Origin of the sequence: Rhizobium sp. YS-1r (assembly GCF_000757525.1) — a bacterium.
Lineage (GTDB): Bacteria > Pseudomonadota > Alphaproteobacteria > Rhizobiales > Rhizobiaceae > Neorhizobium > Neorhizobium petrolearium.
The window spans coordinates 57672-115342 of sequence record NZ_JPYQ01000025.1 but is presented as its reverse complement, the minus strand read 5'-3'; the positions used below and the strand labels follow the sequence as shown (position 1 = coordinate 115342).

Here is a 57671-nt window from a genome sequence, read left to right as displayed (position 1 = left end):
CAGCCGCCGCGCCGTTCTCGCAGAGGTGCTCGCAGCGCTTCAGCGGATGGGGCGCAATCCGCCGCCGGCGCTTCTGGTCACGCCCGACGATGCATTGGCATCCGTGCGCAGCGCCATCCTGCTTGGCGCTGTCGTACCTGGCATGCGGGACGAGGCGAACGAGTTGGTCGCCGATCTCCAATCTCTTGTCTCTTTGCAGGCTGCCGCCCTGACCGAGAAGACGAGCGTCTCCAGCACCATCGCCGAAAGCCTCGAAGAAGAGCGGCGTATGAACCTTCTCCTCGCTGAAAATGAAAAGTTGAACAGGCGTAACATCGCCGACCTGGATGCCGAACGCCGCCGCTCGGAAGAACTTGCCGGGCACGCCGATACGCTTGAAAGCCTCATCCAATCGCTTGAAGGCGAGATCGCTTCCGTCCGCGATGCAATCGACAGGGCACGCCTCGAAGAGGAGCGGCGCCGCCTCCTTTCGGAAGCCGAGCGCGAAAGGGCCAAAAAGCTCGCCAAAAGCGGCGTGCCTGACAAAAACCGTATTGCGCCCGCATATGCGTTTTCGAGCCTCAAGCAGAAGCTGGAGCTTCCGGTCGCCGGAGATGTATTGCGTTGGTTCGGTGACCCCGACGGGACAGGACATACGGCAAGGGGCACGACCATAGCTTCGAATCCCGGAGCAGTGGTTACGGCGCCTGCGGATGGTCTCGTCGTTTTTGCCGGTGCGTTCCGAAGCTATGGACAGACGATCATCCTCAATGCCGGCGACGGATACCATCTGGTCCTTACCGGCATGGATGAAGTGAATGCGCGGCAGGGTAAGTTCGTCTTCGCAGGCGAACCCATCGCCGTTATGGGTGAGAAAAGAGTGGCAAGCGCAATGGCATTGGCGCTGGAAACAGATCGTCCAACGCTTTACATTGAATTCCGAAAGGACGGCACTCCGGTCGATTCCAGGCCGTGGTGGACCGCAAAAGAAACTGGAAGGGCACGAAATGATTCGTAGGGCTTCTCTTGTCATCGTCGGGGCGCTCATGGGTGCGACAGCGATGAGCGTGATTTACTCGGCCGGTGTGCCTGCGCAGGCCGCCGGTCCTTCGACCTACAAGGAATTGTCGATCTTCGGCGATGTGTTCGAGCGGGTCCGTGCTCAGTACGTGACGCCGCCGGACGAGGAAAAGCTGGTAGAAAATGCCATCAACGGCATGTTGACCTCGCTGGACCCCCATTCGAGCTTCATGAATGCCAGAGATGCCGAAGATATGCGCACACAGACGCGCGGCGAGTTCGGCGGCCTCGGCATCGAGGTGACGATGGAGAACGAACTCGTCAAGGTCATCGCGCCCATCGACGATACGCCCGCCTCGCGTGCCGGCATCCTGGCCGGTGACTTCATTTCGGAGATCGACGGCCAGCCGGTACGCGGCCTGAAGCTTGAAGATGCCGTCGAAAAGATGCGCGGTGCGGTCAACACGCCGATCAAGCTGACGATCATTCGTCAAGGCGCCGACAAGCCGCTCGATATCACCGTCGTGCGCGATATCATCGCGGTCCGCGCCGTAAAATCCCGCGTTGAGAACGGTGACGTCGGTTACGTCCGCGTTATTTCCTTCACTGAAAAGACCTACGACGACCTGGAAAAGGCGATCAAAAAGATCAAGGCGGATGTACCGGCCGATAAGCTGAAGGGCTACGTCCTCGACCTGCGCCTTAATCCCGGCGGTCTTCTCGACCAGGCGATCAACGTTTCCGACGCCTTTCTGGAACGCGGCGAGGTTGTTTCCACACGCGGCCGCAATGCAGACGAAACCCGCCGCTTCAATGCCGGCCCGGGTGATCTGACGGACGGAAAGCCAGTGATCGTACTCGTCAATGGTGGCTCGGCTTCCGCCTCGGAAATCGTCGCCGGCGCATTGCAGGATCTGAAGCGTGCAACCGTTCTCGGTACGCGCTCCTTCGGCAAGGGTTCGGTCCAGACGATCATCCCGCTCGGCGACGCCGGCGCGCTGCGTCTGACCACCGCTCTCTATTACACGCCCTCAGGTAAATCGATCCAGGGCACTGGCATCAACCCGGACATCAAGGTTGAGCAGCCACTGCCGCCGGAACTGCAGGGCAAGGTCCGCGCCGAAGGTGAGTCCAGCCTGCGGGGCCATATTCCAGGCGCCGCCGAGACGGAGGAAGGTTCGGGCTCCGTCGCTTATGTGCCGCCGGAAGCCAAGGACGACATCCAGCTCAACTATGCACTGGATCTGCTCCATGGCGTGAAGACTGATCCGTCCTTCCCTGCCAATCCGGACAAGGCTGCGGCCGCCATCAAGAAGTGACGAAATCCGGACCGGCCAGCGTAGCGCGTTGCCAAGACGCCTCGCTGGCCGGTTCTGTTTATCTGCAGGCACGATACAGGACCGAAATTGGGCAGCGATCTCCACGCACCGCTGGGACAAAGCCGGCCGGCCGCACGGCGACGGGTTAGAAGATTTTCTTCCGCGGCCGTTCTCGCCTCCCTCGCCGTCGCAGGCATTCTCGGCCTTTCGATTTATGCGATGCGAGGTGATGACGCTCTGAGACAGGTCGCATCCAATGATCCGCCGGCATCCGAACCTGACCAGGCTCAGCCTCTCGGAAGGAACGATCAGAACTCCGCTGGGCAGCAACCTGCGGGCATGCCTCGCTCCAATCCGACTTCCGGCGCGAATATCGAGCGGACGCTGACGGACGACGGCATGGTCGTGACAAAATACACGCCGCGATCCCGCGACAATGGCGGCCCGGTCCTCATCGAAGCCCAGAGAATTGGCCAGGATCCGCGCATGGCCGCCCAGCCCAATGAAGCACTGCTCGAAGACTCGCCCCATGGCCGGTTGCCGATCACCGGCCCGGACGGATTGCGGCCGATGGACCAGTATGCTCGGCCATGGTCTGGTGCACGTGGAATCCGGATCGCGATCGTCGTGGGCGGGCTTGGCCTCAGCCAGACGGGCACGCAGAGGGCGATCAGGGAACTGCCACCGACGATAACCTTTGCCTTCGCTGCGAGCGGCAACAGCCTCCAGCGCTGGATGCAGGAGGCTCGCCGCAGCGGCCACGAAATCCTGGTACAGGTGCCGCTGGAGCCATTCGACTATCCGGCAAACGATCCAGGTCCTGACACATTGCTGACCAGGACTTCCGTAAAAGAAAATCTCAACCGGCTGCATGAAGCCATGGGCAGGATCACGAACTACACGGGCATCATGAACTATCTTGGTGGCCGTTATCTTGCCGATGCGGATGCGCTGGAGCCGATCCTGCGCGATGTTTCGCAACGCGGCCTGCTGTTTCTCGACGACGGCACGTCTGCCCAGTCCAAGACGGCGGTTATCGCCAAGGCGGTCGGACTGCCGCACGCTTTCGGCGATCTGACCCTCGACGGCCAACTGCAGGTGGACGCAATTCTCAAGAAGTTGGACGAGTTGGAGCGCATCGCCGGTCGCAGGGGCACGGCTGTAGGCGTCGCTTCCGCTTTCGATGAAAGCATTGATGCGATAAGGCAGTGGAGCGAGAAGGCATCGCAACGCGGGATCGAGATCGTCGGGGTTTCAGCACTCGCAGGCGAAAGCGTCGAGCCATGATGGATCGGAGTCGTGCATGAGCAAGAAGGACAAACGCCTGGTTCTCGCCGAAGATCTGCCTTACCGACCCTGCGTCGGCATCATGGTGCTGAATCGCGATGGCCTTGTCTGGGCCGGACGACGCGTCAGCGAAGGAAACAGCGAATACGACGGTTCGCCGCAGCTTTGGCAAATGCCACAGGGCGGCATCGACAGGGGCGAGGATCCGCTTCCTGCAGCTTATCGCGAGCTTTACGAGGAAACTGGTATCCGGACCGTCAAGCTACTCGCAGAGGCGCGCGACTGGATCAACTATGACTTGCCACCGCATCTCATAGGTATCGGATTGAAGGGCAAATATCGCGGCCAGACGCAGCGCTGGTTCGCCTTCCGCTTCGACGGCGACGAAAGTGAAATTGCCATCAACCCGCCGCCAGGCGGCCATGAACCGGAATTCGACGCGTGGGAATGGAAGCCGATGACCGATCTGCCCGGCTTGATCGTACCGTTCAAGCGCGCCGTTTATGATCAGGTCGTCGCGGAGTTTGCGCATCTGGCCAAAGCTGCGGCCTGAATCTAACCTTGGGTTGCTGCTTTCGATGCACAGCGAAGACGGCGAGACCGATAGGTTGCTCCATAGAAGTGTCCAGATTCCCACAGCGTTCATCTCGAAGCCCGGGGCCTGGCGGACATGGCTCGCACTTAAAGCCGCACGGGAAGCCCTTCGGGATGGTGCCGGATGTCCGTTAGCCAAGACGGTTACTTGCCCGCGTTTCGCAATATCGAACCGACGGAAACCTGATCCACCGGCGCCGCGACGCGTTCATTGCCGTCGGAACAGACCCGCTACAGACGCACCGGGCCTTTTATCAATGATGCCGGTTTATTCGGCCTCGTTGGCAGATTCCGCGTTGAGCAGACCGTAACGCTCCTCGCCGATCTTCGCCAGCAGATCGAGCTGGGTTTCAAGGAAGTCGATATGACCTTCCTCATCGGCCAGAAGCTCTTCGAAGAGTTTCATCGAAACATAGTCGCCGGCGTCATGACAGATATCGCGGGAGGCTTTGTAAGCCGTGCGGGCGTCATATTCGCCCGCAAGGTCGGCTTCAAGAACTTCCTTGACATTCTGGCCGATCCGTAGCGGCGCCACTGTCTGGAGATTGGGATGGCCTTCAAGGAAGATGATGCGCGCGATTAGCTTATCGGCATGGTGCATCTCTTCGATGGACTCCGCCCGCTCCTTCTTCGCAAGCTTTGTATAGCCCCAATCTTCGAGAAGGCGGTAATGCAGCCAATATTGGTTGACGGCACCAAGTTCGAGAAAAAGTGCCTCGTTAAGCCGCTCGATGACCTTTGAGTCGCCTTTCAATGTCCGCTCTCCTGTTCTCTTCATGGAATTGTTTCAAGCGGGACATATATACAACGACCTCGGCTTCCGTCGAGTGGTGCTCGGCGTGATATTCCTCGGTTGTACGGATGATGAGGTCGACAACATTCGGGAAGCAGCCGCAGCAACGGCCGCGCTTACCCATGGCGTGGTACACTTTGGCCGGAACGATCAGCTGCCAACAGTCTTCGTTAAGGAGCTCGATGATAACGTCCCTGATTTCCCTGTCGGTGATGTAATTGCAACTGCAAACCAGCATTTCTCGGTCGACCTGCGAAACATGACCTGTAACATCCTCTTTTTGCGAAAGCGGACATCCGATGTCAAGAAAAAATCGGGTATCTGCGTTATTTCTTAAAGAAGCCGGCCATTCCATGACGTGAATCAAAAATGCGATGCGGCCTTCTTTCTGCCGACCTTTCGAGAAGTAGCGGATTGAAATCGGAAGCATCGTTTCATCGACGCTTGGCCGCTACGCGGGAATATCGGCCAACGAACGCAAACCGAAGCGCAAAACAGTTTCTCACGAAGCCTTTTGCTAACACTCAGTGAAAGTTCCGTCCCTTGGGCATGACGCTACCCGGTTCGGTCGAATAGAGCGGCGGTGCGACAGCAGCCGTTTTCTGACGTCTCTCCTCCTCCATACCGTTGGATCGCCTTTTCCGGCGATGATTGCCGCTGGACTGCAATACCTCATCTGATCGGGACGATGATATCTCGGGCCGGCGCGCCTCCTTCTGCAGAAGGCCAAGCATGGGAGTGATGTCCTCTATGTGTTCGACCACCGTATGAATAACGCCGCTCTCGCTTTGCAGCTTCCCCCGGATTTTCACGAGCCGCGCGCCCATGACGACCGATCGGAAACGCTCGAAAGTTTTAGGCCAGACGATCGCATTGGCGACACCGGTCTCGTCTTCCAATGTCATGAAGATCACGCCACTGGCAGAACCCGGACGTTGCCGCACCAGCACGATCCCACCGATCGTGACTTTTCGCCCGTTCGGAACGTCCAGAAGATCGACACTTCGGGCGATTCCCATTGTTCTGAATTCTTCACGAAGGAAGGAGACCGGATGCGCCTTCAGTGACAGGGAAAGGTACCGATAGTCTTCGATCACCTCCTCGCCCGGCAGCATTGTCGGAATTCTGATCTTCGGTTCAGGCCTGAGATCCGCACAGCCTGCCACATCGAACAGAGATAACCTCTCGGTCGTATTTTTCACATCAAGTCCCCGCACGGCCCAGAGGGCCTCACGGCGCGTAAGCCCGAGAGAGGTGAAAGCATCGGCGTCCGCAAGCCGTTCGATAGCCGACTTATCGAGCCCAGACCGAAGCCAGAGATCATGAACAGATGTATAGCCTCTTCCTCGACTGGCGATGAATTTCTTGATCATGTCATCTTCGGACAGGCCCTTGACCTGACGAAAACCTAGTCGCACGGCATATCTTGTCTTGATGACATCGCGCATGGACTCATGACGCTTGTCGATCGCGTTCCTGTCAAAGACGGCCTCTTCCAGGGTGCAATCCCATTCGGATTTATTCACATCCACAGGAAGGGTCTGGATGCCGTGCTCCCGCGCATCACGGATCAGCTGCGCCGGCGCATAGAACCCCATGGGCTGCGAATTCAGCATCGCCGCGCAGAAGACATCCGGATAGTAAGCCTTGATCCAGGACGAGACGTAGACAAGCAGGGCGAAGGAAGCGGCATGGCTCTCCGGAAAACCGTATTCCGCAAATCCCTGGATCTGACTAAAGCAGCTTTCCGCGAATTCTTTTGAATACTCGTTTTCCAGCATGCCATTGATGAAGTCTCGCCTGAATTCCTCCACTCGTCCCGATCGCTTGAATGTTGCCATCGAGCGACGCAGCTTGTCGGCTTTTTCGGCAGGGAAGCGCGCGGCCGTGATAGCGATCTGCATCGCTTGCTCCTGAAAGAGCGGTACGCCGAGGGTCCTTTTCAGAACCTCTTTAAGCGCGGGGCTCGGATATTCTACCGGCCGGCCGTTTCGCTCATCCTCTCGCCGCTTCAAATACGGGTGGACCATGTTCCCCTGAATGGGGCCTGGCCGGACGATCGCCACCTCCACGACGAGATCATAGAATTTCCGGGGTCTGAGCCGCGGCAGCATGCTCATCTGCGCCCGGCTCTCGATCTGGAAAACGCCGACCGTATCGGCCCGGCAGATCATATCATAGACGGCGTCCTCAGGCTTCTGCTGCAACCCCGCCAGGGTTTCATCAACCTGGTAATGAACCCGCATGAGGTCGAATGCCTTCTTGAGACAGGTCAGCATGCCGAGGGCGAGCACATCGATCTTCAGGAGCTTCAATGTGTCGAGATCATCCTTGTCCCATTCCACCATATAGCGCCCCGGCATGGCCGTCCTCATGATCGGGACGACCTCGTCGAGCCGGTCGCGCGTGATCAGAAAACCGCCGACATGCTGGGTGAGATGCCGCGGAAAACCCAGAAGCTCCTTCGCATGAGCCAGGACTTTCTGCGTCGTGAGGTCTTTCACGTCGAGTCCGGCCGCCTTCACATCCCGCTCCGAAAGCCCGTCCTCCGACCAGCCCCAGACCAGGCTGGAAAGTGCGGCCTGGACGTCTTCCGAAAGCCCGAAAGCCTTGGCCACTTCGCGGCCGGCCATACGGGTCCGATAGCTTGTGACTGCCGCCGTGAGGCCTGCGTGACGAAAACCATAATGGCGATAGATGTATTGAATGACCTCTTCTCGCCGACCGTGTTCGAAGTCGACATCGATATCCGGCGGTTCATTCCGCTCCGTCGAAATGAACCGTTCGAAAAGCAGCGTCGTGAATGTCGGATCGACCTCGGTGATACCAAGACAAAAGCAGACGGTGGAATTGGCAGCCGATCCCCGCCCCTGGCACAGGATTTTCAACTCATATCGGGCATGCCAGACGATATGGCGCACCGTCAGGAAGTAAGGCTCGTATTGCATCTCCTTGATGAGACCGAGTTCGTACCTGATCTGATCCGTTACCTTGTCCGGAATTTTATCCGGATACCGGCGTCTGGCCCCTTCCCAGGTCAGCCGCTCCAGGGTTTCCGATACCGTCTCGCCCGGTACGCTCTCGTCCGGATAATTATGGCTGAGCTCATCCAGCGAGAATTGCAGTTGCTTGGAAAACCTCTGAGTGTTGGCGATCGCATCCGGATATTTGGCGAAAAGCCGCGCCATCTCAGCGGAATGTTTGAGGTGCCGCTCTCCATTAGGGGCAAGACGAAAGCCGGCTTCCTGAACCGTCACATGCTCGCGGATGGCCGTCACGACATCCGATAGCGAGCGTCGATAGGGGAGACTGTAAAGAGGCAGGTTGGTTGCGATTAACGGAAAGTGACATTGCGAAGCGATCTGCGCAAAGGTGGTGAAAACGAACGCATCGCGCCCGTCATAGGTCGGCGACAAGGCGAGATAGATATTCTTTTCGAATTTCTCCCGATAAGAGCTCAGCTGCTTACCCAGCTTCGCTAGGTACTGAGCATCTTCCGCGCGGGTGAAATCCGGCACGACAGCAAGCATCATCTCGTCGCACCATTCCAGAAAATCCCATTCCTCCAGGATGCAGGAACCCTTTTCCGTCCTAAGGTTTCCCCTGCTCAGCAGGCGGCATAGGTTGGCCCAGCCCTTCCGATTCCGCGGATAGGCCAGAACGTCCGGCGTGTGGTCCGAAAAGACGAGACGCGCTCCCGGGTAAAAGGCACAAGGCCACACCGCGTCCTCCTCGTCCTCCTTTTTCCCCTGCTCCTGCTGACGCTTGTACGTCTCCTTCATGTCCCGGACTTGGTTATGCGCCCGCACCACACCGGCGACCGAATTCCGGTCGGCAATGCCAAGGCCGGAAAGGCCAAGAAGGCTTGCTGTCAACACCATTTCTTCAGGGCGTGCAGCCCCCTCCAGGAAGGAGAAGTTGGTCTTGGCGCCGATCTCGAAAAAAACGGGGGCATTCTTCATGCGAAAATCCCATGGACGCGCCAGCTTGGCGCTGTTTTTCCGTCGTAATGGCCTTCGCGAAAAATCCAGAAACGTCGACCCGCATCGCTTTCCAGGCGAAAATAATCACGTTCCTCCGCCTCCTTGGGATCTATCCACCATTCCGGGGAAATCCGTTCAGGACCTTCGGCCCGAACGACCCGATGAACGATCCGGCGCCAGCGAAACCGCTGGGGCGGGCCATCCGGTACCGTTGCGGCAAAAGCATCTATCGGCTCCGGATGGTGGAAAAGTCGCAATGGCCGATCAGATCTGGGCGCGAAGGCTAAATCTTCATCCCCTTTCTTCTGCGCGCTTCCCGCCGTCATCGCCGGCACAAAAACTCTCGCCCGTTCCGGCATATGGCTTTGCCGCAATTCCGCAAACTGTAGACAATCCGCCCCCAAACGCGCCGAAACTCGATCGACAAAATCCGCAAGTGAGATTTCACTCTCTCCGTCGCCGATGAAATCGCCTTGCGCGGTCCTAAAAGTGTCGTGCTGCAGCACATTGAGGCGCAGGAGTTCGAAACCGAAGCCTGCATCGAGATCGTCGTGGACGGCGTTCAGACGCTCGGAAAACAGGGTCGAGATACGTTCCGGATCGCGTAGCGGCTGCGAAGCCCCGGCGGTGATGCGGAACACCCGGCCATCGATGCGGAAAAGCACCAGTTCGAAAACTCGCCCGCCAATTCCGCGAGCTTCCAGTCCCGGTCGAAGAGACGTCGCGATCTGCCCAATCAGCTGCAGGATATGTTCCTCCGCCTGAATCGGTTCGGCGAGCCGCCGCTCGGCAGAAAGAGCCGCGACAGGCCGCCGGGGAGAAATTGCTTCCTCATTCGCTCCAAGCGCCTGATCCAGCCGAAGAAGCAATTGCGTGCCGAAACGGCGGGCAAGCGGCGCACGCGGCATGGGAAAAAGATCACCGACCCGTTTCAGCCCGAGCTTATGCAGTGAGACGATCATAGCGTCGTCTATGCGCAAGGCATTGACCGGCAATGGGGCCAGCACCTCTTTCATCGTTTCGTCATCAATTACGCCACCGCGTCCGAAACGACAGGCCGCCCAGGAGAGACCGGGGGACGAAGAAATCGCTCCTTTGACATCGAACCCCATATGAAAAAGCCGCTTAAGAATATCCCTTAACAAGGCCTCTTCACCCCCGAAGAGATGCGCACAACCGGTAATGTCCAGAAGGAGGCCCTCGCGGCCACCAAGTGCCACGAGTGGAGTATAACGGTCGCACCAGTCGGCGATGGCTTCGAGCAGCACCTGGTCGGCTTCCCCATCCTCATCCATCACGTCAATCTTCGGAAACATGGCGCGCGCTTCCGCGAGGCCCTGTCCTCGTTTCAAACCGAGCCGTTCGGAAACTTCATCGAGTGCAGTAAGCCGCATGGCATTGTCACGCCGCCCGGCACAGAGGATCGGCGGATGGTCAGGACGCCCTCTCGTTCGCCACGACAGGCCCCAGAACTGACGAGCGATCCTGTCGGTCGGCAGATGCGGGAAGACCAGCGCCAGGATGCGTTGGCGGGTTACGGAAAGAGGAAGTTTCTCCTGTTTCACGGTCGAGCGAAAATTGACGGTCACGGGGATTCCACTCCAGAAAGAAGGAGAGCGGAGCCGGATTGCGGCTCTTCTCCAGGGTCAGTTGGAAAACGGGATGGCCGATGCTGCCGCCAAGCATGGATCCATTCGGAAGGCGTCGCCCGGAGGCTCGCGCCGGTTTGACAAGGAAGCGGAAAAAAGCACTGCTCGCTTCTTCTTCGCCCGCATGCCGCAATAGGAAAAGCGGCCGTCCCGCTGCTTTCGCCCGCAGGCCAAGCCTCCGGCTTTCGGTAAGGCCGAAATGCCTCGGGTTGCCCCGGATTTCGAGAATGGTGGCGGACAGGACACCGCTCGCCACCGCGGCTTCTGCAAGCCATAGTGCATCATCCAGCCTGCGCGGCGACGCATAAAGAATCTCGTGAGGGTCCAGCCCGAATTGCCTGAGGCCAACAGCATAAGGAGCGCCGGCCTCCTGCCTGGAAACGACGTCACCGACCCATAAAACCGGTGCCTCGCTTGTTTCCATGGCCTTGAGATAAGCGGCAAGCGCAAGTACAAATCCGCTCGCCGCGCCCGCATCCAGCATCACCATCGAACGAATTTCCGTGAGGCCGTCAAATGGCAGGCCACCATCCAAAGCAGCGTCCAGAGGCGCTATGCCGAATGGCAGACGGGGTTGATTGTTCCTGGATTTTTGCGCTTCAGGATCCGCGGCAGCATCTGCCTGCTTCGCCGCAGCCAGGCTGGGCAAGGGTTTTCCCTCCATTCTGGCGATCTGTTCGCGCAGGGCAAAAAGCGTTTCCCGCGCCGTGGCGTTCTCGGCCATGGCGTCAGCTCCCATCATGAATGTTCACTTTATGTTCTTATGGATTCCAGAGGCCTTCGAAAGAGTCAACAACCAAATGGCAGGAATCTTTTCCTCTGGCGGTAGGCCAATGATTCTTCTCTCGAAAAATATCGGCGAAGGCACTATATGGGCCTGATCAGAAGGAGAACTCATGGCCCGTATCGACCAGACCGACGATTGGCGGGATCGCCACGCGCCGACGATCAACTCGTTCGAGTCGCTGGCGATCGAGGCCTATGGTCACTTGCCAGAGGAATTCCGGGCCCTTACCACCAACCTGATCATCGAGATCGAGGATTTTCCGGATGATGAGGTGTTCGAAGATATGGCGCTCGAAACACCCTTCGACCTGCTCGGTCTGTTCGAAGGTCGCGGCATTTCCGAGCGCTTCAATATGGAAACGGGCGAACTGCCTAACCGCATCCGGCTCTATCGCCGGCCGATCCTCGATTACTGGGCCGAAAACGATGAGACGCTGGGCGATATCATCACCCATGTGCTGATCCACGAAATCGGTCATCACTTCGGCTTGAGCGACGACGACATGGAACGCATCGAGGCCAGCGCCGAAGACGCCGCCCAGCGTTAAGGTCAATCGACAGAGCTTTTATTGCTCGCCAAGTTTCATGTCCGGATCATAATCCTTGCCATGAACGGTCTTGATGACCGCCTGGCCGCACTGCATCTCGCCGGTCGTGGCATTGAAGGCATAGGTCGGGGAACCATGAAGCTCCCAGCCCTTGTTCAGCGCAGCTGTCACCTTGTGGCAGAAAGAAGAGTCGTCAGGACCGGTGAGGAAGCGATAGAGTTTCATGAAAGTTTCTTTCGTTCGGCAATGATCCGGTTACTGGCGACAAGCTTTTCAGCCTCCGCCAGATGGAGGCGCTCGACCATTTTGCCGTTCAGATTGATGACGTTGAGATGTTGGGCTTCCGGCCGGGCAAAAGCGGCAATCACCGCTTCAGCCTCTTCCACGGCCCGCGGGTCGGGACCGAAATGCCGGTTAGCAGGTTCGATCTGGGCCGGATGGATCAGCATTTTGCCGGAAAAACCCATGGCACGACCTTGGGTGCATTCCGCATCGAAAGCTTCCGCATCCTTGAAATCGTTGAAGACGCTGTCGATCACGTCGATGCCATAAGCCCGTCCGGCAAGCACCACCTGCATCAACCAGGGCACGAGGTAGGCACGGCCAGGCTGCGACAGGACACCGGTTCCCTTGCGCAGGTCGTTGAGGCCGACGACGAAACATCGGAGCCGTTCATCCGCCCCGGCAATCGCCGCCGCGTTCAGAACACCTTTCGGCGTCTCGATCATCGCCCATATGGCAAGCTCGTCCGGGGCACCGGTCTCGGACAGGATATCCGCGATCGCTTGCACCTCAGAAACCCGCTCCACCTTGGGAACCAGCACCACTTCTGGCGATATCTCGACCACGAGATCCATGTCGGCTCTGCCGAACTCGGTTTCGAGAGGGTTGATGCGGATGATAGTTTCCCGGTTTCGCAGCGGCTCTTCCCTGAACAATCGGCGCAGATTGTCGCGAGCCTCGATCTTCTTCTCCGGCGCCACGGAATCTTCCAGATCGAAGATCACCGCATCGCAATCGAGACCATGTACCTTTTCCAATGCCCTTGCATTACCGGCCGGCACGCTCAGGACAGAGCGGCGAAGACGAGCGGGAGCAGAATTGATGTCAGTCAAGGCGGTCATCACGACTTTGTGCCAATCTTTTAAGTCTGCGGCAATACCGTTCCGTGCAAGACCTCTTGCAAGAAAGGGCGGAAGGGCCCACATTCTTCGATAAGAAAGGTTTGGACCATGCAAAACATCCGCGCATTCTTTGTCATCGTATCGGCAATTGCCGTGCTTGCCATGGCAGCGCTTCTGACAGCTTCTCTGACCGTAGCCTTTGTCGGCATCCTCGCGGTTCTTTCCCTTGGACGGGCGCTTTCGGCGCGGCTGAAGCCGGTTCCGGTACGCGCGAAGGCCAGCAAGCGCGAAATGCGCGTCTGGAATGACGGCCGCGGCACGATCATCGACCTTTGATCCCTGAAAGCCATAAATAGACCGTTCTCAGCCTCATTGGCGTACCGGTTGAAGGCAAACAGGCCTTCAAATCCACGCAGATTTGCTTTATGGCAGCTTCCGCAGATGTAGTCCCACGTGGAGGCAGATCATGGAAAAGTTCACCAAGCTCACCGGCGTCGCAGCGCCGCTTCCGGTCGTCAATATCGACACGGACATGATCATTCCGAAGGATTACCTCAAGACGATCAAGCGCACCGGCCTCGGTAAGGGTCTTTTCGCGGAAGCCCGTTACAACGAAGACGGCACCGAAAACGCAGATTTCGTGCTCAACAAGCCCGCCTACAGGAATGCCAAGATCCTGGTCGCCGGCGACAATTTCGGCTGCGGCTCATCCCGCGAGCATGCCCCCTGGGCGCTTCTCGATTTCGGCATCCGCTGCGTGATTTCGACGAGCTTTGCCGACATCTTCTACAATAACTGTTTCAAGAACGGCATCCTGCCGATCGTCGTCAGCCCGGAAGACCTGGAAAAGCTGATGGACGACGCCGAACGCGGTTCGAATGCGGTTCTTTCGGTCGACCTGGAAGCGCAGGAGATCACCGGCCCGGATGGCGGTTCGATCCATTTCGATATCGATCCCGGCCGCCGTCACATCATGCTCGAAGGCCTCGACGACATCGCTTCGACGCTGAAGAGCGACGCGGCGATCAGCAGTTTCGAGAACAGGAACCGCGCCGCGCGCCCCTGGCTCTGATTTCCGGAACGCACCCGATGGTCAAATGGATTTCCTCCGGATCGCCCTTCGAAGCGCGGATCGGCTATTCGCGCGCAGTCGTGGACCGCGACATGGTCTATGTTTCCGGCACCACCGGCTACGACTATGCGAAGATGGAAATGCCGGATGACGTTTCGGACCAGACGCGAAACGCGCTCGGCACGATCGAAAAGGCTCTGAAAGAGGCCGGCAGCGGCCTGCGGGATATCGTGCGGGTGCGGTATTATCTCACAGACATGGCCGATTACGATGCCGTGGTCGAAGTGCTTGGCGCGACTTTTTCCGAAATCCGCCCGGCCGCAACCATGGTCGTCTGCGGCCTCACGACACCGGAAATGAAGATCGAAATCGAGGTGACGGCCCGCATCGGGGCCGGCAGTTCGTAACCCCTTTTCCGACCTCGTCCTTCGGCAGGCTCGGACGAGGTTTAGCCAGGCGCAGGCAAAAAGCCACGCGCGGGAGGACGAACGAGCCTGCGAAACCCGCAAGGACACCATCTGATTATGGCAAAGAACCTCTTCCTCCTTCCCGGCGACGGCATCGGCCCCGAGGCCATGGGCGAAGTCCGCAAGATCATCGACTATATGAACAGCGCCATGAAAGCCGATTTCGTGCGCGACGAAGGCCTGGTCGGCGGCTGCGCCTACGATGCCCATGGCGCCGCGATCTCCGAAGAGGATATGACCAAGGCTATGAAGGCGGACGCGGTGCTTTTCGGCGCCGTCGGCGGACCGAAATGGGATCACGTTCCTTATGAAGTGCGCCCGGAAGCAGGCCTGCTGCGCCTGCGCAAGGATCTGGAACTCTTCGCCAACCTGCGCCCTGCAATCTGCTATCCGGCGCTCGCCTCTGCCTCCTCGCTGAAACCGGAACTGGTGGAAGGTCTCGACATCCTGATCGTCCGCGAGCTCACCGGCGGTGTCTATTTCGGCGAGCCGAAGGAGATCATCGACCTCGGTAACGGCCAGAAGCGCGGCATCGATACGCAGGTCTACGATACCTACGAGATCGAGCGCATCGCCAGCGTCGCCTTCGAACTCGCACGCACCCGGAAAAACGCCGTGTGCTCCATGGAAAAGCGCAACGTCATGAAGTCCGGCGTGCTCTGGAACCAGGTCGTTACCGAGACGCACAAGCGCTCCTATCCGGACGTGAAGCTCGAGCACATGCTGGCCGATGCCGGCGGCATGCAGCTCGTGCGCCAGCCGAAACAGTTCGACGTGATCGTTACCGACAACCTCTTCGGCGACATGCTCTCCGACGTCGCCGCCATGCTGACCGGCTCGCTCGGTATGCTGCCTTCCGCCTCGCTCGGCGCGCCGGACGCTAAAACCGGCAAGCGCAAGGCTCTCTACGAGCCGGTGCATGGCTCCGCGCCCGACATCGCCGGCAAGGGCATCGCCAATCCGATCGCCATGATCGCCTCCTTCGCCATGTGCCTGCGCTACTCCTTCAATATGGTGAAGGAAGCCGATAATCTGGAAAAGGCGATCGCAAACGTACTCGACCAGGGCATCCGTACTGGCGATATCATGGCCGAAGGCTGCCAGAAAGTCGGCACGTCCGAAATGGGCGATGCAATTCTCAAGGAATTCGCGAACCTCTCTGCTTGATCCATTGGCTGGTCCCTTCCATCCTGAGGTGGAAGGGACCAGCCTCAACGACTGGTTTTTACCCTTTCGGCACCCCATATCGGGCACCTGCGAGAAAACAGGAATGAACCTGTCCACGGATAGAGGTTAATGAAGCGGACAATCAAAAAACTGAGACATCGCCGTTATCGCTATCGTTCAAGCCCGCCGTTGCCCCGCTGGTGGCCTTATGTGCTCATTGCAGTCAATCTGGTTCTGATTGCCTTCTTCCTGCTCGATGCCCCGGTTGGCTTCTATGCGGCCCATACGCCCAATATCTTGCGGCCAATCGGCCGGACCATCACGGACTTAGGCAAATCCGGCTGGATCCTCTTTGCAAGTGCCCTCCTGTTCTTCGAAGCCCTCGCCGTCATCCGGCTGGCGCCAACCCTGAAGGCACGTTTCCGGGCCATTCTCGTCAGCCATATGGCGTTTTATGTTTTCGTCTCGGTCGCCGGTTCGGGGCTCCTCGTCAACCTGGTGAAGCGCATCATCGGACGTGCGCGGCCTGGTCTTTATGAAGAGTGGACTGCCTACGGCTTAAATCCCTTTTCCGGCGCTCGATTTGAAAGCTTTCCGTCCGGCCATGCCACGACGGTCGGCGCATTCCTGATGGCCATGGCCTTGTTGGCACCGCCCTACCGCCTGCTCTTCCTGATCATGGGCCTTTGGCTTGGATTCTCCCGTGTCATCGTTGGTGCTCATTACCCAAGCGACGTGATCGCCGGCCTTTCCTTCGGCGTGTGGTTCTCGGTGACGATGGCGATCGTCTTTGCCCGTCATGGATTGCTTTTCCGGCAGGAGCCCGACGGCTGGCCGATTTTGCGCCGACCGATCCCTCTGCTGACGCGCCCGGATTGGAAGAGCGCGCCCTTCCCGCCGCGCGGTGTCCCGCCGAAACGAGAAATGGAAGAAACCGCGGGATAGACGAAAAGCAGCTTGGGCAAAACGCTTGCTTGACTCATCCCGAAAATCTTCTAAACAGCTTCGCGAACGGGAAAACAACCATATGCGTGCCTGCGAATTCAACATCGCTCACTGTGCACTGCCGGACGATGAAGCCGCGCAGCGGGTATGTTTTTCCGCTTTCTCCAAAACCAAGGCCAAAACGACGACGAAAACCGTCTGACGTCTCAGGCCCGCCGCTCTCTCCCCGGCAAGGCCGGGGACAAGGAAATCCGCGGATGCGTCTGCGGCTTCCCCCTCACCGGATCGAGGAGAGACAGAAAGAGAGCACAAAATGGGTTTCAAGATCGCAGTCGCCGGTGCAACCGGCAATGTCGGCAGGGAGATGCTGTCCATCCTCGCGGAACGCGGCTTTCCAGCCGGTGAAGTCGTAGCGCTGGCTTCAGCCCGCTCGCAGGGCACGGAAGTTTCCTTTGGTGACAAGACGCTGAAGGTCTCCAATCTCGAGAATTACGATTTCTCCGATACCGACATCTGCCTGATGTCGGCTGGCGGCGACGTCTCCAAGAAGTGGTCGCCGAAGATCGGCGCGCAGGGCTGCATCGTCATCGATAACTCGTCCGCCTGGCGCTACGACTCCGAAGTGCCGTTGATCGTGCCGGAAGTAAACCCGGATGCAATAAGCGGCTTTTCCAAGAAGAACATTATCGCCAACCCCAACTGCTCGACCGCCCAACTCGTCGTGGCGCTGAAGCCGCTGCATGACTTCGCCAAGATCAAGCGCGTCGTCGTCTCGACCTATCAGTCCGTCTCCGGCGCCGGCAAGGAAGGCATGGACGAACTTTTCACCCAGACCCGCGCCGTCTTCGTTGCCGACCCGATCGAGGCGAAGAAGTTCACCAAGCGCATTGCCTTCAACGTCATTCCGCATATCGATGTGTTCATGGAGGACGGATATACGAAGGAAGAGTGGAAGGTTCTTGCCGAAACCAAGAAGATGCTCGACCCGAAGATCAAGGTGACCTGCACCGCCGTGCGGGTTCCGGTCTTCATCGGTCATTCGGAATCGGTCAATATCGAATTCGAGAACGAGATCACCGCCGACCAGGCCCGCGATATCCTGCGTGAGGCCCCGGGTTGCCTGGTCGTGGACAAGCGCGAGAACGGCGGCTATGTCACGCCTTACGAATGCGCTGGCGAGGATGCGACCTACATTTCCCGCATCCGCGAAGATGCAACAGTTGAAAACGGTCTCAACATCTGGGTCGTTTCCGACAACCTGCGCAAGGGTGCCGCGCTGAATGCCGTGCAGATCGCCGAGTTGCTCGTCAATCGTGGCCTGATCAAGCCTCGCAAGGCCGCCGCCTGATTGGTGATAGCTTTATTAAGCATATTCCGATAGAAACTCCTGCCAGATATGGCGGGAGTTTCTCGTATTCGAGACACTCCACAAACTATTCATGAGCGGGTGAGTTGCTAATATTTGCAACCACCGCCATAAGGCCGATAACATATTCCCGGGCGCTTGCAGCCGAGCGCTCCGGCTCACGACGGGCTAACCGCAATGAAGAAGATTATACTGGCAGGACTGATCGCAACTGGTTTTCTGAGCGTCACTCCAGCCTTGGCCGCACCTCAATGCGGCAACGACTCCTCTGGTTTTGCCCGCTGGGTTGAAGACTTCAAGCGGGTTGCCCCCTCAAGCGGCGTCAACCCGTCCGTCGTCGAAAGGGCGTTCGCCAACATCTCCTACAATCGCGAAACGATCCGCGCCGACCGCGGTCAGAAGAGCTTCAAGCTCTCCTTCGATGAATTCATGCGCAAGCGTGGTGGCGCGACCATCATCTCCCGCGGCAAGAGCATGAGGTCCGGCAATGCCTCACTCTTCGCTTCGATCGAACGCCGTTACGGCGTGCCCGCCGGTCCGCTGATCGCCATCTGGGGCATGGAAACGGGTTTTGGCAGCTTCATGGGCAACCAGCACACGCTGTCGGCGGTCGCCACGCTCGCCTATGACTGCCGCCGCTCTGCCTATTTTACTGAGCAGCTTTATGCCGCTCTCCAACTCGTCGCCCGCGGCGATCTGAGCATTTCTGCCCGCGGCGCCGCTCATGGAGAAATCGGGCAGACCCAGTTCCTGCCGTTGAACGTCGTCCGTTACGGCACCGACGGTGACGGCGACGGCCATATCGACATGGTCCGCTCGCGCGCCGACGCGCTTGCCTCGACCGCCAACTTCCTGCGCGGTCATGGCTGGAGGGCCGGTGCCGGATACCAACCGGGGGAACCGAATTTCGCCGCCATCCAGGGCTGGAATGCCGCCTCGGTCTATCAGCGGGCGATCGCCCATATCGGCGGCCAGATCGACGGCCTGCAGACGAGTTCCCGCTGAGATTCAGGCCGAGGCTTGCTCGGCCTCGATCGGCGGTTCGTCGAGATCGGGGCGGACAAAATCGCCCTTACTGTTCATCACCCAGAGTTCCCCGGTGGAAATATCGAACCAGGCACCATGAATGCTGAGTCCGCCTTCCTCTCCGCGATTCTTCACGAAAGGAAATGTCTGCAGATTGGCGATGGAATTACGGATGGAGACCCGTTCCAGCGCCGTCTGGCGTTCGGCCGGCGTCATGAACGCGTTATTCTGGATCTGTTCAGCCGCGGGCCGCACGAGGCTCATCCATCTGCCGATGAAATCGCCCGGCGACAGCGGTTCCGTGGAGGGATCCAGCGCCGCCTGAATGCCGCCGCAACGGCCATGGCCCATGACAACGATATTGCGGATCTTCAGGACTTGAACCGCATATTCCAGCGCGGCCGAAGTGGCATGAAACTGGCTATCCGGCTCGTAGGGCGGCACCATGTTGGCGACATTGCGCACGACGAAGAGCTCGCCGGGACCACAGTCGAAGATGGTCTCCGGAGCAGAACGTGAATCGCAACAGGCGATGACAAGGGTGTGAGGTTTCTGCCCGGTCTCCGCCAATGCCCGGTAGCGATCGCTTTCGTCGCTATAGCGCCCGTTCATGAAGTTGCGATAGCCCGCCAGAAGTCTGTCTGGAAAGTCCGTCATGTACCAAGGATTATAGTGCCGCTCGCCGAAGATCAACGGTCATTCTACAATTGCGAGACTGGCCGGCTTATCGCTTCACCCGTTGCAACGGATGCACCAGCCGGCGCATTTGCACCATGGCCATGGGCGAGGAAAGGCTCGACGCATCCGTTTCGAGCGTCAGCTCGTCGCCGCCACGCTTGGCCGTGCGAGCGAGAATCTCGAAAACGCTGGCGGTGGCAAGCTGCAGCGCTTTTTCCTCGTCCATGCCTGCAAGGATTCGCCCCAGGAAAAGTGCGCTCATGAGATCACCGAGACCGTTCGGCGGATTGTCGATCAGCCGGTGCTCGGCAAGCAGTGCGTGTTTTCCGGTGAGATAGAGGTTTCCCGTCCCGCCCGCCATCATCGGCACGGCCGACGTCACCAGGATGCGAGGCGGCCCGAGCGCGACTGCCGCGTCCATGATCGCGTTGTTGGTTTCGAGCGGCGCACCGGAAAGCCAGGCCAGCTCATAGCGGTTCGGGGTCGCGATTGTCGCGAGCGGGATGAGCTCGTCGCGGATCGCTTCCGCTGTCGGCTGCGGGATATAGAGTCCGCCGAGATCACCCATGACTGGATCGCAGACATAGAGAAGGTCGGGATTTCTCTCCTTCAGCGCGCGGATGAGCCGCGCAACCGAGCGCGGCTGGGCCGCATTGCCGAAATAGCCGGTCAGCACCGCCTTCACCTCGCCGAGCCATGGCGCGCGGATGAGATCGCCTATAGCCTTGTCGAAGTCTGATTCGGGAAAGGTCAGCCGCGTGGAAGGCCCGTGACCCGGATGCCAGGGAAGGACGATGGTCGGCATGGCCCAAACGGGAAACCCGAGGATTTCCAATGCGAAGACGGCGGCTCTGTTGCCGACCGAGCCCCGCACGACATGGCTGGAGATGACGATGACGGCATTGCTGGTATCCATGGGTCTGATTTCCCGCTTCGAGGCCCTGTTGATGGTTTCTTCGGCCGGTTATGTCAACAAGGCTTCACGGAAGAATGGAAGGTCTGTTGCGCACTGACATGGATCGGCCACGTTGCCGCATGATGACATGAGATGAATTTATTCGATCTTTGAACGGAAAAAGGGGAGAGGGGCATGGCCGCCAGGCAGAATCCGAAGCGGGAAAAGCAGATCGAAAGCGCACGCAAAATCGCCGCTGAAAGCAAGGGACCGCATCTCGATCCGTTCATTCTGTTTGGCCGGGCCAGCAATGACGACCTTGAGAACTATACGCCCGAAATGCTGGCCCGCTCGGCGAGACATGCGGCCGAACGGTTGCAGGCCTGGACACGGATCCGGGCGGATATCACGGTGGAGACCTTGTCCGGCGTTGAGCCGAACAGCGTGCCGGTTTCGGTGCTGACCGTCGTTGACCGGAACATGCCCTTCCTCTTCGATTCGATCATGGGCGAGGTGACCGCGACCCATCGCGACCTCTTCATGGCGGTCCACCCGATCCTCAATTTGGAGCCGGGAAAAGAACCGGTTCTGCGTTCCAGCGAGCAGCCCGGGAATCCGGCTCATCATGTGAGCCTCATCCAGATCCACATTGCGCCGCTGAACCGGGAACAGGCGACGGCGCTCACCGAGCGTATCCGCCACATCCTCGACCAAGTGCATCTGGCGATCACCGATTGGGCCTCCATGTTGGAGGTGCTGGAGGGGGCAGCAAAGCAGCTCAACAATTCCGCGAGCCGTAAAAAATCTGATCGGGAGGAGGCGCTCGCCTTCCTTGACTGGCTACGCGACGACAATTTCACCTTCCTCGGCATGCGTGAATACGTCTATTCCGGCAAGGGCCCGGAAGCGAAGCTCGAACGCGGCAAGGGCCGCGGCTTGGGCATCCTTTCCGATCCGGACGTTCTCGTGCTGCGCCAGGGCAAGGACGCGGTGATGACAACGCCGGAAATCCTGGAATTCCTCGACGGACCGGATTTCCTCATCGTCACCAAGGCGAATGTGAAATCGGTCGTCCACCGACGAGCCTATATGGACTATGTCGGCGTCAAGCGCTTCGATGAAAAAGGCGAGGTCGTCGGCGAATTGCGCATCGTCGGTCTTTTCACGGCGACGGCCTACACTCACTCCGTTCGCGAAATCCCGCTTCTGCGCGCCAAGGCGGCCCGGATCGAGGAGCATTTCGGCTTCGACCCCGACAGCCATTCCGGCCGCATGTTGGAAAACACGCTGGAATCCTATCCCCGCGACGACCTTTTCCAGATCGATCCGGACCTGCTTGCGAGGTTTTGCGAGCAGATCATGGAACTGAGCGAACGCCCCCGCGTCCGGATATTGCCGCGCATCGACCATTTCGACCGTTTTGTCTCGGTGATCGTCTATGTGCCCCGCGAGGACTATAATTCGCTGGTCCGCGAGAAGGTGAGCGATTACCTCGCCAGTGTCTATGACGGCCACGTCTCCGCCTATTATCCGGCCTTCCCGGAGGGCGGGGTCGCGCGCGTCCATGTCATCATCGGCCGGCGCGGCGGCAAGACGCCACGAATCGCCCAGGTGAAGCTGGAAGAGGCGATCCGCCTGATTGCCACGCCCTGGGAAGAACGTTTCGCCACGCTGGCGAAAGAAGGCCCGCGCCTTTCCGTCACTCAGGCCTTCCAGGAGACCTTTACCCCCGAGGAAACCTTTGCCGACCTGCCCGATGTTGCCGCCTGCGCCGCCGGCGAGACGATCCGCATCGCCTTCTACCGCCGCCCGGACGAGGCCGCAAACACCGTCTCGCTGAAGATCTTCCACAAGGATCAGCACTTGTCGCTCTCCCGACGAGTGCCTTTGCTGGAAAACCTCGGATTCCATGTCGTCAGCGAGCAGACGTTCGAAATCCATGTCGGGCCGGAAAGCAAGCTCGTCGTGCTGCACGACATGGAATTGCAGCTTGATAACGCCCGCGCGGTCGATCTTTCCCGCGAGGGGCCGCTGCTCGAGGAGGCATTCCTGTCCGCCTTCGGCGGCCTGATCGATAACGATGGCTTCAATCGGCTCGTCCTGCTCGCCGGTCTTTCAGCCCGCGAAGTCACGGTCTTGCGCGCCTACGCCAGATATCTGCGTCAGGCCGGCATCGTCTACTCGCAGACCTATATCGCCGATACGCTCACCAGATATCCGGCGATCGCCGCCGCCATCTTCCGCCTTTTCCGCGACGGCTTCGATCCGAAAATTGCCGAGAAGACCCGCGCCAAGAAGCTCGCGGATATCCATGCGGAGATCGAGGAGGCGCTTTCCAGCGTGCCCAACCTGGACGAGGACCGGACATTCCGCCGGTATGTCAATGCGGTCGATGCGACGCTGCGCACCAACTACTTCCAGCGTGAGGCCGACGGTTCCACGAAGAAGATGCTGGCGTTCAAGCTCGATCCGAAATTGCTCGACGGCCTGCCGGAACCGCGCCCCTTCCGGGAAATCTTCGTCTACGGCACGGAAGTGGAGGGCGTACACCTGCGCTTCGGCAAGGTGGCGCGCGGCGGCATCCGATGGTCCGATCGCGGCGAGGACTATCGCACCGAAATTCTCGGCCTCGTGAAGGCGCAGCAGGTCAAGAACGCCGTCATCGTGCCGGTCGGCGCGAAGGGTGGCTTTTTCCCGAAGGCGCTGCCTGCGGGCGGCTCGCGTGAGGAAATCTTCAATGCGGGGAAAGAGGCCTACAAGACCTTCATCCGCACGCTCCTCTCGATCACCGACAACATCACCGGTGCGGACGTGGCCGGCCCGGAAAACACGATCCGCATCGATGGCGACGATCCCTATTTCGTCGTGGCGGCCGACAAGGGCACGGCGACCTTCTCCGACACAGCCAATGCTCTGGCGCAGGAAGCCGGCTTCTGGCTGGACGACGCCTTCGCCTCCGGCGGTTCCGCAGGCTACGATCACAAGAAGATGGGCATCACCGCTCGCGGTGCCTGGGAGGCCGTGAAACGGCATTTCCGGGAGAGGGACATCGACATCCAGACGACGCCGTTCACCGTCGTCGGCGTCGGCGACATGTCGGGCGATGTCTTCGGCAACGGCATGCTGCTGTCGCGTAAGATCAGGCTCGTTGCCGCCTTCGATCACCGCGACATCTTCATCGATCCCGATCCGGATACCGAAAAGTCGTTCGCCGAGCGGGAACGCCTGTTCGCGCTGCCGCGCTCGAGCTGGCAGGATTACGACCGCAAGGCGCTCTCCGAAGGCGCGATGATCATTTCCCGTTCGGAAAAGTTGGTAAAGCTGACTAAGGAAGCCGCAGCGGCAATCGGCATCGACAAGACGGCCGCAACGCCCTTCGAAATCATGATGGCGATCCTGAAAAGCCCGGCCGACCTGCTCTGGTTCGGCGGCATCGGCACCTACATCAAGGCGGCGTTCGAGACCGATGCCGAAGTGGGCGACCGCGCCAACGATCCGATTCGTATAGCGGCCGACGAAGTGCGCGCCAAAGTGATCGGCGAGGGTGCCAATCTCGGCATGACCCAGAAGGGTCGCATTGCCTATTCGCTTGCCGGCGGCCGCTGCAATTCCGATGCGATCGACAACTCCGCCGGCGTCAACTGCTCCGACGTCGAGGTCAACATCAAGATTGCGTTGAATTCGGCCATGCAGGATGGACGCCTGACGCGCGACAAGCGCAACCGCCTCCTGGCCTCGATGACCGACGAAGTGGCCGGCCTCGTCCTTCGCAACAACTATCTCCAGCCGCTGGCGATCTCGCTGGCGGAACGGAAGGGCCTCGCCAACCGGGAGGAATTGTCCCGCCTCATGTCCGTGTTGGAGGCCCGGGGTCACCTGAACCGCAAGGTGGAAACCCTGCCGGACGATGCCGAACTCGCGGAACGGTATCTGTCCGGTCGGCCGCTCACCAGGCCGGAAATCGGCGTGCTGCTCTCCTACGCGAAGATCATGCTTTTCGATGCGCTGGTCGAAAGCAGCCTTCCGGATGATCCCTATTTCTCCGCGGTGCTGCAGGCCTATTTCCCGGCCAGAATGCAGAAGCCTCATGCGGCTGATATCGCAAACCACCGCCTGCATCGCGAGATCATCGCCACCGTGCTCGGCAACGAAGCGATCAACCGCGGCGGGCCAGGCTTCATACAGCAGATGAGCGACATGACCGGGGCCACGGCCGCGAATATCGTGAAAGCTGCCTTCTTGGCGCGGGACGGTTTCGACCTGCCGAAGCTCTGGGCCGAGATCGACGCGCTGGACGGAAAGATTGCCGGCCAGACGCAGAACGATCTTTACGCCCGGATCAGTGAAATCTTCGCGGAAGCCACGCGGCTCATCCTTCAGACACAGGTCGGTACGGGCGACATGGATGGGGCGATGAGTCGGCTCAAGGCTGCGATCAAAGGATTGCGCTCCTCGATCAACGGCGCTGGCGCCGTTGAAATGGCCGCTCGTGCCTCTGAGCTTGAAGCCCAGGGCGTTCCCGCTTCGCTCGCCCGGGAGGTCACGCTGCTTTCGATCCTTGTCCTAGTGCCCGAGATCATGCTGATCGCCGACCGGACGGGCGAGACCATGGCGCGCGCCACCGAAAGCTATTTTTCGGCAACCGAAACCTTCCGTGTCAACCGGCTCCTCGCGGCCGGCAGCCGGATCGGCACGTCGGACCACTATGAAAGCCTGGCGCTTTCCCGCAGCCTGCAGCAGATCGCTGCGGCCCGACGCGATATCGTCATCGCCGCGCTGGCCGCCTATCCGAAGGAAAAGAAGCCGCTGGAAGCCTGGGTGAGCAATGATCGCATGCACGTGAACCGCATCGGCGCCGAACTGGTGGCATTAAGCGAAAGCAGCGATCTGACGCTTCCCAAGATCATGGTTGCGGCGGGCCTGCTCAGCGATCTTGCGCATGGCCCGGTGGCGTAGCGCGGGTGCTGAGAGGTGGCTGACGTGGGGGAAAAGATGGCCGTTTCTCACATGGATAATGCGCCGGTGAAAACGCAACGGCGCGGTATCTGGGGCTGGATGCTCTTTGACTGGGCGGCGCAGCCGTTCTTCACGGTTGTCACCACCTTCGTCTTTGGCCCCTATTTCGTGTCGCGCCTGACCAGTGATCCGGTTTCAGCGCAGGCCGCCTGGAGCAACATGGCGACGATCTCCTCGATCGTCATCGCCATCCTCTCACCGGTCCTGGGCTCGATCGCCGACCAGTCCGGTCCCCGCAAGCCATGGATCGCCGTCTTCGCCGCCATCAAGATCACCTCGGTCGCCCTGCTCTGGTTCGCAGCTCCCGGCTCGCCGATCATCTGGCCGATCTTCTTCATGATCTTCGCTTCGATCGCCGCGGAATTCTCGACCGTCTTCAACGATTCCATGATGCCGCGCCTGGTTTCCAAGGACGAAATCGGCAAGATTTCCAACATTGCCTGGGGTCTCGGCTATCTTGGCGGCATGATCGTGCTGATGGCGGTCGTCGCACTGCTCGCCGCCAATCCGGAAACCGGCGTGACGCTGATCGGCCTGCCGCCGCTCTTCGGCCTCGACCCGCATCTTGGCGAAGACGCCCGCATCACCGGCCCCATATCGGCCCTCTGGTATTTCCTCTTCATCCTGCCGATGTTCCTCTTCACACCGGATGCGGGAAGGGGCGCACCGCTCGGCAAGGCCGTCCGCTCGGGCCTGCGCGAACTCGGCGGCACCTTGCGGGAACTGAAAAGGCGGACCGGCATCACGAAATTCCTGGTCGCGCGCATGCTGTATCAGGATGGCGTCAATGGCCTGCTCATTCTCGGCGGGACGTTTGCGGCCGGCATGTTTGGTTGGGCAACGATCGAGATCGGCATCTTTGGCATCATCCTGAACGTCGTGGCGATCTTCGGTTGCATCGCGGCCGGTTGGTTCGATCGATTCCTCGGATCCAAGGTCGTCGTGATCATCAGCCTGATACTGCTGCTTGTCGCAACACTCGGCATCATTTCCACAGGCCCGGGCTTCGTCTTCTTCGGCCTTCTCCCGCTCTCGATGGAAGACAGCGGCGGTCTGTTCGGCACGGCCGCAGAAAAAGCCTATATTCTCTTCGGGCTGCTGATCGGCCTCGCCTTCGGCCCGGTCCAGGCTTCATCGCGATCCTATCTGGCGCGCAGCGTCAGCCTATCCGAAGCTGGCCGTTATTTCGGCATCTACGCGCTTTCCGGCCGCGCCACGAGCTTCATGGCAACGCTCTTCTTCTCGATAGTGACCTATGCCAGTGGCTCTGCCCGGCTCGGCATGTCGACGCTGATGATCTTCTTGCTGGCCGGCCTGGCGCTCCTGCTGATCACACCCTATCCCGCCGATAAGCCGAAGCAGACTCCGGCTCAATAGCTTCGGTCCTAGTGCCGGAAATGCCGCATGCCGGTGAAGACCATCGTGACATTGTGCTCGTCGGCGGCGGCGATCACCTCCTCGTCCCGCATCGAGCCGCCTGGCTGGATGACGGCCGTAGCACCAGCCGCGATCGCCGACAGCAGCCCGTCTGCAAAAGGGAAGAAAGCTTCGGACGCGACAGCCGATCCCTTGGTCATCGGCTCGGCCCATCCCATGGCCTTGGCCGCCTCTTCCGCCTTGATGGCGGCGATGCGGGCGGAATCGACCCGGCTCATCTGGCCGGCGCCGATACCGGCTGTCTGGCCGTCCTTCGCATAGACGATGGCGTTTGACTTCACGTGCTTTGCCACCTTGTAGGCGAACTTCATGTCTTCCAGTTCGGTTGGCGTCGGCGCGCGCTTGGTGACAACGCGCAGGTCGATGTCCTCGATCATGCCGTTGTCCCGGGTCTGGACGAGGAGGCCGCCGGAAACGGTCTTGGCCGTGATACCCCGCGAACGCGGGTCCGGCAGGCCGCCGGTCACCAGCAAGCGGAGGTTAGGCTTCTTGGCAATCACCGCTTTCGCCTCTTCCGAGACTTCCGGCGCAATGATGACTTCCGTGAAGAGCTTCACGATTTCTTCGGCCGTCTCGCCGTCGAGGAGTTGGTTGAGTGCAATGATGCCGCCGAAGGCAGATGTGGAATCGCAGGCGAGGGCGCGGAGATAGGCATCCTTCAGCGTCGGGCCGGTCGCAACGCCGCAGGGGTTGGCGTGCTTGATGATCGCACATGCGGGACCTTTGCCCTGCGAGAACTCCGCGATCAATTCGAAGGCGCCGTCGGTATCGTTGATATTGTTATAGGAAAGCTGCTTGCCCTGCAGGAGCTTGGCGGTCGCGACGCCTGGGCGGTTCTCGCCGGTCACGTAGAAGCCGGCGCTCTGGTGCGGGTTTTCGCCATAGCGCATTTCTTCCTTCAGAACGCCGCCGATTGTCCGGTAGCGCGGCATTTCAATGTCGAGCGCCTCGGCAAACCAGTTGGAGATTGCCGTGTCATAGGCAGCCGTACGGGCATAGGCCTTGGCCGCCAGCTTCTGGCGGAAAGCGTAGGCCGTCTGGCCGTCGCTGGTGCGCAGCGCCTCGATCACTGCCGGATAGTCGGACGGATCGACGACAATCGTTACATAGGCATGGTTCTTGGCGGAAGCACGGATCATCGCCGGCCCGCCGATATCGATGTTTTCGACCGTTGTCGGATAGTCGCCGCCGGCGGCGCGCACTTCCTCAAATGGATAGAGGTTGATGACGGCGAGATCGATGCCTTCGATGCCGTGTTCCTTCATTGCTGCCACATGCTCCTGATCGTCACGGATGGCCAGCAATCCGCCATGCACGTTCGGATGCAGGGTCTTTACCCGGCCGTCCATGATTTCCGGGAAACCCGTGACCTCCGAGACGTCCGTGACCGGCAGGCCGGCGGCCGCAATCGCCTTGTGCGTCCCGCCCGTCGACAGGAGTTTCACACCCTGGGCGACCAGCGCCTGGGCAAGTTCGACAATGCCTGTCTTGTCGGAGACAGAAAGCAGCGCGGTCCGGATTTTCACGCGGTCGGGAGCAGGGATTTTCTTGGAAACGACAGCCATCGGTCTCTCCTCAAAATGCGCCGCTGAACCCGGCGCCATCAAAAGATGGCCGCCGGTTAGCATAGGTTCGCTCCTGAGGAAACGCCTAATCCATCTCCCCCGGAAGTGCGGGCCGGTTTCGGCATAACGACAGGTAGAATAACAAGAGATTGAACCGCGCTGCGCGTTAATCTCCTCGCCTCAGCATCCAGCGGATTTCCGATGTCTCCGGTGGCGAAAATTCGATGACGAGCTGCTGACTCGGCCTGACGCCGGAGACATCTGCAAAGAAGATATCCTCCTCTATCAGCACATCGAGACCGGGGGCGGCAAAAATCCAGGTCTCGCCATCCGGCGCCCGCATGACGACGCTTTCCTCATCGCGCCGGGAAAGCACGATAGCCGGATGGATATGAAAACGCGCCGCGGCCGCGAATGGCCCGTTTTCGGGTCCTTTGCCTTCCGGCAGGAACAACCGGTCATGGCCCTTGATCTTGTCGCCCTTGACGTTGAGACCGATCTCACGTTCGTGAAAATAGCCGAACTCGCGCACATAGCCATTATGGCGAGCGCGCAGCCAGTCGTTGCCATGCATATCGTCCCACCGCTCGACCTCCACCTCCGATACGCCGCCGAGCAGGATCGGCCCGGCAAACTTGGAGCGGACGATGCGGCTGGACGAAGTCTCGTTGAGTGTCACGGTCGAATGGGCAGCCGTCGACCGGGCGACCTGCCGGTAGCTGCGGCTGGCATATTTTGGTGCTCCGCAGTTAACGATGAAGCGGTGCCGACCGGCTGACATCTCGAAGGAAAGACAGCCGGCATGCGCACAGCGCGAAAGTTCGGCGGAAAGCGAATGCCCTGTATCAACGATCAGCGTGGTCCCTTCCACCGAAAGCCGGTGATAGTTCATGTGCGGCAGGGCCTTGAATGGCTTGCCTGCGGTCTCGTCATATCTCAGGACCGACATCAGCTCGCTCGCTGGCGTCGAACTCGCTCCGTTGAACAGCGCAAGGTCACCGTCCTGATGCCGGAAGAACCGAAGCGCCGGATACATGCGGTCGATCGTCGGAATGAGTTTCTGCGGTAGATCGTGGCCGAGGTTGATATAAGTCTGGCGAAGAGGCAGGAGATCGATCAGGAGATTGAGGACCGCGCGGGGATTGCGCGATATGTGGCCGCCATCCGCCATGATCTGCCGCTCCAGTTCGCGGTCGAGCCGGATGCCCTCGCGACGTATATGGGCGGCCCGCGCCGGCATCGAAACCGAAGCCATCGCAAGCGCGATCCTGAGTCTAAGCCGCGTCTCGCCTTCTGGCAGGCAGCCGGCTATCTTCCTTAGGTATCCGACCTGGTAGGCAAGGCTTCTCATGAAGCGCCGATAGAATCCCGCCTCCGCTCCCTGCAGCACCACGGTTGAATGAGAGAGCCAGGCGATCACCCGTTCTGCTGCGACATTCGCCTCCCAGGCAATGCCTTTCGGACGCCGGCCATGCAATGCGATCCAGTCTGACACCATCTGCCGTGCATGGGCGCAGGTTGCTTCCGTCTTGTTGGTACGGATATGCCTGAGCCAGGCAAAGGAATGCAGCCGCTCGGCGAAGGCCCGGGACGGAAGCTCGATGGAAAAGGGCGACTCACCAAATGTTTCGAGAATTCTCCCGGCCAGCGGGAAACGATCTTCCAGGATTTCTTCCGCCACGAAAGAATCGAGCGCCCTCAGATCCGTCGGCGCGACAATCAGCCTGTCCGGCACCTGAAGGGCAGAAGATGTCACAGCCAGACGAATTCCGGCAGACCGCCGGCAAAGGCGGCGCCAGATTTCCCGAATGCCGTAGGAGAAAAGCCTCCGGCGATCCGCGAGCCGCATCGTCAATCTGGAACACTCCGCAGGAATCCGGTCTCCGCCTGTCGGCGGGAATCACTTTAGATCATTCGAAAGAATGCGCGCCGTATGGTGAATAAAGCCTTACCGACGCTGAAGCACACTCGCGAAGAACCCGTCCATGCCGCCCGCAAAATTTTCGTCGCCTGGCAGCATGGCCGGCGTGGTGCGGAATTCTCCGAGTGGCGAGATTGCTTCTCCAAGCCCTGGCCAGTCCCTGGGATCTACGGGCAAACGCTGCAGGTCCGGATGATCCCCGAGCACGCGCGCAACCAGTTCCTCTCCCTCAGACGGATCGAGAGAGCAGTTGGAGAAGACGATCATGCCGCCCGGCTTCACCAGCGTGACGGCGTGGCGCAACATCCTTTCCTGCAATGCAGCGAGCTTGGCGATATCCTCCGGCCCCTTGGTCCAGAGCACGTCCGGATGCCGGCGCGTCGTGCCGGTGGAGGAACAGGGGGCATCGAGCAGCACGCCGTCCAGCGGTTCCTCCGGGCGAAAATCGAACAGATCGCCACCCACCAGATCGGCCTGGAGCCCGAGTCGCTTCAGGTTTTCCTCAAGCCGGACAAGCCGGTTGGCGGACTGCTCGACCGCCATCACGTGGGCGCCGGCAAGAATGAGCTGCGCCGTCTTGCCGCCCGGCGCCGCACAGAGATCGGCCACCTTTTTCCCCTTGAGATCGCCGAACAGTCTGGCGGGAATGCTCGCCGCCGCATCCTGCACCCACCACGCTCCCTCTTCGAACCCTTCGAGCGCGGACACCGCCCCCTGAAAAGCGGCCAGCCGGACGCTGCCGGTCGGCAGGACCTTGCCGCCGAGTTTTTCCGCCCAAGCTTTGGGATCGGATTTCACCGTCAGGTCGATGGCCGCAGGCACGAGTTGCGCCTCCGCGATGCGCTCGGCCTCTGCCTCGCCATAGGCGGCGACGAGCCGCTCGCGGAACCAGGGTGGCACCGGCGAAACCGCGGCGGTCTTCGAGAGCATCTCCTCCCTCTCCCGCACCATCCGGCGCAGAACCGCATTCACCAGCTTGGCGAAACGGCGGTTACGGGGATCGCGATTGGCCTGCTCGACGGCGAGGTCGACCGCCGCATGCGAGGGAACATCGAGATACAGGATCTGCGCGGCGGCCGCGACGAGCACGTGATGAAGCGCACGCGCGCCTTCCGGCAGGGGATTATCGATTAGGGAAGCGATCGCCGCTTCTATGCGGGGCAGATGGCGGAGCGCAGAGGTCAGGATCGCTCGCGTCAGCGCCCGGTCGGCGTCATTGAGCGCCCTGTAGGCGGGATTGCCATGGACCGGATCGAGCATGCCATCGAGCGAAATCTTTTTATCGACGACGGCCGCCAGCAGTTTGGCGGCCGTGGCTCGAACCTCCAATCCGGGCTTCGGAAGGCTTTCGCCTCCAGCAGTGGGGGCCGTTTCTCTGCGGTATCCCGGTGGTTTGGAAGGTTTCTTTTTTTTCTTCTTGTCGTTCAAGACCAGGGACCTTTGCGCGGTTCGTCCGAGCCGCGGCCCCAGCCGGAATTTGAGCCGGTATTCGGGACGGAGCGCGCGGTGCGCTGCGGTCTATCAGTCCCGAACCCGGCCGTCGAGGTGGCCTGGCGGAACTCGCCCGCCATCTGCTGCAGGGCGGCGATACGGTTTTCCGTATTCGGGTGCGTCGAGAACAGATTGTCCATGCGCTCGCCCGAGAGCGGATTGATGATGAACATATGAGCTGTCGCCGGATTGCGCTCGGCTTCATAGTTCGGGATCACATGTGCCGCATTGGCGATCTTGGCGAGCGCCGAGGCCAGCCAGAGCGGGTTGCCGGAGATTTCCGCGCCGCGCCGGTCGGCCGAATATTCGCGCGTGCGGCTGATTGCCATCTGCACGAGCATCGCCGCAAGCGGTGCGACGATCATCGCCACCAGCACGCCGATGAATCCGAGCGGGTTGTTGTTGTCGCGATTGCCGCCGAAGAAGAAGGCGAAGTTGCCGAGCATGGAGATTGCGCCGGCAAGTGTCGCGGTGATCGTCATGGTCAGCGTATCGCGGTTCTGGATATGCGCGAGCTCGTGCGCCATCACACCGGCGACCTCTTCATGCGTCAGGCGCTGCAGCAGCCCGGTCGATGCGGCAACGGCGGCATTCTGCGGGTTACGGCCGGTCGCAAAAGCGTTCGGCTGCGGATTGTCGTAGATATAGACCTTTGGCATCGGCAGGCCGGCATTGGCCGCAAGATCGCGGATCATGGTGTAGAATTCCGGCGCGGTGCGCGCATCGACTTCCTTGGCGTGATAGGCCGAAAGCACGAGCTTGTCGGAATTCCAGTAGGAAAACACGTTCATGCCGGCAGCGATCAGCAGGGCGATCATCATGCCGCTCTGCCCGCCGATCAGGAACCCGACCCCCATGAACAGGGCCGTCATGAAGGCCAGAAGCATGGCGGTGCGTATCATGTTCATCGTCATCTCTCCAGTTGCCGGTATTACGAGGGGTTTTACCATGCCGGCGAACGTCCTATCATGTGGTCAATTCAACCACAGTTTTCAATAAACCATCCAGTGATGGAAAAGATGCAAGATCCAGACAACGACAACATCGGGAAGACACCGGAAGAGAGCGCTGCAGGGAAACCGCTATCGCCCGCGGCGCAACGCGCCCTGAAGGAAGCCGAAGAACGCCGGCAAGCTGCCGCCAATGCGGAGATGCCGAAGGAAATCGGCGGCCGCGGCGGCGCGGACCCCGCCCGCTTCGGCGACTGGGAGATCAACGGCCGCGCAATCGATTTCTAGGGCGGAACGCAGGAGGGTGTCAGCTGTGTTTTGGCGACACCTCGCTTTATGGATAAGTAAATATTCCTATTGACTTGAGTCATGGATCGGAATTTATTCCTTTCATGATCAAGAGACTTCTGATTCTCGCTGGTTTCTCCGCGGTGCTCACCACCGAAGCCTCGGCACGCGACGAGATTTCGGGACCGGTCGCCGCCGAAATTCTGCGCGTGATCGATGGCGATACCCTGCTTGTCGAGGCGCAGCCCTGGCCGCAGCAGAAGATGGAAGTCTATGTCCGCATCCGCGGCATCGATACGCCGGAGCTCCGTTCCAAATGCGCCAAGCTCCGCCGAATTGGCCTTGATGCTCAGCATGCGCTGCAAATGCTCGCAGGCGCATCACGTCAAATTCAGCTCACCCGCATTTCAGGGGACAAATATTTCGGCCGCATCGTCGCCGACGTCACGCTTTCCGATGGCCGGAGCGTCGCCGACAATCTGCTCCTCGCCGGTCTGGCGCAGAGCTACGACGGCGGACGCAAGCCGCGACAGGTTTGCGAGACGAATTGATTCAACCTTGAGATTTAAGCAGTTGCTTGAATTAGGTAGCGCGCAAACTTACCCTTCCTGCAGGGGATAAGTATGAAACGGCCGACAATCTTGATCTGTATCCTGACCGCTCTTGCAGCCTCGACAACCTATGCCCAGAGTTCGCGAAAGAGCTGCAAGCAGGTCGACAGTTGTGAGGAAGCGGTCGAGATCTGGTGCGAAGGATATCGCCGGGCCGATGCGGACAAAGACGGCATTCCCTGCGAAAACATCTGCCATACGCGGGAACAAGTCGAAGAAATCCGATCCCGCATCGGATGCTGAAAGGCCGCCCGGAGATCCAGGCGGCCTTCCTGTGATCAGCCCGCCTTGTTCTGGCGGTTGGCGATCAGGTCGTCCACGACGGCTGGATCGGCGAGTGTCGACGTGTCGCCGAGCGAGCCAAAATCGTCCTCGGCGATCTTGCGCAGGATGCGGCGCATGATCTTGCCGGAGCGGGTCTTTGGCAGACCGGGCGAGAACTGGATCTTGTCCGGCGTCGCGATCGGGCCGATTTCCTGGCGAACATGCTTGGCAAGTTCCTGCCGCAGCGCATCCGTGCCGTCGTTGCCGGCCATCAGCGTCACGTAGCAATAGATGCCCTGGCCCTTGATATTGTGCGGATAGCCGACGACCGCGGCCTCCGACACCAGGTGATGCGAAACGAGCGCCGATTCGACTTCGGCCGTACCAAGGCGGTGACCGGAGACGTTCAGCACGTCGTCGACGCGGCCGGTGATCCAGTAATAGCCGTCCTCGTCGCGGCGGCAGCCGTCACCGGTGAAATATTTCCCCTTGTAGGTGGAGAAATAGGTCTGCACGAAGCGGTCGTGATCGCCATAGACCGTGCGCATCTGGCCCGGCCAGCTATCGGTGATGCAGAGATTGCCGTCGGCAGCACCTTCCAGAACATTGCCCTCGTTGTCGACAAGCTGCGGCTTGATACCGAAGAAGGGTTTGGTGGCCGAGCCCGGTTTCATGTCGGTCGCACCGGGCAGCGGCGTGATCATGTGGCCGCCGGTTTCCGTCTGCCACCAGGTATCGACGACCGGGCAGCGCCCGTCGCCGACGACGTTGTAATACCATTCCCAGGCTTCCGGGTTGATCGGCTCGCCGACCGTGCCGAGCAGGCGCAGGCTGGAACGCGAGGAGCGTTTCACGAATTCGTCGCCGGCGCCCATCAGCGATCGGATTGCCGTCGGCGCCGTGTAGAAGATGTTGACCTTGTGCTTGTCGACGATTTCCCAGAAGCGGCCCTGGTCCGGGAAATTCGGCACGCCCTCGAACATCAGTGACGTGGCGCAGTTCGCAAGCGGGCCATAGACGATGTAGGAATGGCCGGTCACCCAGCCGACATCCGCCGTGCACCAGTAGATGTCGCCGTCGTGATAATCGAAAACATATTCGTGGGTCATTGCCGCGTAGACAAGATAACCACCGGTCGTGTGCAGCACGCCCTTGGGCTTGCCGGTGGAACCCGACGTGTAAAGGATGAAGAGCGGGTCTTCGGCCTTCATCTTCACCGGCTCGCAATGCGGCTTCACGCTGGCGATTTCCTGGTGATACCAGAGGTCGCGGCCGGGCGCCCAGTTCGTCTTGCCGCCAGTACGACGCACGACGAGCACCTTGTCGACCGTCACATACTGCCGGGCAGCGATATGGATGGCGGTATCGGTATTTTCCTTGAGCGGCACCGGCTTGCCGCCGCGCACGCCCTCGTCGCAGGTGATGACGAAGGTGGACTCGCAGTCGACGATGCGGCCGGCCAGTGCTTCAGGCGAAAAGCCGCCGAAGACCACCGAGTGGACCGCCCCGATGCGGGCGCAGGCGAGCATCGCATAGGCCGCTTCCGGGATCATCGGCATGTAGATGGTAACCCGGTCGCCCTTCTTGACGCCGTGCTTCTTCAGCACGTTGGCCAGCCGGCAGACCTGATCGTAAAGCTGGTTATAGGTGATCTTCTTGTCGATATAGGGGTTGTCGCCCTCCCAGATCAGCGCGGTGCGCTCCCCATGCGTCTTCAGGTGGCGATCGATGCAGTTGTAGGAGACGTTGGTGAGCCCATCCTCGAACCACTTGATCGAAACCTTGCCCTTGAACGACGTGTTCTTGACCTTGGTGTAAGGCTTGAACCAGTCGATGCGCCGACCGTGCTTGCCCCAGAACTTGTCCGGATCTTCGATGCTCTCCTCATACCACTTTTCGTATTTTTCCTTGTCGATCAAAGCACGCGCTTTAACGGGCTTGAGCACCGGATAAATTTTTTCGGACATGAATACCTCCCATTCGAAATGCCGAAGCCAAGGTCAGACTTTAGCGATTTGTGCCGCATTCATAACAGGTGGAGCAACCCGGACAATTAGACGAATGGTCATTTTGTTTGAGATTTGCAATTCTGACCCATTCCGGTTATAGAGCCACATGAATTCCCGGAAATTGTGGTTGATACCCACGGCCCGCGACACCGGCGCGGACGGACAGAGGAACTATACCTATGGCTCAACAATTGCTTATGCCGAAAGCGACTGCGGTCTGGCTGGTCGACAACACGGCCCTTTCCTTCGACCAGATCGCCCAGTTCTGCAAGCTGCACCCGCTCGAAGTGAAAGCAATTGCCGATGGCGAAGCGGCGCAGGGCATCAAGGGCCTCGATCCGATCGCCACCGGGCAGCTTTCCCGCGACGAGATCGCCCGGGGAGAGGCGGATGTGAACTACAAGCTGAAGCTTTCCGAGCCCAAGGTACGCGTGCCGGAATCGAAGCGCCGCGGCCCGCGCTATACGCCGGTCTCCAAACGCCAGGATCGTCCGAACGCAATCCTCTGGCTGGTCCGCAATCACCCGGAACTCAAGGATGCCCAGATTTCCCGCCTCGTCGGTACCACCAAGTCGACCATCGAACAGATCCGTGAGCGCACCCACTGGAACTCGGCCAACCTGACGCCGATGGATCCCGTCACCCTCGGCCTCTGCAGCCAGATTGATCTCGACCTGGAAGTGGAAAAGGCTTCCAAGGGCCGACCGCTGCCGACCGCCGCCGAACTCGGCGCATCGTTGCAGCCCGCGTCCGAAACCGAGAATCTCGACTTCGGTTATCGCAGCGAGCGCGAGGAAGAAAAGGAAATCGATGCGGATGCGGTTTTCGCAAAGCTCAGCTCGCTGAAATCCAACCGCCGCGAAGAGGATGAAGAAGACGACCGCTTCTGAGCGGACTGTCAAATTCCCGGCGACAGACACGACAAGCCCCGGAACACTTCCGGGGCTTGTCGATGCGGATCTCAGGCGGTCTGTTTGAGGCCGCCTCCCTCATGCGCATAGCCGTTCGCCTTCAGGATCGCGGTGATCTCGTCAAGGATCGCCGGATCGTCGATCGTCGCCGGCATTTTCCACGGCATTCCGTCGGCGATCTTCTGCATCGTGCCGCGCAGGATCTTGCCGGATCGTGTCTTGGGCAACCGGTCAACGACCATCACCGTCTTGAAGGCCGCAACCGGACCTATTTCATTCCGAACCAGTTCCACGACCTCTTTTTTGATCATCGCATGGTCGCGCGTGATGTTGTGCTTCAATACCACGAAGCCGCAAGGCACCTGTCCCTTCAACTGGTCGGCAACGCCGATGACGGCACACTCGGCGACATCCGGATGCATGGCACAGACCTCTTCCATCGAACCCGTCGAAAGCCTGTGCCCGGCGCAGTTGATGACATCGTCGGTCCGGGCCATGACGAAGACATATCCATCCTGGTCGATCATGCCTGCATCGGCAGTCTTGTAGTAGCCCGGAAACTCTTCCAGGCACGCCTTGCGGAAGCGATCGTCGGCCTCCCAGAAGCTGACGAGGCAGCCAGGCGGCAAAGGAAGCTTGACGGCGATATTGCCGAGCGTGCCGGGCGGCACCGGATGTCCGGCATCGTCCAGAACGTCGAGCGCATAACCCGGCATCGGTCGGGTGGGCGAGCCGTGCTTGACCGGCATGAGGCCAAGACCGGCCGTGTTTGCGGCAATCGCCCAGCCCGTTTCCGTCTGCCACCAATGATCGATCACAGGGATTCCGAGCTGCTGTTCTGCCCATTTCAGTGTTTCCGGATCGGCGCGCTCCCCCGCAAGGAACAGCGCCTGCAGGCTGGAAATGTCGTACTTTGCGATATACTCCCCTTCCGGATCTTCACGGCGGATCGCGCGGAATGCCGTCGGCGCCGTGAAGAGGACTTTCACTCTATGCTCATTGATTACGCGCCAGAATGTGCCGGCATCGGGCGTGCCGACCGGTTTTCCTTCGAACAGTACGCTCGTCGTGCCCGCCAGTAGCGGCCCGTAGACGATGTAGGAATGGCCGACCACCCAACCGATGTCCGAGGCCGTCCAGAAGACATCGCCAGGCTTCAGGCCGTAGATATTCTCCATGCTCCAGCGGAGTGCCGCCATGTGTCCGCCATTGTCGCGCACAACGCCCTTCGGCTGACCGGTGGTTCCCGACGTGTAGAGGATATAGAGCGGATCGGTCGCCTTGACCGGTACGCAGGGCACTTGCGTGCCGTTGACTTTTTCCGCCTCGATGGCCTCGGCGAAATCCCGGTCGCCGTGTTCATAACGCAGCGGCGCATGCAACTGGTCGCGCTGCAGGATCAGGCAATAGTCGGGCTTTGTTTTCGCCATATCCACCGCCTGATCGAGAAGCGGCTTGTAGGCCACCACCCGCCCGGGCTCCAGACCGCAGCTTGCGCTGATCACCACCTTGGCCTTGGAATCGTCGAGCCGAGCAGCCAGCTCATGGGCCGCGAACCCGCCGAACACAACCGAATGGATCGCTCCGAGCCGCGCGCAGGCCAGCATGGAAAATACCGCTTCGGGTATCATCGGCATGTAGATGATGACCCGGTCGCCTTTTTCGACGCCATGGTTACGCAGCACGGCGGCGATCGCCTGGACCTCCGACAGCACCTCGGCATAGCTGAAAGTCTCCCTGGCGCCCGTCATGGCACTGTCGTAGATAAAGGCCGGGACTTTACCTTGGCCGGCAGCGACGTGTCGGTCGAGGCAGTTATAACAGGTGTTCGTCTCGCCGCCGGGGTACCATCGTCCATAGACGCCCTGGTCCTTGACGAAGATCGCCTCCGGCTCTTTGAACCAGTCGATCGCAGCAGCAGCTTCGCGCCAGAAATTTTCCGGATCCTTCTGCCAAGCCTCGTAGACCTTGAGATAACGGCTTTGCATCTGCACCTCCCGCAATAAGCTAGCCTAGATCAGCCAATCTAGGGTGCGGGAGGAGTGGGGGAAACCCCGACGAAAGCGCTAGGGACTTGACAAAAATCTATTCTCGCGCGCCGAAGATCGCCGAGCCGACCCGAACGCTGGTCGCTCCGAATTCGATGGCCGTCTCAAAATCTCCGGACATGCCCATCGAAAGCTTCTCGACGCCACTTTCCCGGGCGAGCCTGGCGAGGAGGGCGAAATGCGGCCCGGGATTCTCTTCCGCCGGCGGAATGCACATCAGCCCTTCGATCGAAAGGCCGAGCTCTTTTCGGCAGAACTCCACGAAACGCGAGGTCTCTTTTGGCTCGATACCAGCCTTTTGCGGCTCCAGCCCCGTATTCACCTGAACATAGAGGCGGGGCGTCCGATTCTGCTTTTTCATCTCCTCAGCGAGCACCCGGGCGATCTTTTCCCGGTCGACAGTCTCGATCACATCGAACAATGCGACAGCATCGGCGGCCTTGTTGGATTGCAGCGGGCCGATCAGATGCAGCTCGATCTCCGGCGTCTCGGCCTTCAGGGCGGGCCATTTGCCCTGGCTTTCCTGGATCCGGTTCTCACCGAACACCCGCTGGCCTGTGGCAATGACCGGACGGATATGCTCGACATCGAAAGTCTTGGACACGGCCACGAGGGTCACCGAACCGGCTGGTCGCCTGGCCTGACGCTCCGCCTTCTCGATCCGCGCTTTCACATCCTGCAGCCGTTCCTCGACACTCATGATCCGACCTTCCGTATTGCTTGCGAAGAGAGCGATTAACTCTCATATAGGGCTCTGCCAAGGCCTTCCGTCCGAAACTTGCCCCCTTCCCGGCCCCGAAAACTTGACGCTTGCTGGGTTTCATGATGAAGGTCTCGCCCGACTCTTGATCTTATTTTCCCGGAATATCATCGAAATGGCGACTGAACGTTACAACCCGCGCGATGCCGAGCCACGCTGGCAGCAGAAGTGGAACGAGGCCAAGGTTTTCGAAACCGACAACAACGATCCGCGCGAGAAATATTACGTTCTTGAGATGTTTCCCTATCCGTCGGGACGCATCCACATGGGCCATGTGCGCAACTACGCCATGGGCGACGTGGTCGCCCGCTACAAGCGCGCCCGCGGCTTCAACGTGCTGCACCCGATGGGCTGGGACGCCTTCGGAATGCCGGCGGAAAACGCCGCACGCGACAACAAGGTGCATCCGAAGTCCTGGACCTATCAGAACATCGCGTCGATGAAGGCGCAGCTAAAGGCCATGGGCCTGTCGCTGGACTGGTCCCGCGAGTTCGCGACCTGCGATGTCGATTATTACCACCGCCAGCAGCATCTCTTCCTGGACATGATGGAGAAGGGGCTGGTCTATCGCAAGCAGTCCAAGGTCAACTGGGACCCGGTTGACCAGACCGTGCTCGCCAACGAACAAGTCATCGATGGCCGCGGCTGGCGCTCCGGCGCGCTGGTGGAGCAGCGTGAACTGGTGCAGTGGTTCTTCAAGATCACCGATTTCAGTCAGGACCTGCTCGACGCGCTGAATACGCTCGACCAGTGGCCGGAAAAGGTCCGGCTGATGCAGAAGAACTGGATCGGCCGCTCCGAAGGTCTCACCATCCGCTGGGAAATCGTCTCGTCCACGGCTGCCGGCGAGAGCGAGGTAGTCGTCTATACGACCCGTCCCGACACGCTGTTCGGCGCCTCCTTTCTGGCGATCGCCGCCGACCATCCGCTTGCCAAGGCGGTTGCCGCGACGAATCCGGCCATCGAATCCTTCGCCGAAGAATGCCGTCGGCATGGAACGTCGCTCGCCGCGCTGGAAACGGCCGAGAAGAAGGGGATAGACACGGGCATCCGCGTCAGGCATCCGCTCGATCCGTCCTGGGAACTGCCGGTCTATGTCGCGAATTTCGTGCTGATGGAATATGGCACTGGCGCAATCTTCGGTTGCCCGTCGGGCGATCAGCGCGACCTCGATTTCGCCCGCAAATACGGCCTGCCGGTCGTTCCGGTCGTCATGCCGCAGGACGGCGATGCCGCAACCTTTGCAATCGGCGATACCGCCTATGTCGATGACGGCGTGATGATTAATTCCCGCTTCCTGGACGGCAAGACGACTGACGAAGCTTTCGGAATCGTTGCCGATCAGCTGTCCAATACATTGCTGGGCAACATGCCGCAGGCGGAACGCAAGGTGAATTTCCGCCTGCGCGACTGGGGCATTTCCCGCCAGCGCTATTGGGGCTGCCCTATCCCGGTCATCCATTGCGAAGACTGCGGCGTTGTGCCGGTACCGAAAAAGGACCTGCCGGTCAGGCTGCCGGATGATGTCACCTTCGATCAGCCGGGCAACCCGCTCGACCGGCATCCGACATGGCGCCATGTCGCCTGCCCGAATTGCGGCAAGGACGCCCGTCGCGAGACGGATACCATGGACACCTTTGTCGACTCGAGCTGGTATTTCACGCGCTTCACGGCCCCCTGGGAGAACGGGCCGACGGATCCGGCCGCGGCCAATCATTGGCTGCCGGTCGACCAATATATCGGCGGCATCGAACACGCGATCCTGCACCTGCTCTATTCGCGCTTCTTTACCCGCGCCATGCGTGAAACCGGCCATGTGGACGTCAAGGAGCCCTTCAAAGGCCTTTTTACCCAGGGTATGGTCGTGCATGAAACCTACCGCCACGGCTCGGGGCCGAACGGTGAGTGGGTTTCGCCGGCGGATATTCGCATCGAGGAAGTCGATGGCAAACGACGCGCGACCCTCCTGTTGACCGGTGAGGAAGTCACGATCGGCTCGATCGAGAAGATGTCGAAGTCGAAGAAGAATGTCGTTGATCCGGACGATATCATAGCCTCCTACGGCGCCGACACGGCACGCTTTTTCGTGCTGTCCGATTCGCCGCCGGATCGCGACGTCATCTGGTCGGAGGCCGGTGTCGAAGGTGCTCATCGTTTCACGCAACGCCTCTGGAGACTGATTTCCGAAGCCTCCGAAGGCCTGGCGGGGGTCCATCCGGCGGCGGCTAGGGAGGGTGATGCGCTGGCAATCTCCCAGCTCGCCCACAAGACGCTGAAGGCGGTCCAGGGGGATTACGACAAGCTCTCCTTCAACAAGGCTGTCGCGCGCATCTATGAACTCGTGAACACGCTGGCCACGCCGCTCGGCAAAGTGGCAGCCGGCGAAGGTGATGCTGCTTATCGCGCAGCCGTTCGCAACGCTGCTGAAATCCTGATCCAGCTCGTCGCGCCGATGACGCCGCATCTGGCCGAGGAATGCTGGGCGGTGCTCGGTAATAAGGATCTGGTTGCCGAAACGGCCTGGCCGCAATACGACGAGGCACTGGTCATCGAGAACGATGTCACACTGCCGGTCCAGATCAATGGTAAGAAGCGGGCCGAATTGACAATCGCGCGCGACGCGGATCAAAGTGCGGTCGAGGCTGCGGTTTTGACGCTGGATGCGGTAAAAGCGGCTCTTGATGGCCGGGCGCCGAAGAAGATCATCGTCGTCCCACAGAGGATCGTGAACATTGTCGTTTGACCGCTCTCTTCGTCGCATTGGGCTCGTCTCCTGCCTTGCAATGCTTACCGTTCTTGCCGGTTGCCAGGTTCGCCCGCTTTATTCCGAGGCTCACGGTACCGGTGAACGTCTGGCTGCCGTCAGCTTCTCGCAACCTAAAAGCCGGATTGACCAGGTTATTCGCAACCATCTGATTTTCTTGACCTCCGGCGGAGCAGGTGAATCCAAGCACCCCGCCTATGACGTGAAGCTTGCAGCAACAAGCACGGCCTCCAGCATCATCGATGACGAGGACGACGACAATGTATCCACGACTGGCGTGCCGCTTCCCGGCCGCGTCCAAGTCGAGGGAGTCTATACACTCACCCGCGTGAGCGACGGTCAGGTGCTAAAATCCGGCAAACGGGAAGTCGTTTCGCTCATCGACGTTTCCGGCCAAGGCTTCGCAAAGCTGCGCGCGATCCGGGATGCCGAAAACCGCGCGGCAAGGGAGCTTGCTGAGTTCATCCGCGCCGAGATCGCCATTGTGCTGGCGCGCGAACCTCAGCCACAAACGGCATGGCAGAAATAAAGTCCCACGAGTTCGATCGCTTTGCCGAAAAGGGCGCCGAGCTCTACAGGATTTTCGTGATCTACGGCCCGGATCGCGGCCTCGTTTCCGAAAGGGCGGCATGGCTGGCCCGCAAAACAGGCGTCTCCCAGGATGATCCGTTCGCCATGCTCAAGATCGATATTTCCGATCTTCAGGGCGACCCCGGCAAGTTGCTCGACGAAGTCAACGCGCTCGGCCTTTTTGGCGGCTCCAAGCTCATCTGGCTGCGCGGCGCGGCCAACGAAAAGCCGCTTTTGGACGCGATGCAGGTGCTTGCCGACGGTCCCGCAGCCGCCAATATTCTGATTGTCGAAGCCGGCGATCTCAAGAAGGGCAGCGGTCTGCGCAAAATCGCGGAGCCGGCCAAATCCATTGCCATTATCCCCTGCTATGCAGACGACATCAAGGCTCTCAACGGCCTCATCGATACCGAACTGGCGAGCGAGGGCCTGCGGATCAGTTCGGCTGCTCGCCAGAAACTTCTGGACCTGCTCGGCGGAGATCGGGCGGCATCTCGTAATGAAATCCGCAAGCTCGCTCTCTATTGCCGTGGTCAGGGTGTGATCGAGGAAGGGCATATCGAAGAAATCATCGGAGATGCCAGCAGTGTTTCCTCCGACGAGGCGGTCGATGCCGTCCTGAGCGGCGATCTTCCGGGCCTGCACCGCGCCATCCAGAAAGTGCTATCGTCAAAGACGCCGGTTTTCCTTGTTCTGCAATCCTGCCTGAAGCAGTTTCAGATGCTGGACTTGATGAAGGCCGAAATGGAAGAAAAGAAGCTGCCTGTCGCTCAGGTCATGATGACGCTTGGCCGAAATATTCACTTCAGGCGTAAACCGATCATCGAAAAAGCTCTGAGAAGTTGGAATTCCCAAGCGCTTTCCCGTGAAACCGAACGGCTTCAGGCTGCCGTTCTCACGTCGCGCCAGAAACAAAGCCTTGAGCCCAGCATCGCCTTCCACGCGCTGATGGCTATTACCATTCAGTCAAGCCGCTGAATTTCTTGGATTATCGCCGCTCCAGAAGGCGGCAGATTTCTTCGAGTTGCTCCAGCGTCCGATAGTTGATCCGGACATGGCCGCCGCCGCTCTTATGGTTGATCTTGACCTCCAACCCGAGAGAATCGGAGAGCGTCCGCTCCAATGCCAGGGTATCCGAATCCTTTTGTTCCGCTTTCGAAACGGATGCAGGCTCCGATTGCGCCTTGATATCGTACTGAGCCAGCCGCTCCGCATCACGAACGGACATGCCTTTGGCGACGACCGTACGAGCAAGCGTCACCGGATCCGACGTGGTGATTAGGGCACGTGCATGCCCGGCAGATAGACTACCTACCGAGAGCATTTCACGAACCGGCTCAGGGAGCTTGAGAAGGCGCAGACTGTTCGCCACATGGCTCCGGCTCTTGCCGATGATCTCCCCCAGATCGTTCTGAGTGTAACCATGCTCGGCAATGAGCTGATCATACCCCATCGCCTCTTCGAGGGGATTGAGATCCGACCGCTGGACATTCTCGACGATGGCAAGCTCTAGCGCAGTCCGGTCGTCGACATCCCGGACGATGATCGGAATCTCAATCAATCCGGCAAGCTGAGCCGCGCGCCAGCGTCTTTCGCCGGCAATAATCTCGTATCGATCGCCCCCCGTCGGCCTCACGACTACCGGCTGCACGATGCCATGTTGACGTATCGAGCTCGCCAGGTCCTGCAGCTCACTCTCGTCAAAATTCCGCCGCGGATTCTTCAGGTTCCGAGAAACATGCTCAATCGGAACCAACCGGTCGGGATTGACGCTGCGCGGTGCGCTATCCACCGGCAGCGGCTGATCCATTTCACCGATCAGCGCCGCGAGCCCGCGGCCAAGGCGCCTCTTTGAAAGATCGTCGTTCATTCTCTCATTCACCTGTGAGTCTACAGCCTTCAAGCGGCCTTCCGCCTGCGTTCCCGCTGAATCACCTCCGAGGCCAACTGAAGATAGGCCTGACTGCCGGCGCATTTCAGATCATACAGAATAGCCGGCTTGCCATAGGATGGCGCTTCCGACACGCGAACATTACGCGGGATAAGGGTATGATAGACCTTCTCGCCGAGATATGTCCGTACATCACTGACAACCTGCTGCGCAAGGTTATTTCGTGCGTCGAACATCGTAAGCACAATCCCCTGGATATCCAGGGAGGGATTAACCGTACGACGCACCTGGTCGACAGTTTCCAAAAGCTGACTCAATCCCTCCAGCGCAAAAAACTCGCATTGCAGCGGAACAAGCACCGAATGGGCAGCAGCCATCGCGTTCATCGTCAACAGATTGAACGAAGGTGGGCAATCCACGAGGATATAGGAATAAGCCGCCGCTTCTTCGGTGTTGAGGGCGCGGCGAAGTTTGAATGCTCGATCGGGAGATTGAGAAATCTCCATCTCGAATCCCAGCAAATCCATGGTCGAGGGAACGATCGACAGATTGGGGACGGCCGTTTCGAGAGCAGCCTCGGCAATCGTGTTGTAACCCATCAGCAAGTCGTAGGAAGATAGTTTGCGATCCCTGCGTTCGATACCCAGTCCCGTACTGGCATTTCCTTGCGGATCCAGATCGACAATGAGCACATGCTCGCCGATTGCAGCAAGCGCCGTGGCGAGGTTTATGGCCGTCGTCGTCTTGCCGACGCCACCTTTCTGGTTGGCTATGGTGATAATCCGGTTCTTTTCGAACATGCCGCACCTGAAATCTAGGGTTCGTTGCGCCTTAAGTTGGCAATCTCGAGGATCATGGAGTCCGCCTCGACGACACTTCGATGTTCTACCAGATCGAAAGCCCAACGACCACGTGCTTTCGCGACTTCCGCCGCATAATCCCGGCCTTTATGAAAAAAAGCCCTTGCTTTCTTCCCAATCATCCAATCGGCGGAATATGAAAGAAGGAGATCGAGCTCCGCCAGGGCCCGTGCGGAGATTCGATCGCATTCCGGAATGATTCGCGGAGCCGTTTCTATTCGCACAGGGTGGACTGATCCACGCGCATGCGTTTCTGCCAAGGCAACCCGAAGAAAGGCAGCCTTCTTTTGGTTGCTTTCCACAAGATGAACCCAGCCATCCTGCAGCTCGGCCAAAAATATTGCTGTAACAATCCCCGGGAATCCCCCACCCGATCCCAGGTCGATCCACCGGAGGGGCTCCGGTGAGAGCTGGAAGATCTGTGCGCTATCGGAAATATGGCGGTTCCAGAACTCATCCAGAGTCGAGGGGGCTACGAGATTGATCGTCTTCGCCCATTTTTGGAAAAGCAGAGCAAAATGCTCCAGCCTTTCCTGCGTTTCACGTGAAACACTCCTGCCGTTCAACAGCATCAGGAGACTCGTTTAACGCGATTGGCTGCTGCTTCTTCCCGACGGAGAAGCGCCAGGATGAGGGCAAGAGCCGCTGGCGTCATGCCATCGACTTTCGAAGCCTGCGCCAAATTGACGGGATTAGCGACCGCCAGTTTCTGTTTCAGCTCGTTGGAAAGGCCAGGAAGTGCTGAAAAATCAAAGTCTTGAGGGATAATACGTGCTTCGTCCCGGTGCGTGGCGTGAATGTCGGCTGCCTGCCGGTTCATATAAACAGCATAGGAAGCTTCGATCTCCAAGGCTTCACCAACCTTAGGTGAAAGCTCGCCAAGTTCGGACCAGATGGCGGCAAGTGACCGGAGCGACTGATCCGGATAGGCGAGGATCTCATAAGCCGTCCGGCGCTGCCCATCCTGGTTCATCCTCAAACCATGTTGGCTGGCTTCCTTAGGTGTCAGGTTCAAGGAGCGGAGCAGTTGACGCCCACTATCCAGCAACTCTTGATAGGCTCTGAATTTCTTCTTGCGCGCAATGCCGACGCATCCCAGTTCAATGCCCTTTTCCGTAAGCCTGACATCGGCATTGTCCGCACGAAGCGAAAGGCGATATTCAGCCCGCGACGTAAACATGCGGTAGGGCTCGGTCACGCCACGCGATGTCAGGTCATCGATCATGACGCCGATATAGGAGTCTGCGCGGCTGAAATGATGAGGCTCGCCCCCGGCCGCTGAACGGGCTGCATTAAGGCCGGCAACAAGGCCTTGGGCTGCGGCCTCCTCATACCCTGTCGTGCCGTTGATCTGGCCCGCGAGGAAAAGCCCCGGCATCATTTTCACTTCCAGAGAAGCCTTCAGTTCCCGCGGATCCACATGATCATATTCGATCGCATAACCGGGTTGTAGAATAGAGACCTTCTCCAGTCCGGGAATGGTTCGTATGAAGGCCTCCTGTACTTCCGCCGGCAGCGAGGTGGAGATACCGTTCGGATAAACCGTCCAATCATCCAGGCCCTCCGGCTCTAGAAAGACCTGGTGGCCGTCCCGCTCGCCAAACCGAACGATCTTATCTTCAATGGATGGGCAATAGCGCGGCCCGACGCCCTCGATCTGGCCGGAATACATGGCCGACCGATGGATATTGTCCGAGATGATCTTATGGGTCGCATCCGTCGTGCGCGTAACCCCACATGCTATCTGCGGGGTCATGATCCCATCCGTCATGAAGGAAAACGGAACCGGATTCTCGTCCGCTTCCTGCCGCCCAATGCCGGCCCAGTTTATCGTTCTTCCATCCAGCCGTGCCGGCGTACCGGTCTTTAACCGTCCAAGCTTGAGGCCGAGGCGAGACAAGGTGGCCGACAAACCAAGCGAGGGTTCTTCCCCAACACGACCTGCCGGTGTTTTTCGGTCGCCGATGTGAATCAAGCCGCGAAGAAAGGTGCCAGTCGTCAGCACAACCGTTCCGCATCCGAATCGACGCCCATCCTTCAGCTCGACCGCGGCGACGCGACCGTTCTGAATATCGATGTCAAACGCATCCCCTTCGATCACGGTCAGATTCGGGTGGCTGAAAAGCTCGCGCTGCATTGCCAGGCGATAGAGTTTCCGGTCCGCTTGCGTCCTTGGCCCTCGGACCGCAGGTCCCTTCTTCCTGTTGAGAAGCCGAAACTGAATCCCCGCCTCGTCAGCAACCCGTCCCATCAACCCATCCAAGGCATCCACTTCACGGACCAGATGCCCTTTGCCGAGACCGCCGATAGCGGGATTGCAGGACATGACACCGATCGTCTCTTTTTTGTGGGTGATCAGCGCGGTTCTCGCACCCATGCGAGCGGCGGCACTGGCCGCCTCACAGCCCGCATGCCCGCCCCCGATCACAATCACGTCGAAAACCGTGTCCATTTTCATCTCTCCATGAAACCGCGTCGCCGCTACGTTTCACGTGAATCATTTGCCAATACAGAATTGCGAAAAAATGACATCCAGAAGCTGTTCGACATCCACATGGCCGGTGATCCTGCCGAGCGACGATGCAGCCGCCCGAAGGCTTTCAGCTCGAATGTCCAGTTCCCGGCCATTTAGCGCTTCTGCGACCGATTGGGAAGCCTCTTTCAAATACTGGACCTGCCGTTGTCGATTGGGAACGAGTGAACCCGTCCAAACCTTGCGCAACTCCTCCAGAATACGCCCGCGCAATTGCTCCAAGCCTTCACCCGTCCTGCTGGAGATGCAAAGGTCGTAATTCGGCGAAACGCCATGCTTGTCGAGCTTTGTACCCAGCCGAAGCAGATTTGTTGAGGGTAGTTTCGCGTCATGTTTCGAAACCGAATCGATTTCCTCCAGCTCAAGGATCATGTCTGCCTGTTCGATTGCGATCCGCGCCCTCCGCACGCCTTCCTGTTCAACAAGATCTCCTGTCTCGCGAAGACCAGCCGTATCGAAGAAGCGGACTAGATAGCCTTCCAGATCGATATCTACATGGAGGATATCTCTTGTCGTCCCTGCAATTTCCGTGACAATCGCGACGTCTCGTTTCGCTAAGGCATTGAGTAGACTTGATTTTCCTGCATTAGGTGGCCCGGCGATCACCACTTTGTATCCATCGCGGACGATTTCACCTGCCTTCGCGGACCCAAGATGCTGCTCGATCTCGGCGTAGAGATCGCCCATATCTAACCACACACGATCGGATACCGAGCCCGGGACATCATCCTCGTCGGCAAAGTCCAGCTCCGCCTCTATCATTGCACGTGCGCGCGTCAGGCGATCCGCCCAGCTCCGATAGAGGACGGACTGGCCGCCAAAACTCTGCTCGACGGCAAGCCGCCGCTGCATCTCCGTTTCAGCAGAGATGAGGTCCGCGAGACCCTCGACCTCGACCAAATCGAGCTTACCATTCTCAAACGCGCGGCGTGAGAACTCGCCGGCCTCGGCAAAACGGAGGCTCGGAAGGGCTGAAAGCTCTTCGTAGACAGCGGATACCACCGCACGGCTCCCATGCAGATGGAGTTCCACACAATCCTCGCCGGTAAAGGAAGCCGGTCCCGGAAAACAGACAAGCAGCGCCTGGTCGATAACCGATCCGTTGCGGCTCCGAATCGCTCTGAGGCCGGCCTTCCGTGCAATCGGGAGATCGCCTGCCAGAGCCGTCGCGGCATCGAACGCCTTGGGACCGCTCAACCGCACAACCGCGACGCCCGCCGGCAGGGTGCCGCTGGAGAGTGCAAAGATCGTGTCCTCGGTTCGGTTCATCCGGATGCTTTATCAAACAGGTCCAGAAACTCAAAGCGCCCGGTTTCAACCGGGCGCTTTGAGAATTCGGGAATCCGGCTAAGGATCAAGTGTTCATCGAGTCGAAGAAGTCGCCATTGTTCTTGGTCTGCTTCAGCTTGTCGATCAGGAACTCGATGGCATCGGTCGTACCCATTGGCGCAAGGATACGGCGAAGCACGAAAATCTTCTGGAGGTCCTGGCGCGGCACAAGCAGATCCTCCTTGCGCGTACCGGATTTCAGAATGTCCATGGCCGGGAATATGCGCTTGTCGGCGACCTTGCGGTCGAGCACGATTTCCGAGTTGCCGGTGCCCTTGAACTCTTCGAAGATGACTTCGTCCATGCGGCTGCCGGTGTCGATAAGCGCCGTGGCGATGATGGTCAGCGAACCGCCTTCCTCGATGTTACGGGCGGCGCCGAAGAACCGCTTCGGCCGCTGTAGCGCGTTGGCGTCCACGCCGCCCGTCAGAACCTTACCGGACGACGGCACGACCGTGTTGTAGGCACGGCCGAGGCGGGTGATCGAATCGAGCAGGATGACAACGTCGCGGCCGTGCTCGACAAGGCGTTTGGCTTTCTCGATCACCATCTCGGCGACCTGTACGTGACGAACGGCCGGCTCGTCGAAAGTGGAGGAAACCACCTCGCCGCGCACGGAGCGCTGCATGTCGGTCACTTCCTCCGGGCGTTCATCGATCAGGAGAACGATGAGGTAGCATTCCGGGTGATTCGCCGTGATGGAATGGGCAATATTCTGCAGAAGGACTGTCTTACCCGTACGCGGTGGCGCGACAATAAGGCCACGTTGGCCTTTACCAAGCGGCGCAACAAGATCGATGACGCGAGCCGAGAGGTCCTTCGAGGTTGGAACATCGAGTTCCATCTTGAACCGCTCATTCGGATAAAGCGGGGTCAGATTGTCAAAATGTACCTTGTGCCGGATCTTTTCCGGATCATCAAAGTTGATTGTATTGACCTTCAGGAGCGCGAAATAACGCTCGCCTTCCTTCGGCCCGCGGATCGGACCTTCGACCGTATCGCCGGTCTTCAAAGAAAACCGTCGGATCTGCGAGGGAGAGATATAGATATCGTCCGGGCCAGGCAGATAATTGGCGTTCGCCGAACGCAGGAAGCCGAATCCGTCCTGCAAGACCTCGACTACACCTTCGCCGATGATCTCGATGTCCTGGCTCGCCAGAACTTTGAGGATCGCGAACATCAGCTCCTGCTTGCGCATCGTGCTGGCGTTCTCGACCTCCAGGGATTCGGCAAAGGTCAGCAAATCGGTAGGAGATTTGCTCTTGAGTTCTTGAAGCTTCATTTCAGCCATGAAGAGGGGACCGTAGTGTGAGAATTTTAGGGAGAATATAGGCGTGTCGGTGAACTTCGCTCCCGCGGAAGATGATCCAGGGACGATGGGAAATTACACGCATGCCACGAGATGAGATGGGGCGAAAATAGCGACTCGCGTGGAATGCCGCAAGGGGCAAGCAGAAATTCTTGCTGAGAAAAAGAACATCAAAACGGTTTTACGATCACGAGGATGACAATTCCGATCATCAGCACTGTTGGCAATTCGTTCATCATCCGCCAATAGCGCGGTGATTTACGGTGACCGTCGACCGCGAAATTCCGGACGGCGCGACCAAACAGCACATGCACGAGGGTAAGAAGGATCACCAGCCCGATCTTCGCATGCAGCCAACCGCCGCGGAATCCATAAACATCCCAGGCCAGGAAAAGGCCCAGAACCCATGTGATCATCATCGCCGGGTTCATGATGATCTTCAGGAGCCGCTGTTCCATCATCTTGAATGTTTCCGAATGGGCTGAGCCCGGTTCCGCATCGCTGTGATAGATGAAAAGCCGCGGCATATAGAGAAGGCCGGCCATCCAGGAGATCACTGCGATCACATGGAAAGCCTTGATATAGAGGACAAAATCATCCGGCCGCACCAGGTAGACCGCAGCCAGGATCGCGATGAAGACGACAAGCGCGACGAATGCGCGAACTGCCGATCGCCGCCCGGCCGCCCGGCCGCTCTGCAGCTCGGACGCATTCATGCCCTTGCTCCCCGTACGCGCCTCATCAGCGCCGTCACATGATCGGGATTGGCCTCTGGTGTGATGCCGTGCCCGAGATTGAAGATCAGCGGTCCGTTTCCGAGTTTGTCCAGAATCGCATCGATACCTTCCTCCAGCGATTTTCCGCCGGCGACCACCCGCATCGGATCGAGATTGCCCTGGATCGGCCCGTCTTTCTGCAGCTCGGCTGCGAAAGAAAGCGGCACCGACCAGTCGAGACCGATCGCATCCGCCTTAGTCCTCTGACGATAGGTCTTCAGGTTGAAACCAGCACCTTTGGCAAAGGCTATGATCTTGGCTTGCGGGCGTTCCTTGCGAACGATCTCGATCATACGCGCAACCGGCCCTGCAGCGTAAGCTTGGAACTCTCGCTCTCCGAGAACCCCCGCCCAGGAATCGAAAATCTGCACAGCGTCCACACCCGCATCGATCTGGGCGATCAAATATTCCGCCGATACCTCGGCCAGGAAAGAGAGAAGTTTTTCGAAAGCTTCCGGGTACCGGTAGGCAAACAGCCGGGCGGGAGCCTGGTCCGGGGTGCCGTGGCCGGCGATCATATAGGTAGCCACCGTCCAGGGCGCGCCGCAAAAGCCGAGCAGGGCGGTTTCTTCCGGCAGTTCCTTTCTCAATCGACGCACCGTCTCGATCACCGGTGCCAGGTGGTCGAGAACGCCGTCGCTCTTCAATCTTTCGATGGCGGAAACGTCGATCGGGTCCATCTGTGGACCTTCTCCCTGCACGAAACGAACATTTCGCTTCAGAGCATCCGGAATAACCAGGATGTCGGAAAAGAGGATCGCCGCATCAAAGCCATAGCGCCGGATCGGCTGCAAGGTCACTTCGACAGCTAGGTCCGGGGTGTAACAGAGATCGAGAAAGCTTCCGGCCTTCGACCGCGTTTCCCTGTATTCCGGAAGATAGCGTCCTGCCTGCCTCATCAGCCAGATCGGTGGCGGCTTGACCGTCCTGCCTTCAAGCACCGCGACGATCTTACGGGTTTCGCCGGTCAATGGGTTCTCCCTAAATCAAAGAAAAGAATTTAATTTTGTTTTCTATTTCTTAGAGTCGGTGGGTAGCAAGGATTAAAGTCAAATCACAGCCGACGCGGCGATCCGCCACTCTCGCCATCAGGATGGAACAGAACCTGCGAGAAATCTTGTAATTCAAGGGAGAAATCAATTTTTTGACGAGATTCCAGAAGGATAGGCGCGGTGTGGCCTCGTTGCCATCTGTGGATAAACTGGGGATGGAAAGCCGCTTGGAGGTCTTTATCCCCAAAGCCCACAAGTTCGCTTGATTGGCGTCCACGAAACCTGCAGATGTGGAAAACGAGGCAGTTTTCCAAGCGACGGGCGACCGGCAGGCAGATGCGGATCGTCTCTCCCGAGTTGTCAACAAAGGGTAAAGATTAGCGTGGAGAACAGAAAAAACTTCTTCCATCTGCATCTGATATCTGACTCGACGGGCGAGACTCTTATCTCCGCTGGCAGGGCTGCTTCGGTTCAATTCCAGTCGTCGTTTGCGATCGAGCATGTCTATCCACTGATCCGGAACCGCAAGCAGCTTTTGGCGGTGTTGGAAGACATCGATCGGGAACCGGGCATCGTCCTTTACACGATTGTCGATCAGGAACTGGCGGGATTCATCGACCAGCGCTGCCGTGAAATGGGTCTGCCAAGCGTGAATGTTCTTGAGCCGATCATGGCCACGTTTCAAGCCTATCTCGGCGCACCGTCCCGCCGGCGGGTGGGCGCGCAACACGCCCTGAATGCCGACTATTTCAAGCGCATCGAAGCGCTCAACTTCACCATGGATCATGACGACGGGCAGATGCCGGAGGACTATGACGAGGCGGATGTCGTGCTGATCGGTATCAGCCGCACGTCAAAGACACCGACCAGCATCTATCTTGCCAACCGGGGTATCAAGACAGCCAATATCCCGATCGTACCTGGTGCCGACCTGCCGGAAAGCCTTTATCGAGCTACTCATCCACTCATCGTCGGCCTCGTCGCGACAACGGATCGCATCAGCCAGGTCCGCGAAAACCGGGAGCTTGGGGCGACACATGGCTTCGATCACCGGCATTATACCGACCGTGCAACGATCAACGAGGAGCTGAAATATGCCCGCGCTCTGTGCGCCAGGCACAATTGGCCAGTCATAGACGTGACGCGTCGGTCGATCGAGGAGACGGCAGCCGCAATCGTTGCGCTGCGCCCGAAGCTGCGTTAAGCGGAAACGCCAGCCGCTTCTGGGAGATTCCTCGTGACAGTTCCCCTTGTGCTTGCCTCCGCCAGCCCCTTTCGCCGGATGCTGATGGAAAATGCTGGCCTGACATTTGAAAGTCGTGCCGCCGAAATCGATGAACGGGAGATGGAAGCAGGCCTGGAAGGGGCATCCCCTGATCAGGTGGCGCTGGCGCTCGCCAAGGCCAAGGCGCTGGATGTGAGTCAGCATTTCCCCGGTGCGCTGGTGATTGGATCAGACCAGACCATGTCTCTCGGCAACCGGGTCTATCACAAGCCGAAATCCCTCGGGGAGGCGAAGGAGAACCTGATGTCGCTTGCCGGCAAGACCCATCGGCTGAATAGCGCCATTGCATTTGCCCGCGATAACGATGTCGTCTGGGAACATGTCGCCCATGCCGACCTGACCGTGCGGACATTGAGCGATGCTTTTGTCGATCGATATCTGATGCGCGTTGGAGAAAAGGTCTTCGGCAGCGTCGGCGCCTATCAACTTGAAGGCGAAGGCATCCAGCTCTTCTCGAAGATCGACGGAGACTATTTTACCATCCTGGGCTTACCCATGTTGCCGCTCCTGGACAAGCTGCGCGAACTTGGAGCGATCGATGGCTGATTCACGTGAAACACTCTTGGTTAACGCCTTCGTTACCGGCTGGCCCGTAAAGCATTCACGTTCGCCGCTGATCCACAATTATTGGCTGAAGCAGTTCGACATCACCGGTACTTACAAAGCCGAAGCTGTCTCAGAAGAGGACTTTCCGGCATTCATTCAGGCCTTGAAGGATGGCAGTTCGGGATATCGCGGCGGCAATGTCACTATTCCACATAAGGAACTGGCTTTCAGACTGGCAGATCGACCGGATGCTTTGGCAGAGGAACTCGGCGCCTCAAACACGCTCTGGATGGAAAATGGCCTCCTCAACGCGACGAATACCGATGGCTATGGGTTCACGGCCAATCTCGATGACCATCATCCCGGCTGGGATAAGATCGGCCGTGCCGTGATCCTCGGCGCTGGCGGCGCAAGCCGTGCTGTCATTCAGGCTGTCCGCAATCGCGGTATTGGCGAAATTCACGTGGTCAACCGCACCGTTCCACGCGCCCAGGAGCTTGCCGATCGCTTTGGTCCGAAAGTGCATGCCCATTCTCTGGAAGCGCTGAGCGAGGTGATGTCCGGTGCTGGCTTGTTCGTCAACACGACATCCCTAGGCATGGATGGCGGCGAGGCGCCGCAAGTCGATTTCTCGTCGCTGAGGGACGATGCAGTCGTCACCGATATCGTTTACGTCCCGCTGAAAACCCCCTTGCTCGCTCAGGCGGAAAACCAGGGTTTTGCGATCGTCGATGGCCTAGGCATGCTGCTTCATCAGGCCGTGCCTGGTTTTGAAAAATGGTTCGGGCGTCGGCCATTGGTCGACGAGGCCCTTCGCGATCTCGTCATCGCCGACATGGAAAGACATTGATGATCGTCATCGGGCTCACCGGCTCCATCGGTATGGGAAAATCCACGACCGCAAAAATGTTCGCGGAAGAGGGCGTGCCGGTGAATGATTCGGATGCCGTGGTCCATGATCTCTACCGCACCGATGCGGTGAAACCGATCGGTCAGGCCTTTCCGGGCACGGTCAGGGATGGCGTCATCGACCGTCAGGAGCTATCGCGCCAGCTTGCAGCCGCACCGGAAAAATTCCCGCTCCTTGAATCGATCGTTCACCCGTTGGTTCGGAGTCGCGAAATTGAATTCCTGGAACGTCATCGACAAGCCGGCACTGATCTTGTGCTGCTCGACATACCGTTGCTCTTCGAAGTGAAGGGAGAGGATCGTGTGGATGTCATCGTCGTCGTCACCTGCGATCCACAGATACAGCGCGAAAGGGTGCTTGCGCGTCCCGGCATGACCGAGGAAAAATTGGCGATGATTCTCTCCCGCCAGATGCCGGACGCGGAGAAGCGGAAGAAAGCCGATTTCCTGGTCGATACCGGCTTCGGGCTGGACGCGGCAAGACAAAGGGTGCGCGAGATCATAGCCACTTTGAAAGCGGCAAAGGTGAGCGCCAAAGAAACGGACCAATGACATGCGCGAGATCATTTTCGATACGGAAACCACGGGCCTCGAAACGAAATTCGACCGGGTGATTGAGATCGGAGGCATTGAGCTCATCAATAATTTTCCGACCGGAAGAACGCTGCATCTTTATATCAATCCCGGCGACCGCAAGGTCCATCCGGATGCGCTTGCCGTACATGGCATTACTGACGAGTTCCTGAAGGATAAGCCAAGTTTTGCCGACGTGGCTCATCAGATCATCGAATTTTTTGACGGTGCCAAATGGATCGCCCATAACGCCACCTTCGACATGGGTTTCATCAACGCGGAGTTCGACCGGCTTGGGCTTCCGCCAGTCATGATGGACCGGGTCGTCGATACGCTCGCCATGGCCCGCCGCAAACATCCGATGGGGCCGAATTCGCTTGATGCGCTCTGCCGCCGGTACGGCATAGACAATGCGCACCGCACCAAACACGGGGCGCTTCTCGACTCCGAGCTCCTGGCGGAAGTCTATATCGAAATGACCGGTGGCCGCCAGGCAGCGCTTGGCCTGTCTGATGCGGAAAGGCCGACGACGGTAATCGAAGTCGAGGAAGTGGTCGTGACCGTTGCCGGCCGCCCACGGACTTTGGCCGCCCGCATCACAGCAGCGGAGATCGAAGCCCATGGCGCCATGGTCGCAACGCTCAAGGAGAAGGCGCTTTGGCTGAAATATCAGATTGTCGAGTGAAATGAAAAAAGGCCGAGTCAGGGACCCGGCCTTTTTTATTGCAACGGATCAGGTTTAGCTGTTCAGCGATTGCACCTTGGCGCGGGCCTGTTCTTCGGCCATGCGCTGCGTGAACATCTGCGCGAAATCGATTGGATCGATCATCAAGGGCGGGAAACCGCCGTTACGCGTCACGTCGGCGATGATCTGGCGTGCGAAGGGGAAAAGCAGCCGCGGGCATTCGATGAACAGCAGCGGCAGCATGTGTTCCTGCGGGAAACCGCTGATGCGGAAAACGCCGCCATAGACCAGTTCCGTCGCGAAGACGACTTTCTCGTCTTCCTGGGCCTTGGCCTCCAGTGTCAGCACGACGTCGAAATCGACCTCGGAAAGCGGGTTGGCGTTGACATTGACATTGATGTTGATGCTCGGGGCTTTGTCGCGTGCCTGGAGCGATCGGGGTGCGCCGGGGTTCTCGAAGGAGAGATCCTTGGTGTATTGTGCCAGGATATTGATGGACGGCGTTGCTGCCTGGTTGTTTTCGTCTGCCATGGGATTTCCTCGAGGCGTTGGAGCGTTGAGGCCCTCTAACATTTCGGGTTAGAGGGTTTCAAGGCTAAATGGGAACGTTGTTGGGCTTGCCAATCCCCGGCAAACCAACTGGCCTGTTCAATGTTCCTCGTTTTTTGGTCCGGCCCAGG

The 57671-nt window shown here is 59.2% G+C and carries 52 protein-coding genes (2 of these 52 cut by a window edge); 26 read left to right on the top strand and 26 right to left on the bottom strand.

The annotated features are described in order from the left end of the window. The 4 genes from JL39_RS18945 to JL39_RS18930 form a co-directional block, all read left to right on the top strand. A protein-coding gene (locus tag JL39_RS18945) for a murein hydrolase activator EnvC (protein WP_037154117.1) crosses the window boundary here: on the top strand, positions 1-997 show its 3' portion. Its footprint begins 413 nt before the window's first position; only the last 997 of its 1410 coding nucleotides appear in the window; its start codon lies beyond the left edge, outside the window; the stop codon is at positions 995-997. Then, the gene (locus JL39_RS18940) at positions 987-2318 is read left to right on the top strand and encodes a S41 family peptidase (protein ID WP_037154114.1); all 1332 of its coding nucleotides are present in this window, start codon (positions 987-989) and stop codon (positions 2316-2318) included. The genes JL39_RS18945 and JL39_RS18940 overlap by 11 nt, the downstream gene beginning before the upstream one ends. A 111-nt stretch (positions 2319-2429) precedes the next feature. Beyond that, positions 2430-3605 carry a divergent polysaccharide deacetylase family protein gene (locus tag JL39_RS18935; RefSeq protein ID WP_244446922.1) on the top strand — a complete coding sequence of 392 codons (1176 nt, stop codon included), beginning with the start codon at positions 2430-2432 and terminating at the stop codon, positions 3603-3605. Between the two features lie 16 nt (positions 3606-3621). Continuing rightward, positions 3622-4158, top strand: a complete 537-nt coding sequence (locus JL39_RS18930) for an RNA pyrophosphohydrolase (protein ID WP_037154109.1) — start codon at positions 3622-3624, stop codon at positions 4156-4158. 309 nt (positions 4159-4467) lie between these two features. Here the strand turns inward: JL39_RS18930 and bfr are convergent, their stop codons facing one another. The 5 genes from bfr to JL39_RS31970 all read right to left on the bottom strand — a co-directional run bounded on the left by bfr (position 4468) and on the right by JL39_RS31970 (position 11348). After that, positions 4468-4953: a bacterioferritin gene (gene bfr / locus JL39_RS18925; RefSeq protein ID WP_037154105.1), complete on the bottom strand. Its 486-nt coding sequence runs from the start codon at positions 4951-4953 to the stop codon at positions 4468-4470. Further along, complete coding sequence (locus JL39_RS32575; protein WP_244446915.1) at positions 4919-5422, bottom strand: (2Fe-2S)-binding protein; 504 nt, start codon at positions 5420-5422, stop codon at positions 4919-4921. The genes bfr and JL39_RS32575 overlap by 35 nt, the downstream gene beginning before the upstream one ends. Positions 5423-5516: 94 nt before the next feature. Continuing rightward, positions 5517-8954 carry an error-prone DNA polymerase gene (locus JL39_RS18915; protein ID WP_037154102.1) on the bottom strand — a complete coding sequence of 1146 codons (3438 nt, stop codon included), beginning with the start codon at positions 8952-8954 and terminating at the stop codon, positions 5517-5519. Further along, positions 8951-10399, bottom strand: coding sequence for a DNA polymerase Y family protein (locus JL39_RS18910; RefSeq protein ID WP_280114092.1), 1449 nt, complete (start codon positions 10397-10399; stop codon positions 8951-8953). Before JL39_RS18910 ends, JL39_RS18915 begins: the two co-directional genes overlap by 4 nt. 10 nt (positions 10400-10409) lie before the next feature. Next, positions 10410-11348 carry a hypothetical protein gene (locus JL39_RS31970; RefSeq protein WP_037154097.1) on the bottom strand — a complete coding sequence of 313 codons (939 nt, stop codon included), beginning with the start codon at positions 11346-11348 and terminating at the stop codon, positions 10410-10412. A 172-nt stretch (positions 11349-11520) separates the two neighbouring features. On the opposite strand from JL39_RS31970, the gene JL39_RS18900 reads away from it, so the two are divergent. Beyond that, positions 11521-11958: a metallopeptidase family protein gene (locus tag JL39_RS18900; protein WP_037154095.1), complete on the top strand. Its 438-nt coding sequence runs from the start codon at positions 11521-11523 to the stop codon at positions 11956-11958. Between the two features lie 18 nt (positions 11959-11976). On the opposite strand, the gene JL39_RS18895 is transcribed toward JL39_RS18900, so the two are convergent. Continuing rightward, on the bottom strand, positions 11977-12183 hold the full coding sequence (locus tag JL39_RS18895; RefSeq protein ID WP_037154091.1) for a DUF1737 domain-containing protein: 207 nt from the start codon (positions 12181-12183) through the stop codon (positions 11977-11979). Beyond that, positions 12180-13082 (bottom strand): CoA ester lyase, encoded by a 903-nt coding sequence (locus tag JL39_RS18890; RefSeq protein WP_052182985.1) that lies wholly within the window; start codon positions 13080-13082, stop codon positions 12180-12182. Before JL39_RS18890 ends, JL39_RS18895 begins: the two co-directional genes overlap by 4 nt. A gap of 108 nt (positions 13083-13190) precedes the next feature. Between JL39_RS18890 and JL39_RS18885 the strand changes: the two genes are divergently transcribed. The 7 genes from JL39_RS18885 to JL39_RS18855 all read left to right on the top strand — a co-directional run bounded on the left by JL39_RS18885 (position 13191) and on the right by JL39_RS18855 (position 19104). Further along, positions 13191-13418 (top strand): hypothetical protein, encoded by a 228-nt coding sequence (locus JL39_RS18885; protein ID WP_037154090.1) that lies wholly within the window; start codon positions 13191-13193, stop codon positions 13416-13418. Between the two features lie 130 nt (positions 13419-13548). Continuing rightward, a complete protein-coding gene (gene leuD, locus JL39_RS18880; RefSeq protein WP_037154088.1) occupies positions 13549-14154 on the top strand; it encodes a 3-isopropylmalate dehydratase small subunit in 606 nt (201 codons plus the stop codon). A gap of 17 nt (positions 14155-14171) precedes the next feature. Then, positions 14172-14561 (top strand): RidA family protein, encoded by a 390-nt coding sequence (locus JL39_RS18875; protein WP_037154086.1) that lies wholly within the window; start codon positions 14172-14174, stop codon positions 14559-14561. 114 nt (positions 14562-14675) lie between these two features. Continuing rightward, positions 14676-15788, top strand: a complete 1113-nt coding sequence (gene leuB / locus JL39_RS18870; RefSeq protein ID WP_037154084.1) for a 3-isopropylmalate dehydrogenase — start codon at positions 14676-14678, stop codon at positions 15786-15788. Positions 15789-15917: 129 nt separating this feature from the next. Then, complete coding sequence (locus JL39_RS18865) at positions 15918-16733, top strand: lipid A 1-phosphatase LpxE (protein WP_052182984.1); 816 nt, start codon at positions 15918-15920, stop codon at positions 16731-16733. A 313-nt stretch (positions 16734-17046) separates the two neighbouring features. Then, positions 17047-18081: an aspartate-semialdehyde dehydrogenase gene (locus JL39_RS18860; RefSeq protein ID WP_037154082.1), complete on the top strand. Its 1035-nt coding sequence runs from the start codon at positions 17047-17049 to the stop codon at positions 18079-18081. Between the two features lie 195 nt (positions 18082-18276). Continuing rightward, complete coding sequence (locus JL39_RS18855) at positions 18277-19104, top strand: lytic murein transglycosylase (protein WP_037154080.1); 828 nt, start codon at positions 18277-18279, stop codon at positions 19102-19104. A gap of 3 nt (positions 19105-19107) precedes the next feature. On the opposite strand, the gene JL39_RS18850 is transcribed toward JL39_RS18855, so the two are convergent. Together JL39_RS18850 and pdxY are read right to left on the bottom strand one after the other, a co-directional pair. After that, on the bottom strand, positions 19108-19782 hold the full coding sequence (locus JL39_RS18850) for a carbonic anhydrase (RefSeq protein WP_037154079.1): 675 nt from the start codon (positions 19780-19782) through the stop codon (positions 19108-19110). Between the two features lie 67 nt (positions 19783-19849). Beyond that, on the bottom strand, positions 19850-20719 hold the full coding sequence (gene pdxY / locus JL39_RS18845) for a pyridoxal kinase PdxY (RefSeq protein WP_037154077.1): 870 nt from the start codon (positions 20717-20719) through the stop codon (positions 19850-19852). Between the two features lie 174 nt (positions 20720-20893). Between pdxY and JL39_RS18840 the strand changes: the two genes are divergently transcribed. Both JL39_RS18840 and JL39_RS18835 read left to right on the top strand, forming a co-directional pair. Then, positions 20894-25654: an NAD-glutamate dehydrogenase gene (locus tag JL39_RS18840; RefSeq protein WP_037154075.1), complete on the top strand. Its 4761-nt coding sequence runs from the start codon at positions 20894-20896 to the stop codon at positions 25652-25654. A gap of 36 nt (positions 25655-25690) precedes the next feature. Beyond that, entirely contained in the window at positions 25691-27091 is a 1401-nt protein-coding gene (locus tag JL39_RS18835) for an MFS transporter (RefSeq protein ID WP_052182983.1), read from the top strand. Positions 27092-27099: 8 nt separating this feature from the next. Here the strand turns inward: JL39_RS18835 and purH are convergent, their stop codons facing one another. The 4 genes from purH to htpX form a co-directional block, all read right to left on the bottom strand. After that, the gene (gene purH, locus JL39_RS18830; RefSeq protein ID WP_037154366.1) at positions 27100-28716 is read right to left on the bottom strand and encodes a bifunctional phosphoribosylaminoimidazolecarboxamide formyltransferase/IMP cyclohydrolase; all 1617 of its coding nucleotides are present in this window, start codon (positions 28714-28716) and stop codon (positions 27100-27102) included. Positions 28717-28882: 166 nt separating this feature from the next. Continuing rightward, complete coding sequence (locus JL39_RS18825) at positions 28883-30565, bottom strand: heparinase II/III family protein (RefSeq protein WP_037154071.1); 1683 nt, start codon at positions 30563-30565, stop codon at positions 28883-28885. 99 nt (positions 30566-30664) lie between these two features. Continuing rightward, positions 30665-31966 carry a transcription antitermination factor NusB gene (locus JL39_RS18820; RefSeq protein ID WP_227704618.1) on the bottom strand — a complete coding sequence of 434 codons (1302 nt, stop codon included), beginning with the start codon at positions 31964-31966 and terminating at the stop codon, positions 30665-30667. Between the two features lie 95 nt (positions 31967-32061). Beyond that, positions 32062-33036 (bottom strand): zinc metalloprotease HtpX, encoded by a 975-nt coding sequence (gene htpX, locus JL39_RS18815; protein ID WP_037154067.1) that lies wholly within the window; start codon positions 33034-33036, stop codon positions 32062-32064. Between the two features lie 111 nt (positions 33037-33147). On the opposite strand from htpX, the gene JL39_RS18810 reads away from it, so the two are divergent. The 3 genes from JL39_RS18810 to JL39_RS18800 all read left to right on the top strand — a co-directional run bounded on the left by JL39_RS18810 (position 33148) and on the right by JL39_RS18800 (position 34220). Next, positions 33148-33366, top strand: coding sequence for a DUF1674 domain-containing protein (locus JL39_RS18810; RefSeq protein ID WP_037154064.1), 219 nt, complete (start codon positions 33148-33150; stop codon positions 33364-33366). Positions 33367-33470: 104 nt separating this feature from the next. After that, positions 33471-33917: a thermonuclease family protein gene (locus JL39_RS18805; protein ID WP_037154062.1), complete on the top strand. Its 447-nt coding sequence runs from the start codon at positions 33471-33473 to the stop codon at positions 33915-33917. 72 nt (positions 33918-33989) lie between these two features. Beyond that, complete coding sequence (locus JL39_RS18800; protein ID WP_037154060.1) at positions 33990-34220, top strand: excalibur calcium-binding domain-containing protein; 231 nt, start codon at positions 33990-33992, stop codon at positions 34218-34220. A gap of 35 nt (positions 34221-34255) precedes the next feature. Here the strand turns inward: JL39_RS18800 and acs are convergent, their stop codons facing one another. Next, positions 34256-36208: an acetate--CoA ligase gene (acs, locus tag JL39_RS18795; RefSeq protein ID WP_037154057.1), complete on the bottom strand. Its 1953-nt coding sequence runs from the start codon at positions 36206-36208 to the stop codon at positions 34256-34258. Positions 36209-36429: 221 nt separating this feature from the next. Here acs and JL39_RS18790 point away from each other — a divergent pair, with 221 nt between their 5' ends. After that, a complete protein-coding gene (locus JL39_RS18790) occupies positions 36430-37140 on the top strand; it encodes a DUF1013 domain-containing protein (protein ID WP_037154054.1) in 711 nt (236 codons plus the stop codon). Positions 37141-37211: 71 nt separating this feature from the next. On the opposite strand, the gene JL39_RS18785 is transcribed toward JL39_RS18790, so the two are convergent. Both JL39_RS18785 and JL39_RS18780 read right to left on the bottom strand, forming a co-directional pair. Then, entirely contained in the window at positions 37212-39149 is a 1938-nt protein-coding gene (locus JL39_RS18785) for a propionyl-CoA synthetase (RefSeq protein WP_052182982.1), read from the bottom strand. Between the two features lie 97 nt (positions 39150-39246). Continuing rightward, complete coding sequence (locus tag JL39_RS18780) at positions 39247-39909, bottom strand: YggS family pyridoxal phosphate-dependent enzyme (protein WP_037154050.1); 663 nt, start codon at positions 39907-39909, stop codon at positions 39247-39249. A gap of 175 nt (positions 39910-40084) precedes the next feature. On the opposite strand from JL39_RS18780, the gene leuS reads away from it, so the two are divergent. Genes leuS through holA form a run of 3 tightly spaced genes read left to right on the top strand, consistent with a single transcriptional unit; the run spans position 40085 to position 44281 of the window. Next, positions 40085-42712 (top strand): leucine--tRNA ligase, encoded by a 2628-nt coding sequence (leuS, locus tag JL39_RS18775; RefSeq protein ID WP_037154361.1) that lies wholly within the window; start codon positions 40085-40087, stop codon positions 42710-42712. Further along, complete coding sequence (locus tag JL39_RS18770; protein ID WP_037154047.1) at positions 42702-43262, top strand: lipoprotein; 561 nt, start codon at positions 42702-42704, stop codon at positions 43260-43262. The genes leuS and JL39_RS18770 overlap by 11 nt, the downstream gene beginning before the upstream one ends. Further along, complete coding sequence (holA, locus tag JL39_RS18765) at positions 43250-44281, top strand: DNA polymerase III subunit delta (RefSeq protein WP_037154046.1); 1032 nt, start codon at positions 43250-43252, stop codon at positions 44279-44281. The genes JL39_RS18770 and holA overlap by 13 nt, the downstream gene beginning before the upstream one ends. 10 nt (positions 44282-44291) lie before the next feature. Here holA and JL39_RS18760 read toward each other — a convergent pair whose 3' ends face one another. The 8 genes from JL39_RS18760 to hemE all read right to left on the bottom strand — a co-directional run bounded on the left by JL39_RS18760 (position 44292) and on the right by hemE (position 52972). After that, a complete protein-coding gene (locus JL39_RS18760) occupies positions 44292-45173 on the bottom strand; it encodes a ParB/RepB/Spo0J family partition protein (RefSeq protein WP_037154043.1) in 882 nt (293 codons plus the stop codon). 29 nt (positions 45174-45202) lie between these two features. Then, on the bottom strand, positions 45203-45994 hold the full coding sequence (locus JL39_RS18755; RefSeq protein ID WP_037154040.1) for a ParA family protein: 792 nt from the start codon (positions 45992-45994) through the stop codon (positions 45203-45205). A 14-nt stretch (positions 45995-46008) separates the two neighbouring features. Beyond that, complete coding sequence (gene rsmG, locus JL39_RS18750; protein ID WP_037154037.1) at positions 46009-46626, bottom strand: 16S rRNA (guanine(527)-N(7))-methyltransferase RsmG; 618 nt, start codon at positions 46624-46626, stop codon at positions 46009-46011. Further along, entirely contained in the window at positions 46626-48506 is a 1881-nt protein-coding gene (gene mnmG, locus JL39_RS18745) for a tRNA uridine-5-carboxymethylaminomethyl(34) synthesis enzyme MnmG (protein ID WP_037154034.1), read from the bottom strand. Before mnmG ends, rsmG begins: the two co-directional genes overlap by 1 nt. A 45-nt stretch (positions 48507-48551) precedes the next feature. Further along, positions 48552-49856 (bottom strand): tRNA uridine-5-carboxymethylaminomethyl(34) synthesis GTPase MnmE, encoded by a 1305-nt coding sequence (gene mnmE, locus JL39_RS18740; RefSeq protein WP_152601183.1) that lies wholly within the window; start codon positions 49854-49856, stop codon positions 48552-48554. Positions 49857-49941: 85 nt separating this feature from the next. Further along, a complete protein-coding gene (gene rho / locus JL39_RS18735) occupies positions 49942-51207 on the bottom strand; it encodes a transcription termination factor Rho (RefSeq protein ID WP_152601182.1) in 1266 nt (421 codons plus the stop codon). Positions 51208-51395: 188 nt separating this feature from the next. After that, on the bottom strand, positions 51396-51941 hold the full coding sequence (gene hemJ / locus JL39_RS18730; RefSeq protein ID WP_037154025.1) for a protoporphyrinogen oxidase HemJ: 546 nt from the start codon (positions 51939-51941) through the stop codon (positions 51396-51398). Next, positions 51938-52972 carry a uroporphyrinogen decarboxylase gene (hemE, locus tag JL39_RS18725; protein WP_037154022.1) on the bottom strand — a complete coding sequence of 345 codons (1035 nt, stop codon included), beginning with the start codon at positions 52970-52972 and terminating at the stop codon, positions 51938-51940. The genes hemJ and hemE overlap by 4 nt, the downstream gene beginning before the upstream one ends. 403 nt (positions 52973-53375) lie before the next feature. On the opposite strand from hemE, the gene JL39_RS18720 reads away from it, so the two are divergent. Genes JL39_RS18720 through dnaQ form a run of 5 tightly spaced genes read left to right on the top strand, consistent with a single transcriptional unit; the run spans position 53376 to position 56991 of the window. Beyond that, positions 53376-54197, top strand: a complete 822-nt coding sequence (locus JL39_RS18720) for a pyruvate, water dikinase regulatory protein (protein WP_037154019.1) — start codon at positions 53376-53378, stop codon at positions 54195-54197. Positions 54198-54230: 33 nt separating this feature from the next. Then, complete coding sequence (locus JL39_RS18715; RefSeq protein WP_037154017.1) at positions 54231-54824, top strand: Maf-like protein; 594 nt, start codon at positions 54231-54233, stop codon at positions 54822-54824. Beyond that, positions 54817-55674: a shikimate dehydrogenase gene (locus JL39_RS18710; RefSeq protein ID WP_037154014.1), complete on the top strand. Its 858-nt coding sequence runs from the start codon at positions 54817-54819 to the stop codon at positions 55672-55674. The genes JL39_RS18715 and JL39_RS18710 overlap by 8 nt, the downstream gene beginning before the upstream one ends. Further along, entirely contained in the window at positions 55674-56285 is a 612-nt protein-coding gene (gene coaE / locus JL39_RS18705; RefSeq protein ID WP_037154011.1) for a dephospho-CoA kinase, read from the top strand. The genes JL39_RS18710 and coaE overlap by 1 nt, the downstream gene beginning before the upstream one ends. A gap of 1 nt (position 56286) precedes the next feature. Then, positions 56287-56991 (top strand): DNA polymerase III subunit epsilon, encoded by a 705-nt coding sequence (dnaQ, locus tag JL39_RS18700; RefSeq protein ID WP_037154009.1) that lies wholly within the window; start codon positions 56287-56289, stop codon positions 56989-56991. 54 nt (positions 56992-57045) lie between these two features. Here the strand turns inward: dnaQ and secB are convergent, their stop codons facing one another. Further along, entirely contained in the window at positions 57046-57522 is a 477-nt protein-coding gene (secB, locus tag JL39_RS18695) for a protein-export chaperone SecB (protein WP_037154006.1), read from the bottom strand. Positions 57523-57639: 117 nt separating this feature from the next. Then, a protein-coding gene (locus tag JL39_RS18690; protein ID WP_037154003.1) for an FxsA family protein crosses the window boundary here: on the bottom strand, positions 57640-57671 show its final stretch. It continues 484 nt past the right edge of the window; only the last 32 of its 516 coding nucleotides appear in the window; the start codon falls outside the window, past its right edge; its stop codon occupies positions 57640-57642.

Coding starts and splice junctions, on each gene's coding strand:
- holA (WP_037154046.1), top strand. CDS start 43,250: ATGGCAGAAATAAAGTCCCACGAGTTCGATCGCTTTGCCGAAAAGGGC.
- JL39_RS18785 (WP_052182982.1), bottom strand. CDS start 39,149: ATGCAAAGCCGTTATCTCAAGGTCTACGAGGCTTGGCAGAAGGATCCG.
- hemJ (WP_037154025.1), bottom strand. CDS start 51,941: ATGAATGCGTCCGAGCTGCAGAGCGGCCGGGCGGCCGGGCGGCGATCG.
- JL39_RS18900 (WP_037154095.1), top strand. CDS start 11,521: ATGGCCCGTATCGACCAGACCGACGATTGGCGGGATCGCCACGCGCCG.
- rsmG (WP_037154037.1), bottom strand. CDS start 46,626: ATGCTGTTGAACGGCAGGAGTGTTTCACGTGAAACGCAGGAAAGGCTG.
- JL39_RS31970 (WP_037154097.1), bottom strand. CDS start 11,348: ATGGCCGAGAACGCCACGGCGCGGGAAACGCTTTTTGCCCTGCGCGAA.
- JL39_RS18835 (WP_052182983.1), top strand. CDS start 25,691: ATGGCCGTTTCTCACATGGATAATGCGCCGGTGAAAACGCAACGGCGC.
- JL39_RS18760 (WP_037154043.1), bottom strand. CDS start 45,173: ATGAACGACGATCTTTCAAAGAGGCGCCTTGGCCGCGGGCTCGCGGCG.
- JL39_RS18780 (WP_037154050.1), bottom strand. CDS start 39,909: ATGAGTGTCGAGGAACGGCTGCAGGATGTGAAAGCGCGGATCGAGAAG.
- htpX (WP_037154067.1), bottom strand. CDS start 33,036: ATGAACATGATACGCACCGCCATGCTTCTGGCCTTCATGACGGCCCTG.
- JL39_RS18890 (WP_052182985.1), bottom strand. CDS start 13,082: ATGACCGCCTTGACTGACATCAATTCTGCTCCCGCTCGTCTTCGCCGC.
- rho (WP_152601182.1), bottom strand. CDS start 51,207: ATGGCTGAAATGAAGCTTCAAGAACTCAAGAGCAAATCTCCTACCGAT.
- leuD (WP_037154088.1), top strand. CDS start 13,549: ATGGAAAAGTTCACCAAGCTCACCGGCGTCGCAGCGCCGCTTCCGGTC.
- JL39_RS18875 (WP_037154086.1), top strand. CDS start 14,172: ATGGTCAAATGGATTTCCTCCGGATCGCCCTTCGAAGCGCGGATCGGC.
- coaE (WP_037154011.1), top strand. CDS start 55,674: ATGATCGTCATCGGGCTCACCGGCTCCATCGGTATGGGAAAATCCACG.
- JL39_RS18710 (WP_037154014.1), top strand. CDS start 54,817: ATGGCTGATTCACGTGAAACACTCTTGGTTAACGCCTTCGTTACCGGC.
- pdxY (WP_037154077.1), bottom strand. CDS start 20,719: ATGGATACCAGCAATGCCGTCATCGTCATCTCCAGCCATGTCGTGCGG.
- JL39_RS18860 (WP_037154082.1), top strand. CDS start 17,047: ATGGGTTTCAAGATCGCAGTCGCCGGTGCAACCGGCAATGTCGGCAGG.
- JL39_RS18850 (WP_037154079.1), bottom strand. CDS start 19,782: ATGACGGACTTTCCAGACAGACTTCTGGCGGGCTATCGCAACTTCATG.
- JL39_RS18865 (WP_052182984.1), top strand. CDS start 15,918: ATGAAGCGGACAATCAAAAAACTGAGACATCGCCGTTATCGCTATCGT.
- leuS (WP_037154361.1), top strand. CDS start 40,085: ATGGCGACTGAACGTTACAACCCGCGCGATGCCGAGCCACGCTGGCAG.
- JL39_RS18840 (WP_037154075.1), top strand. CDS start 20,894: ATGGCCGCCAGGCAGAATCCGAAGCGGGAAAAGCAGATCGAAAGCGCA.
- dnaQ (WP_037154009.1), top strand. CDS start 56,287: ATGCGCGAGATCATTTTCGATACGGAAACCACGGGCCTCGAAACGAAA.
- JL39_RS18755 (WP_037154040.1), bottom strand. CDS start 45,994: ATGTTCGAAAAGAACCGGATTATCACCATAGCCAACCAGAAAGGTGGC.
- JL39_RS18930 (WP_037154109.1), top strand. CDS start 3,622: ATGAGCAAGAAGGACAAACGCCTGGTTCTCGCCGAAGATCTGCCTTAC.
- JL39_RS18800 (WP_037154060.1), top strand. CDS start 33,990: ATGAAACGGCCGACAATCTTGATCTGTATCCTGACCGCTCTTGCAGCC.
- JL39_RS18940 (WP_037154114.1), top strand. CDS start 987: ATGATTCGTAGGGCTTCTCTTGTCATCGTCGGGGCGCTCATGGGTGCG.
- JL39_RS18915 (WP_037154102.1), bottom strand. CDS start 8,954: ATGAAGAATGCCCCCGTTTTTTTCGAGATCGGCGCCAAGACCAACTTC.
- JL39_RS18825 (WP_037154071.1), bottom strand. CDS start 30,565: ATGCGGCTCGCGGATCGCCGGAGGCTTTTCTCCTACGGCATTCGGGAA.
- mnmE (WP_152601183.1), bottom strand. CDS start 49,856: ATGAACCGAACCGAGGACACGATCTTTGCACTCTCCAGCGGCACCCTG.
- mnmG (WP_037154034.1), bottom strand. CDS start 48,506: ATGGACACGGTTTTCGACGTGATTGTGATCGGGGGCGGGCATGCGGGC.
- acs (WP_037154057.1), bottom strand. CDS start 36,208: ATGTCCGAAAAAATTTATCCGGTGCTCAAGCCCGTTAAAGCGCGTGCT.
- JL39_RS32575 (WP_244446915.1), bottom strand. CDS start 5,422: ATGCTTCCGATTTCAATCCGCTACTTCTCGAAAGGTCGGCAGAAAGAA.
- JL39_RS18790 (WP_037154054.1), top strand. CDS start 36,430: ATGGCTCAACAATTGCTTATGCCGAAAGCGACTGCGGTCTGGCTGGTC.
- JL39_RS18895 (WP_037154091.1), bottom strand. CDS start 12,183: ATGAAACTCTATCGCTTCCTCACCGGTCCTGACGACTCTTCTTTCTGC.
- JL39_RS18805 (WP_037154062.1), top strand. CDS start 33,471: ATGATCAAGAGACTTCTGATTCTCGCTGGTTTCTCCGCGGTGCTCACC.
- JL39_RS18885 (WP_037154090.1), top strand. CDS start 13,191: ATGCAAAACATCCGCGCATTCTTTGTCATCGTATCGGCAATTGCCGTG.
- secB (WP_037154006.1), bottom strand. CDS start 57,522: ATGGCAGACGAAAACAACCAGGCAGCAACGCCGTCCATCAATATCCTG.
- JL39_RS18855 (WP_037154080.1), top strand. CDS start 18,277: ATGAAGAAGATTATACTGGCAGGACTGATCGCAACTGGTTTTCTGAGC.
- purH (WP_037154366.1), bottom strand. CDS start 28,716: ATGGCTGTCGTTTCCAAGAAAATCCCTGCTCCCGACCGCGTGAAAATC.
- JL39_RS18810 (WP_037154064.1), top strand. CDS start 33,148: ATGCAAGATCCAGACAACGACAACATCGGGAAGACACCGGAAGAGAGC.